Source organism: Pseudomonas sp. LBUM1643 (assembly GCF_059716215.1).
Genome location: NZ_CP166813.1, coordinates 3212650 through 3270320 on the forward strand (window position 1 = coordinate 3212650; position 57671 = coordinate 3270320).

Genomic DNA, 57671 nt, shown 5'->3' on the forward strand with positions numbered 1-57671 from the left:
TGGATCGATCATGAAAATGTTCACGGGCAGGTGCACAGGTTTCTTCGTCATCAGTGCGGCGATGGTCACCTTTGCGAGTGCGGCGATCTCTGCGCCGATGTTCAAGACCAGTTTCGATTGCGTCACGGCAACGGCGCCGGTTGAAAAGTTGATCTGCCGCGATGCTCAGCTGGCGCGGATGGACCTGGAATTGAACCGTCTGTATCGCCTGGCGCTGACGGACGAGCGTTCGGTTCCGCCTCCCGAAAAGGTCATTACCGATCAGCAATTCTGGACCCTGGCACGCAATCAGTGTGCGAGCGAGGCGAATCCCAAAGCCTGTGCCGTGGGTCGTTATGCCGAACGCGCCTACCAGTTGCGCCAGGGTTCGGCCATTGTCAGAACCCGCGACCCCGACAGACTCACCGAGGGCCCCTTCGCCTTCAAATGTGCCGGGTTGAATGCGTTGATCTCCGCCACTTTCTTCAATGCCGACCCCGGCGTCGTCTACCTCCGATGGTTGAACACCTCGATTACCCTGAGCCAGGAACCCAGTGGTTCAGGGGTGCGATACAGCGGCAAGGACGGCACGGGTTTTTACAGTTTCTGGCAAAGCGCCGATGACGTGCTGTTCCAGAAACCGGGATCCGGGCAAATGAGCTGTAAAGCGGAGCCGGTTGGGTAATCCATGATGGCCGCGAAGCAGCCGCCAAAAAAGCTTCACACGGTCGATGAAACAGCCCGCGCATCGCGAATGAACAACGCACGCACCTTGTCCCAGAAATTCCCCCCGAGTACGAAAAAGCTGCCAATCAGCATCAGGTCACCCAGCAATTGCAGCTGCCAGAGATTCGGTCTGAGCCCTGGCCAGATGGAATCCAGGTAAGGTTCGAGCAACGACGAGATCAACGGCACGCAAAACATCAGGATGCCGATCCAGTGCCGAACCGGACCGACCTCCTGATCTATTGACGGCGCCAACGAAGACACATAGCCGAACACGCTGCGTTTCAACTGCTGAAACCCGGACTTGCCCATGATCGCGATGACCAGAATCAACAGCACCTTGTTACTGATAAACAGGATTCCGGTCAGCGCGGCGACTTTCGAACCCGGCACATCCAGCGCTGCAGCGACCGGTACCAGCAGCCAAGAACCCAGCATCACGCAAATGATCACAATGCCCAACTTGAAGCGCCAACCTGCCGAAGGCGGTTCAACGGTAGTCTGGGTGATGGCCATGATCGTCTCATCCTGTGCAGGGGCTGTTGAGGTTTTAAAAGCGTAGCATCCTGTAGCCCGAACGGACGTCTATGCTCCCTTGGAGTACGGCCGCCGGAAACCAGTCCATGCATTCAATGAGTCCCCTGCTGATGCGACCAGGACATTTCCTGTTGGCCGGCGTTTTAGCCTTGGGTGGCTGCGTACGATTGGGGCCGGACTTCCAGCCGCCCGGTGAACCATGGGTCGAGCACTGGAGCTCTGCGGCGGTCGAGCAATCCAGTCAGCGTGGGCCGCACCCTGATCTCCGTCAGTGGTGGCAGGTGTTCAACGATCCGCGGCTAGATCAGTTGATTGCCGAATCCGACGCGCACAATTCAGACCTGAAAATCGCCGGTTTGCGTGTGGTGCAAGCCCGCGCCCAGCTGGGCATCGCCCAGAGCGGCCTCTATCCGCAATTGCAACAGGCCAGTGCCGACAGCCTGTACTTCAATCGCAATCAATCCGGTGGCGGCAACCCCCAGGACAGTCATTTCTGGCAGAACAGCGCCGGGTTCGATATCGGCTGGGAGCTGGATTTCTGGGGGCGCTTCAGTCGTGCCATCGAATCATCCGATGCCAGCTACTTCGCCGCGCAGGCCAACTATGAGGACGTGCTTGTGCTGCTGCGGGCGCAAGTGGCCGACACTTATTTCTCGATGCGAACCACCGAAGCCCGCCTGCGCGTCGCCCAGACCAACGCAAGCCAGCAAAAACGCAATGTTGAGATCACCGAAAAGCTCTTCAACAGTGGCCAGAATGCCGAACTTGACCTGCAACAAGCCAAGTCCCAGTACCTTGGCACGTTGAGCACCATTCCCGGTTTCGAAGACCAGCTCGCGCGTACGCGCAATGCTCTGGCGGTACTGATCGGACGTCCGCCCGGCGCACTGCCGCCACTGGCCGGGTACGAAGGTTTGATCCCGCTGGTCGACCGCGCCGTTCTGCAGGATGTGCCGGCCAGCCTGTTGCTGCGTCGGCCGGACGTGCGCGCCGCAGAACTCAATGTCGCCGCGCAGTCTGCCTTGATTGGCGTGGCCGAGACGGATTTGTACCCTTCGCTGACCTTGCTCGGCAGCATCGTCTGGTCGGCTGACACCCTCAGCGGAACGTCCCGAAGCCTGGACTTGGTGGGCGGCCCCAGCCTGCGCTGGAACCTGTTTGACCACGGCCAGATCATCAACAACGTTCGGCTGCAGGATGCACGATTGCAGGAGCTGATCGAGGCCTACCGAGACAAGGTCCGCCAGGCCGCGCGAGAGGCTGATGATGCTGCCGTCGGCCTGATCAAATCTCTGGAACGGGAACGCATCCTGAGCCAGGCGCAAACCGCTGCCGAACGCTCGCTGGTGCTGGCGAGCGCGCAATACCGCGAAGGCTATTCGGATTTTCAGCGAGTGCTGGATGCGCAGCGCGCGCTGCTCGAACAACAGGACAACTACCTGGTCAGTCGCAGCAATGCAGTGAGCAATGTGATTGCCCTCTACAAGGCCCTGGGCGGAGGCTGGTACAGCGCCCTCCCCAGGGTCGATCAAGTCACCCGCCAACAGATGGAAAACCGCACGGACTGGGGCGACTTGCTGGATGAACCCGAGACAGTGCAGCCGAAAATAGGTGAACGACCATGAGTGAAGCCCCTGCGCCCTCCCCCGAGGTCGCCAAACCACCTGCCGATCCTGCCAAAAAAGGCATCAAGTGGGTGCTGTTGCTGATCGTACTGAGCCTGGCGTGGTACCTGTTGGCTGATCGCTTTACGCCCTACACCCAACAGGCGCGCGTGGGTGCGTTCGTGATACCGGTGGCGTCTGAAGTGGCGGGCCGGGTGATCCGGGTCAACGTGCGCAACAACCAGGACGTCAAGGCGGGTGACGTGCTGTTCGAGGTAGACCCTCAGCCGTATCAGATCGCCGCCGACCGCGCCCGTGCGGACCTTGAATCGACCCGCCGACAAATCGGCGCCAGCACCGCCGGTATCGCCGCCGCACAAGCCAACCTGCGTTCGGCCCAGGCCAATGAGCTCAAGGCTCGCCAGGACAATCAGCGTCTTGAAGGCCTGTATCGCGATGACCCCGGCACCATCTCCGTGCGCTTGCTTGAAGTCTCGCGGGCCAACCGTGAACAGGCGGTCAGCCAGGTGGCCGCCGCCCGGGCCGAAGTTCAGCGAGCACGGGAACAGGAAGGTGGCAGTGAACAAGACAACGCCTTGCTCCGCAGCGCCGCCACCGCGCTGGCCAAGGCCGAGCTGGACCAGTCCAATACGCAAATTCGGGCACGCTCCGCCGGATTGGTCACCGACTTGCGCACCGACGTTGGGCAGTTCGCGGCTGCTGGCGCGCCCGTGATGACTCTGATCGCCATCCATGACGTATGGATCAGCGCAGACATGACCGAAAACAATCTCGGCCTGCTCAAACCCGATACCCCGGTCGCGATTGTGCTGGATGCGTTGCCGGGCGAGGTCTTCGAGGGGCGCGTGCGCAGTGTCGGCTCCGGCGTCAGTGTCGGGCAAGCGCCGCCGCCCGGCACCTTGCCCAGTGTGCAGAACAGCCGCGACTGGTTACGACCGGCACAGCGTTTTCCGGTGATTGTCGAATTTTCCGAGGACGCTCGAAAAGTACTGCGCGACAGCCGCGCCATCCGTGCCGGTGGGCAGGCGGAAATCATGGCCTTCCCCTCTCAGGGCAATCCGCTGAACCCGCTGGGCCGGCTGTTTCTCTGGTCCATGAGCTGGATGTCGTATGCCTATTGAACGCACCGTCCGGGATCAGCGCGCCTTGCGCCTGGCCACCGGCACGGCGCTGTGCCTGGCAATCAGCTTCGCGGCGGCATTGCCGATTCCGTTTATTTCGCCGGTGCTGGCGGTGCTCTTGTTGACGGCGCTCAACCGTGCGCTGACGTTGAAAGCCGGATTAGTGTTGGCGCTGGTAGCGATGCTCACGACCGGTGTCGGGCTGCTGTTGATCCCGGTCCTGCGTTACTACCCGATCAGCGGCATTCTGCTGGTCGGCACCTGCCTGTTCCTGGCATTCCGGTTTGGCTTGCAGGGTGGCAACGCCTTGATCATGACGTTTCTGGTGATCGGTTTGACGATGATTTCTGCGGCGGGTATCGCCGAGTTTGATCTGGCGGCGGCGGTCATCGGTGCACTGGTCAAGGGGCTGCTGCTTGCCATCGCGGTGGTCGCGGTGAGTCACGCGTTGTTTCCCGAACCGGCGAATCTCCCTTCGCCACCGGTTGCGCCCGTTCCTTCCACTGAACAATCCACAAGGGTGGCACTACGGGCAACCTTGATCGTCTTGCCGACGTTCCTGCTGGCACTGATCGATCCGGCCAGCTATCTGCCGATCATCTTGAAGTCGGTTGGCTTGGGACAACAAAGCTCCACCACGAACGCCCGGCATGCCGGGCGCGAGCTCGTCGGCTCCACCTTGCTCGGTGGATTGCTTGCGGTACTGTTCTGGTGCGCCCTGAGTCTGTTCGTGCATGTGTGGATGTTTTTCCTGTGGATGCTGCTCTTCGGCCTGGTGTTGGCGCGAAAGCTATACGCCCTGAGCCCGACGCGTTTCAGTCCCGGCTTCTGGGTCAACACGCTGATCACGCTGATTATCCTGCTCGGCCAGTCAGTGCAGGACAGTGCTGCGGGCAAAGACGTCTACACGGCGTTCGCTATCCGCATGAGCTTGTTCATCGTCGTGACGCTGTACGCCGTGCTGATGGTTCACCTACTGGATCAGCGGCAGGCACCCGCTCAAGGATTGACCTGATAGCCCCTGCCTTGCAGGCAGCCCACGTAGGCGGCCGAACTGTTGGCGGCGCTGGTTTTTTCCTGTGCCCGGCGCTCCTGACGCTGCCGTGAGCCGCCAACGACCGCGCCGGCTGCGGCGGTGCCTTTGGCCTGGTTCTGGCGATAATCCTGCTTGGTGTCATCGTCGACACGGTCATATACCTCGTCATGGCGTTGCCCGCGAACCTGGGCCCCTGCCGCACCCGCAGCAGCGCCCACGGCGGCACCTTTCAACCTTCCCCCGGACGCCGATGGTGTAGCGGCGGCACTCTGACTGGCGGCCACGTTCTGGCAGTCGGTGGTGTCCAGCTGGATTTGCTGTGAGGTCTGCCCTTTCAGAGGCACTACCGATTGGGCCCATGCCGGGGCAACGCACACCGATACTGCCAGGCATAAGCCAAGGGACGACAAACTGTTCATGTTGCACACCTCGTTGACTGAATGAGCCACAACCAGTTTAGGTCACCCCCCGAGCGACCGGGTGCAGAGCGATGAATGACGGCGCTCTCTTTTTCGCGTGATGGCCTAACCTCATAGGCTGAGACTCAACAACAGAGCCGAACACGCCTATGCATCATGCATTGAAGTGGATGATCTTCACCGCGCTTACATTGCTGGCATCCAGCGGTGCAACGCTTTGGGCCGCTGAGACGCCGGTTTCGATCGCCCGTACAGCGAGCACTTCGTCGTTTGAGGTTTCCCAAAGCGATCTGATAGGCCTGCAGCTCAGGCTTGATCGCATCAAACAACAGATATCGCTGGCCAATAATCTGGGCCAGATGGTCGGGCTGCAGGATACGGTTCAGCTGTACCTCAGTGATGTGGACACGCTCGAATCTTCGCTGCTGCCCGAACAGAAACAACTGCAAGCCCAACTGGATGTGCTGGGCCCGGTATCCCCTATCGAGGCGGGAGGAGACCAATCGGATATCGCAACGCAAAGGGCCGTTCTGTCCGGACAGAAGAGCAAAGTCGATGCCAACCTGAAAACACTAGCGGCGCTCAGAAACAGCGCTGCCGGGCTTATCTCTCAGATCGCCGGCATTCGACGCAGCCTTCTGGAAAGCGAAGTGACCGAGCGCAGCGGCAGCATTCTGTCACCTGGTTTCTGGTCGCCGTTGTTCAATCTGCCCCCTGAAGATCGCCAGCGACTGCAGGACTTTATCCGCGATGTCAGGATCTCCCTGGCGCTCGCCTGGCAACCGGGCGAACGCCTGTATGCCGCTGCGTTTATCATCCTGGCACTGGTCATCTGGGTGTGGGGCCGCCGAATTGCCGACCGCGGACTGACCTGGATCTGCATTCATCGAATGCCTGAAGGGCGTTTGCGTCGAAGCTCCCTCGCCCTGGCCTCGGTGGTGGCCACAGTGCTGACCACGGGTTTCGCGTTGCAACTGCTGTTCTATGCGCTGACCCGGCAACTGCCGCTGACGCCCATCGTGCAGAACTTCGCCGATGAGTTCGTGAAGCTGATTTACACCTGCGTACTGGTGACCGGTTTGAGCCGAGCGTTGCTGTGCACAGAGCACCCGTCGTGGCGCCTGCCGGTGATCGCCGATTCCGTGGCGCTGGCCCTGAAACCGTTTCCCCGATTGCTGGCATGCGTACTGTTGGTACTGGTCGGCATGTCACAAGTCATCTATGTCACCGGCATGAGCAACCCGAGCGTACTACTGGGACGTGGTGTGATTTCGCTGGCTGTCACGCTGGTGCTTGTAGCGTTGTTCCGCCACGCCAGCAAAGCCCGCCGCGCCATGGTGGTGGCCGGTGAGTCTCCCGAAGCGAGCACCACGCTGGCCGGCCTGATCTATACCTTCGCCAGTATCGCGATGTTCATCTCGCTGTTTGCGCTGCTGATCGGCTACGTTTCACTGGCAAGATTCATCACGTATGAACTGGTCTGGGGATTCATCATCCTGTCCGGGTTTTACCTGCTCACTCAATTGCTCAAGGACAGTTGCGAGTACCTGTTTTCAGCCAGGAGCCCCAGCGGCAAAGCCCTTAAACAGTTGCTCGGGATCGGCGACACGCGCCTGGAACAGATATCAATCGTCTTGTCTGGCGTCGGGCGTGCCTCACTGCTGTTGCTCGCCCTGATCTGCATGATGGTCGGTGGAGTCGGCACCACCCTCGGGCAGTTGTTTGACCAGGCCGTCGCCATCCTCGGCGGCGATGGGCTGCGCAAACTCAACATCATCCCTGGCCACCTGCTCAATGCCGTGTTGGCGCTGTTAGTGGGCGTCTACCTGATTCGATCCCTGCGCCGCTGGCTGGATAACGAATTCCTGCCGAAAACCAACATGGACCCTGGCATGTGTGCGTCCCTCAGCACGCTGTTCGCCAACATCGGCTACGCACTGGTGATTTTACTGACGTTGTCGTCACTGGGCATCCAGTGGACGAACCTGGCGTGGATCGTCAGCGCCTTGTCCGTGGGTATCGGCTTCGGTTTGCAGGAAATCGTCAAAAACTTCGTGTCGGGCCTGATTCTGCTGACTGAGCGTCCGGTGAAGGTCGGCGACTTGATCAGCATCAGTGGCGTGGAAGGCGATATCCGGCGCATCAACGTACGGGCCACCGAGATACAACTCAGCGATCGCTCCATCGTCATCGTCCCCAACTCGCAACTGATCTCGCAAAACCTGCGCAACGTCACCCTGGGTGGCAGCGCTCAAGGGGTGGCGTCGCTGGAGCTGACCTTCCCGCTGGACATCGACCCCGAGCAAGTCAGGAACCTGCTGTACGACACTTATTGCGAAAACGAAACCATCCTCGACAAACCTGCGCCGACCGTGCGCTTCAGCAAACTGAGCCCGGAAGGCATCACCCTGACCATCACCGGCTACGTCAGCAGCCCGCGCATTGTCGCCACGACCAAAAGTGATTTGCTGTTCGAGATTTTGAAACGCTTGGGAGCGGCAGGCATTGAACTGGCCAAGCCTGCTTCGACGGTGTGATCAATAAGCAAAAGCTAGAGCGTCAATCACATGTGGCGAGGGAGTTTACTCCCGCTGGGGTGCGAAGCAGCCCCCTGCATGCTTCAGTCACACCGAATCGTCTGCGAGTGCGACTGCTGCGCAGCCGAGCGGGAGTAAACTTCCCTCGCCACAGGGAGCTTTACTCTGGAATTCGCCTCTGCGCGCTGCGCTTCAAGGTTTCGCTCGGGAGCTCTTTGAACAACGCGCGATAACTGCTGGAGAACCGCCCCAGATGCCAGAACGACCAGTTCATGGCGACTTCGGCCACGGTGGTTTCCATCGGCGTGCGGCAGAGCAGTTCGCGGTGTGCGCTGTTGAGGCGGCGCAGGCGCAGCCAATGAGTCGGGGTCATGCCGGTATAGGCTTTGAACGCGTGCTGCACCTGACGCAGTGACACCCCGGCAATCTGCGAAAGCTCCAGCAGGTTCAGCGTTTCTTCAGGCGAATCCGCCGCCCATTCACCGATGCGCTTCATCACCGAACGCTCCTCGGTGCGACGCTGCAACCCCCCACGATCAAGGCACACGCAGGCATTGTCGAGCAGGTACAGGCAGTCTTCCAGCAACTGCTGGGTCAAGGCTTCCTTGCTCGGGGGATCGAGGGTCTGCGCGAGTTGGGTCAAGGTGCTGCTGAGCCAGCGACTGAACAGCGCGTTCTGCCCCGAATTCAGCGGAGCCAGGAACAAACCTTCCAGCCTGGCGACATCCAGCCCATGACGTTGAACGAACTCCGGACCGAACACCACGGCGATTTCCTGGTAGTTCTCCGGGGTGATCCAGATGTTGCGGCTCTCGCCATTGAGCACATACAGCGCGTTGTCACTGCGATCGAAACAGAACGCCAACGAGCCTTCGGGCGCGCTGAAATTCTGCTCGACCCGGGTGTTCATCTGCTCTTCGTAGATTTCCACGCCCTGCAGGTCCAGATAGCGCACCCGCCCGGCGAAATGCCCCGGTGACATCTGCTGGTACTGCTGCACCCAACCCGGCGTGGCGCGGATTTGCTCGGCGACATCTTCGGTGTTGAACGCTTGGACGTGTAACGGACTGAACGTTGTCATGGGTGACCTTGCGCACTCTTTTGGTGCGTTTTGGTGCTGCTGAAAGTGGATAGATGGATCTGCAAGGCTCGCCCAAGATAGTCGTCAACGCGTCTCAGGGGAAGTGTGTGGTGGATGAAACCACCCTCCCCGGCGTTAATAAAACCAATAACGAGGTCTTTATGAATGTCCCCTTCGATCAGCTGTTCACGTGGCTGAAAGATCACAAGATTACCGAAGTCGAATGCGTCGTCAGCGACCTGACCGGCATTGCACGCGGCAAAATTGCACCCACCAACAAGTTCCTGCATGAGCGAGGCATGCGCCTGCCGGAAAGTGTGCTGTTGCAAACGGTAACCGGGGACTTCGTCGACGACGACATCTACTACGACCTGCTCGACCCGGCTGACATCGACATGGTCTGCAAGCCCGATGCAGACGCGGTCTACGTGGTGCCATGGGCCATCGAACCGACCGCCATCGTGATCCACGACACCTTTGACAAGTTCGGCAACCCGATCGAACTGTCGCCACGCAACGTATTGAAGAAAGTCCTGCAGCTGTACACCGACAAAGGCTGGCGGCCAATTGTCGCGCCGGAAATGGAGTTCTACCTCACGCAGCGTTGCGAAGACCCGGACCTGCCGCTCAAAGCGCCCCTGGGCCGTTCGGGCCGCGCGGAAAGTGGCCGCCAGTCGTTTTCCATCGACGCTGCCAACGAATTCGATCCGCTGTTCGAAGACGTCTACGACTGGTGCGAATTACAAGGCCTGGACCTCGACACGCTGATCCACGAGGACGGCCCGGCGCAGATGGAGATCAACTTCCGGCACGGCAACGCGCTGGACCTGGCCGATCAGATCACCGTGTTCAAACGCACGATGCGCGAAGCTGCGCTCAAGCACAACGTGGCAGCGACGTTCATGGCCAAGCCGATTGGTGACGAGCCGGGCAGCGCCATGCACATCCACCAGAGTGTGGTGGACATCGCCACCGGTCAGCCGATTTTCGTCAACGCTGACGGGACGATGAGCGAGCTGTTCCTGCATCACATCGGTGGCCTGCAAAAGTACATTCCGAAAGTACTGCCGATGTTCGCGCCCAACGTGAACTCGTTCCGCCGCTTCCTGCCGGACACCTCGGCACCGGTGAACGTCGAATGGGGCGAAGAAAACCGCACCGTCGGCTTGCGTGTGCCGACCTCGAGCCCTGAATCGATGCGCGTGGAAAACCGCCTGCCCGGTGCTGACGCCAACCCTTACCTGGCGATCGCCGCCAGCCTGTTGTGCGGCTACCTCGGCATGGTCGAGCGCGTCGAACCCAGCGCAGCAGTTGAAGGTCGGGCCTATGAGCGGCGCAACCTGCGCCTGCCGATCACCATCGAGGATGCCCTGACGCAAATGGAAGAGTGCGAAGCCATCGAAAAGGTGCTGGGCAGCAAATTCGTTCGCGGCTATGTCGCGGTCAAGCGTGCAGAACACGAGAACTTCAAGCGCGTGATCAGCTCGTGGGAGCGTGAGTTCCTGTTGTTCAGCGTCTAGTCCTTCGTTGCCAGTACCACCGTCATCGCTAGCAGGCTAGCTCCCACATTTGGAATGCACTCCCCTGTGAATTTGGAATGCACTCCCCTGTGAGAGCCAGCAGGCTGGCCCCCTGCATTTGGAATGCATTCCCCTGTGGGAGCTAGCCTGCTAGCGATAGCGGCCGCCCAAGCACCAGAGAACCACCTGAAAAATCCAATAATCCAAGAGGTGTCGAAATGCGTCTGTTGAAATCCGTACTTCCGGTCGCCCTGAGCGTTCTGTTCAGCGCCGTAGCGCACGCCCAACCCCAGGTCAGCGTCTACAACTGGACCGATTACATTGGCGAAACCACCCTCGCCGACTTCCAGGCAAAAACCGGGATCAAAGTCATCTACGACGTGTTCGATTCCAATGAAACACTGGAAGGCAAGTTACTCGCTGGCCGCACCGGTTACGACGTGGTGGTGCCGTCCAACCACTTCCTGGCCCGCCAGGTAAAAGCTGGCGCGTTCCTGAAGCTGGATCGCGCACAGCTGCCGAACTTCAAAAATCTCGACCCCAAACTCCTGGCGCTGCTGGAGAAGAACGACCCGAACAACGAGCATTCGGTCCCATACCTGTGGGGCACCAACGGCATCGGCTACAACGTCGACAAGGTCAAGCAAGTGCTGGGCATCGATCACATCGATTCCTGGGCCGTGCTGTTCGAACCCGAGAACATTAAAAAGCTTTCCCAGTGCGGAGTGTCGATGATGGACTCGGCGGACGAAGTGTTCCCGGCCGTCCTCAATTACATGGGCATGGACCCGCGCAGCGAAAACCCCGAAGACTTCAAAAAAGCCGAAGCCAAATTGCTCAGCATCCGGCCGTACATCACCTACTTCCACTCCTCCAAATACGTATCGGACCTGGCCAACGGCGACATCTGCGTAGCGTTCGGTTACTCGGGTGACGTGTTTCAGGCCGCGAACCGTGCGAAGGAAGCGAAGAACGGCGTCAACATCGCGTACGCCATTCCCAAGGAAGGCAGCAACCTGTGGTTCGACCTGTTGGCGATTCCGGCCGACGCCAGCAACCCGAAAGAAGCCCATGCTTTCATCAACTACCTGCTCGACCCGCAAGTGATTGCCAAGGTCAGTGCGTCCGTCGGTTACGCCAACCCCAACCCGGCCGCCAAGCAGTACATGGACCCGGAACTGGTGAACAATCCAGAGGTGTACCCGCCTCAGGAAGTGCTCGATAAACTCTACATCTCGACCACCCCGCCCCAGTCGATCATGCGACTGATGACCCGCTCCTGGAGCAAAGTGAAGTCCAACAAATGAATCAGTACACCCAGGAACACGCGCATTCTTATTACGCCGCCACCGCCAAGGGCATGGCGCCCTACCCGACCCTGGCAACGGACCTGGTGGCTGATGTCTGCGTGATCGGCGGCGGCTTCACTGGGGTCAACACCGCCATCGAACTCGCGCAACGCGGGCTCTCGGTGATCCTTCTGGAGGCGCGACGGATCGGCTGGGGTGCCAGTGGGCGCAACGGCGGGCAACTGATTCGCGGCATCGGCCATGACGTCAGCGGGTTCGCCCGCTATGTCGGGCAGGAAGGCGTGCGCTATATGGAGCGTGCAGGCACCGAATCAGTGGAATTGGTCGGCAATCGCATCCGCGAACACGCGATCGATTGCGACCTGCGCTGGGGCTTTTGCGAACTGGCCAATACCCCGGCGCAATTTGCGGCGTTCAAGGTCGAGCAACAGGCACTGGCGCAATCGGGTTATGCCCATGAGACCCGCCTCGTCGGGCCTGGACAGATTCGCGAGCAAGTGGTGAATACCGGGGTGTATGCCGGTGGCCTGGTCGACATGGGTTCGGGGCATCTGCACCCGCTCAACCTGATCCTGGGTGAAGCGCGCGTGGCCGACTCTCTCGGGGTGCGGATCTTCGAGCAGAGCCCGGTGCTGGAGCTGATCCATGGCGACACGGTGCAGGTTCGCTGCGCCGGCGGCACAGTACGCGCCGGCCAGTTGGTGCTGGCGTGCAATGCGCATCTGGACAAACTGGAACCCAAACTCAGCGGTAAGGTGCTACCGGCCGGCAGCTACATCATCGCCACCGAACCGTTGGCGCCTGAAGTGGCTGCACAATTGATCCCGCACAACCTGGCGTTGTGCGATCAGAAGGTGGGCCTGGATTACTACCGGCTTTCGGCGGATCGGCGTTTGCTGTTCGGTGGCGCCTGTCATTACTCCGGACGGGACCCGGCAGACATCACCGCCTACATGCGCCCGCAAATGCTCAAGGTGTTCCCGCAACTGGCCGATGTTCGCATTGATTATCAATGGGGCGGCAAGATCGGCATTTCGGCCAATCGCTTCCCGCAGGTGGGGCGTTTGAGTCAACACCCGAACGTGTTCTATGCCCAGGGTTACTCCGGCCATGGCCTGAACGTAACCCACTGGTGCGCCAAACTGCTGGGTGAAGCAATTCATGCCGGGCATAGCCAAGGCTTTGATGTGTTCAGCGCCGTGCCGCACATGACCTTCCCCGGTGGCCCGCTGCTGCGCTCGCCATTGCTGGCGCTGGGGATGTTCTGGTATCGGTTGCGTGAAATGCTGGGCTGAACACACGCAGCGCCTGAATCACCCTCCCCTGTAGGAGCTGCCGCAGGCTGCGATCTTTTGATCTTTGTTTTTAAGATCAAAAGATCGCAGCCTGCGGCAGCTCCTACAGGGGAAATTCATTGCCGACACCCTTACATTCATCTCTTTCGCTCACCTTTCGATTTGCTCAATCGCCACTCACTTCTATATTGATGATGTGCTCTGCCTTTCCTGCCTCCTATTGAGCGCGACCCATGGCCACCACTGACCATTTGATCATCTGCGAGCACTGTGACTGTGTGTATGAAAAAGTGACGCTCGCCAAACACCAAAAAACCCTGTGCACACGCTGTGGCGGCGTGCTTCAGCGTTATAACGGCCTGACGATCGAACAGCGCCTGGCATTGAGCCTGACCGCGCTGGTGGTGTGGATTTTTACCAACTTCTACCCGGTGATGAGTATCAGCCTCAAGGGCCTGAAAAACAGCGCGACGCTGTGGGATTCAGTCCTGGCGCTCAGCCAGGGGCCGATCACCTTTATCGCGATGGTGGCGGCGATCGCCATGATCATCGCTCCGATTTTCCAGCTGTTGCTGTTGATCTGGGTCCTGAGTTTCGGCCTGGCCCACCAGCGAGCGCCCGGTTTCAAATTCTGCATGCGCTGGCTGGAAACCCTCAGGCCCTGGAGCATGCTCGAAGTCTGCCTGCTAGGCGCCATGGTCGCCGTGATCAAACTCGCGGGACTGCTCGACGTGTTGCCCGGCATCGGCCTGTTTGCGCTGGCCGTGCTGAGCTTGATGATGATCCGCATCGCCGGGCGCGATGTCCGTGATCTGTGGGATACCTTATGAACCGACCTCCAGTGGCGAGCGAACTCAACCTGTGCCTGTGTCACGCCTGCGGACTTGCCTGTGACATGACCCACGAACCGGATGAATGCGAACGCTGCGGCGCGCCGTTGCATCGGTATAAACCGAACTCACTGACACGTACCTGGGCCTACATGTTCACCGCTTTGGCGTTTTACGTACCGGCCAATCTGCTGCCGGTGATGAACACCAAGATGGTCGGCAACGGCGCCGACAGTACGATCATGACCGGCGTCATCGAGTTCTGGGAGGCCGGTGCCTGGGACATCGCCCTGATTATTTTCATCGCCAGCATCGCGGTGCCAGGCATCAAGTTTGTCGCCCTGACACTGCTGCTGGTGACGGTCCAGCGTGACAGCCAATGGGCACGCAAAGAGCGCTCGAAGTTGTACCGTTTTGTCGAAGTCATCGGTTACTGGTCGATGCTCGACGTGATCGTGGTCGCATTGGTGGCCGCGCTGGTGAAGTTTCAAGCATTGGCCGATATCGAGCCGCGCCCGGGCATTCTGTTTTTCGGGCTGGTGGTGATCTTTACCATGCTGTCGGCAATGAGCTTCGACCCGCGCCTGATTTGGACCGAAAAGAACATTAACGAGGAGGTCATGGATGAAGTCGCAAGTCACTGATGGGGCCCAGCCCCCTGGCCAGGCCCCGATAAAGACGCGTCGTTTCAGTGTATCGCTGGTATGGATCGTGCCCATCGTTGCCGTGTTGGTGGGCATTTCACTGGTGGTGCACAGCGTCATGCAGGAAGGTCCGACGATCACCATCAACTTCAAGACCGGTAATGGCCTGGTCGCCAACAAGACCGAAGTCAAATACCGCAACGTGGTCATCGGTCATGTATCGGACGTTGAGTTGAGCGATGACCAGAAGAGCGTCAACGCCACGATCAAACTGGCCAAGCAGGCAGAAAGTTTTACCCGTGAGGACTCGCAATACTGGGTCGTGCGGCCACGCATTGGTGCTGGCGGCGTGTCGGGCATCGATACCCTGCTGTCCGGTGATTACATCGGCGCCGACATCGGCCAGGCCAACGGCCGCGCGAAGAATTTCCAGGGCCTGGAGAATCCGCCGCCCATTACCTACGGTGAGCCGGGCAAGCGCTTCACGTTGCACACCGAAGACCTGGGTTCGCTGGACATCGGCTCGCCGGTTTACTACCGCAAGATTCCGGTCGGTCAGGTGGTGGCGTACGCGCTGGATGCCGATGGCAAAGGCGTCAATATCGAAGTGTTCATCCACGCGCCCAATGACGCGTATGTCACGGAAAACACCCGCTTCTGGAACGCCAGCGGTATCGACGTCAGTGTCGGTGCCAACGGCTTTGCGTTGAAAACCGAATCGCTGTCTTCGATGCTGGTTGGGGGAATCGCCTTCCGCGCGCCGCAATACAGCCCCGACGACAAACCTGCCGCTGAAGAATATGCCTATGAACTGTTCGAAGATCAGCAAACCGCCCTCGCTCCACCCAACGGCAAGGCGCAGTACCTGACACTCCGCTTCGACCAGGCCTTGCGCGGGCTCAAGGTCGGTGCGCCAGTCGAATTCCTTGGCATGGAATTTGGTCGGGTGGTCTCAATAAACCTGGATTACGACGCCAAACAACGCAGTTTCCCGGTCAATGTCGGCATTGTGATCTACCCGCAGCGACTTGGCACGGCGCACACTAAAATGCTCAAGGCCTTGAATCACGATCCCAACGACGAAGCCGGAGGCATTCGGTTGATGGGTACATTTGTCGAAAACGGCCTGCGCGCCCAGGCGCGTAGCGGCAACCTATTGACCGGTCAGTTGTACATCGCGCTGGACTTCTACCCCAAGGCCGACAAAGTCGTCTTCGATGCGAATGCCCGTCCCGTCAGCATTCCGACCGTGCCAGGCAGTCTTGAAGAGTTGCAGGGAAAATTGGAGGCCATGGTCGACAAGATCAACAAACTGCCCATCGAGCGCATCGCCAACAACCTCGACAGCAACCTCGTCGAGCTGCGCAAAGGCCTGACGCAATTCAATGCCAAGACGTTGCCCGGCGTGCAGAACACGCTCGCGGATGTCAGCAAGACCCTGCAATCAGCCAACTCGACCCTGGCTGAAGACTCACCGCAACGGGAAAAACTGTCCGAGACCCTGGACGATCTCGGCCGCACATCGCGCTCCTTGCGCGACCTTGCGGACTACCTCGGACGGCATCCGGAATCGCTGATCCGCGGCCGCCCGGAAAATGCCGCACCGATTGATCTGCAAGGGCCGCCGAGCAAATGACCACAGGAGCATCACCCATGGCTTTTCCGCTGAAGATGACGTTGGTCGCCGCATTGGCGTTGCTCGCCGCCTGTCGCAGCGACCCCATTCAATTCCATACCTTGACCCCGGCCCAGCCGAACGTGAACTCAAGAACCAACGCGGACATCAGGATTGAGAGCCTGAGTGTCCCGCCACAGGTCGATCGTCCGCAGATCGTTGTGCGCCAGGGCAACACCGGCATGGCGATTCTCGAGACTGACTGGTGGGGGGCAAGTCTGGCCGACGAGTTGCGCAGCGCGCTGGTCGATCAGATGGTCAACAGCAATCCGCAACGCAAGGTGTCGGTGCGCCTGGATATACAGCGATTTGACTCGATTCCGGGGCAATACGGGTTGATCGACGTCAAGTGGCGACTGCGCGAGCTCGGTCAAAGCGAAAACTCGATGGTGACGTGCCGTAGCGCCTTGCGAACACCGTCCGGACCGACGATTGATGACCTGGTGGCGGCCCAGCAAAACAACGTCAAACGCCTGGCCGCGCTGATCAGCCAGGCAGCCAATGGCACGCAACGAGGATGCCCTGCGTCGTAGAAGCAAAGCTTGCTCGCGGTGGCGTCGTGTCAAACGAAATCAATGCTGCCTGACACACCCCCATCGCGAGCAGGCTCACTCCCACCTTTGATCAGCGGGCAACACAAAATCCGTGACTAACCGAGATTCCCTGTGGGAGCTGGCTTGCCGGCGATGGCGTCGTGTCAGATGAAATCATGCTGCCTGACACACCCCCATCGCGAGCAGGCTCACTCCCACCTTTGATCAGCGGGCAACACAAAATCCGTGACTAACCGAGATCCCCTGTGGGAGCTGGCTTGCCGGCGATGGCGTCGTGTCAGATGAAATCATGCTGCCTGACACACCCCCATCGCGAGCAGGCTCACTCCCACCTTTGATCAGCGGTGAACGCAGATTCCCTGTGGGAGCAGCGGTGCGGTGGTCATGCCGGCCCTGAGTGCTATCGATCAACAGACCTGCCCGTCACAGATCAAAACGGTCCACCGCACGCCGACGTTCATTGTCATCGCGCACGTCATAGTTCGCAGTGGTTTGAATGTTGCTGTGATGCGCCAGCTTCTGCGCAATCGACAGGTCATGCTCTTCGATGACCCGGGTGATGAACGAACGCCGAAAGTCATGGGGCATGATCTTCACCCCGACCTGAGCGCCCCGCTGCCGGGCAATGTAATAGATCGCATGTTTGGTAATGCGCTCGCGGGTGATATGGCTGCCACGGCGAATGCGGTTGAACAGGAACGGGTCATCCGCCTCACCTTCCTTGAGGTGTGAACGACGCAGTTCAAGCCAGGCATCGAGTTTGGCGAACGCCCAGGCCGGCGCATACTTGATCAGTTGCTTGTTGCCTTTGCCGGTGACCCGCAGGCTGCGCTCGTTGAAATCAACCTGACCAAGATCGAGATTGACCGACTCCGACTTGCGCATCCCGGACCCATACAGAATGGCGATGATTGCCGCATCCCGAAGGCCTTGGGGACGTGGATCAGCCGCGCACACGGCCATCAATTCCTGAATCAGCGAACGCCTGAGGTTACGGCCCTGGGAAAGTCGCGTCCCGGCCATGCCCTTTACCGAGCGCATCTTCAGCAAGTGATCCTGGCTGATCAAACTCATGCGCCACGCTTCGTTCATCACGCCACGTACGGCGTTGACGTACAGCGAAGAGGTATTCGGTGCATAGCCGTCCTCGCGCAGGGCGGCGACCAGCGCAACGACGTTCTCCGGCTGCAACTGATGCCAGGGAATCTCCTCGATGTTCACATCCTCGAAGCCCAGGCGGTCGGCCGCGTCCTGCAGAACGTAGCGCATGGTCAATTGGCTGGAGGGGGCCAGTCGCGCCAGATACAGGGTTAGAGGATTGGGTTTTGAAAGGTTGGAATCGGTAGCGGGTAAGTCAATCAAACGAAACGGCCCTAAGAGAAATCAGTTCATTAAACAACTTGTTCATACTTTAGAGCAATTTGAACCACCTGCGCTCTCTGTAGGAACTGCCGCAGGCAGTGATTTTTTATGAAGATCAGGAGAACGCAGCCTGCGGCAGCTTATACAAAGAGCCCGAAGACTGTTCGCCCCGATAACAGCAAATAAAATGCACTGAAACAACATTAATATGAATTTGTCAGCGGTCATCGAGCGCGGCACACTGTGCACGTTCCTCCCCCAATAGTTGGAACACCTTCAAGGGCTTTCTGGGTAACCCAGCCGAGCCTTTTTTTTGCACTGATTTTGAACGGACCTTTTGCCTGATGCTTGCTCGCTGGATACCCGCCGCCATCAATACCCGCCCTACCGAATGGAGCCGAGCCGCGATTGGCATGGCATCAGGCACGTTGTTCAGCGTTTGGTTGTGCAGCCAGGTGTTCGGTATTGAAGTGGCGCAACACCTGATCGGCCCGCTGGGTGCGTCGGCGGTGCTGTTGTTCGCCGTGTCCTCCGGCGCCCTCGCGCAGCCATGGTCAATTCTGGGCGGCTACCTGAGTGCAGCCGTGGTTGCCCTGCTCGTGGCCCACTTTATGGGCCGGACGCTGACCAGTGCTTGCCTGGCGGCCGGTCTGGCACTGATTCTGATGTGCTGGCTGCGTTGCTTGCACCCACCGGCCGGTGCCCTGGCGTTGACGCTAGTGCTGGCCGATCCGGCGACCATTGCCCTGGACTGGAAAGCACTGGCGCCGGTGATGCTCGGCGCCTTTATCCTGCTGTTGTGGGCATTGGCCTATAACAACCTGACGCGGATTCGATACCCCAAACGGGCCAGCGAACCCGTCGCCCGGGTACCGGCCGATCACCTGCCGGTAGACAGTCAAGCCATCACTGCCGAGGACCTGAAACTGGCCCTGGCCGACATGGAAGCCTTCTACGACGTCACCCCCGAAGATCTTGAGCAACTGATCCATGCCAGTGAACTGCACGCAAGGCGTCGCAGTATTGGCGAGGTGTTGAGTCGCAGCCCGTGAGTACACCCGCCTATACCCTGTTGAAACACCTGTGGGAGTGAGCCTGCTCGCGATAGGTCCCGGTCAGTCGACATCAACAGTGACTGACACGCCGCATTCGCGAGCAGGCTCGCTCCCACAGTGTTTGGGGTGAGTATTTAACCCCTGCAAAAACGCAAACAGAGCCTGCACATATCCCGGTTGTACATCACAAATTTGCACTGGTACGATCCGGGATCGCTCGCGTGCGAGCTTCTTGATAAAGAACAATAAAAGCAGGGAGTTAGTGATGACTGCTCAGGTTTCTTCTCCAGCGACTCAGTCGATGGATGCCACGCAAAACGCGGTGCTGGCCGAGGTCCGCAACCACATCGGTCACCTGACCCTCAATCGCCCCTCCGGCCTTAACGCCCTGACCCTGGACATGGTCCGCAACCTTCAGCGCCAGCTCGACGCCTGGGCGATCGATGCGAACGTGCACGCCGTGGTGCTGCGCGGTGCTGGCGAGAAGGCTTTCTGTGCCGGTGGCGACATCCGCTCGCTGTACGACAGCTTCAAAAGCGGCGACACGCTGCATGAGGATTTCTTCGTCGAGGAATATGCCCTCGATCTCGCGATCCACCACTACCGCAAACCGATCCTGGCCTTGATGGACGGGTTTGTCCTGGGTGGCGGCATGGGTCTGGTACAAGGCGCCGATTTACGCGTCGTCACCGAGAAAAGCCGCCTGGCGATGCCGGAAGTGGGCATCGGGTATTTCCCGGATGTGGGCGGCAGCTATTTCCTGCCGCGCATTCCCGGTGAGCTGGGGATCTATCTAGGGGTCAGTGGCGTACAGATTCGCGCCGCCGACGCGCTCTACTGCGGGTTGGCGGACTGGTACCTGGACAGCGCCAAACTGGAATTGCTCGACGAAAAACTTGATCAACTGGATTGGCAAGACTCGCCGCTCAAGGACCTGCAAGGCGTACTCGCACAATTCGCGGTACAACAGCTGTCCGATGCACCTCTGGCGACGTTGCGCCCGGCCATCGACCACTTCTTCGCCCTGCCCGATGTGCCGAGTATGGTGGAGCAACTGCGTGAAGTAACGGTCGCGGACAGTCATGAATGGGCGCTCGTCACTGCGGATCTGCTGGAAAGCCGCTCGCCATTGGCAATGGGCGTCACGCTGGAGATGCTGCGACGCGGTCGGCACCTGAGCCTGGAAGACTGCTTTGCCCTCGAGTTGCACCTGGACCGCCAGTGGTTCGAGCGCGGTGACCTGATCGAGGGCGTACGTGCGTTGCTGATCGACAAAGACAAAACGCCACGCTGGAATCCTCCGACCTTGCAGGCGCTGGATGCCGAGCATGTCGCGAGTTTCTTCACAGGCTTCGACCAGAGCGGGAGCTGAGTCATGCACGATATCGAATTGAGCGAAGAACAAGTGATGATCCGCGACATGGCCCGGGATTTTGCCCGTGGCGAAATCGCGCCCCATGCACAAGCCTGGGAAAAGGCCGGCTGGATCGACGACGGTCTGGTGGCGAAGATGGGTGAATTGGGCCTGTTGGGCATGGTGGTGCCCGAAGAATGGGGCGGCACTTACGTGGACTACGTCGCCTATGCCCTGGCAGTGGAAGAAATCTCCGCTGGCGACGGAGCCACAGGCGCACTGATGAGCATCCACAACTCCGTAGGTTGCGGGCCAGTCCTGAACTACGGCACCGAAGAACAGAAGAAAACCTGGTTACCGGACCTCGCCAGCGGCCAGGCCATCGGTTGTTTCTGCCTGACGGAACCCCAGGCCGGTTCCGAAGCCCACAACCTGCGCACTCGCGCCGAACTGCGTGATGGCCAGTGGGTCATCAATGGCGCCAAGCAATTTGTCAGTAACGGCAAGCGCGCCAAGCTGGCGATCGTGTTTGCGGTCACCGACCCGGACCTGGGCAAGCGCGGAATTTCGGCGTTCCTGGTACCTACCGACACCGCAGGCTTCATCGTCGATCGCACCGAGCACAAGATGGGCATTCGTGCGTCCGATACCTGTGCGGTGACCTTGAGCAATTGCACGATTCCCGAAGCCAACCTGCTGGGTGAACGCGGTAAAGGGCTGGCGATTGCCCTGTCCAATCTCGAAGGCGGACGAATTGGCATCGCGGCGCAGGCCCTGGGCATTGCACGGGCGGCGTTTGAAGCGGCATTGGCTTACTCGCGCGATCGCGTGCAGTTTGACAAGCCGATCATCGAACACCAGAGCATTGCCAACCTGCTGGCCGACATGCACACCCGCCTGAACGCAGCGCGCTTGCTGATCCTGCATGCCGCACGCCTGCGCAGTGCCGGCAAGCCGTGTCTGTCGGAGGCTTCACAAGCGAAGCTGTTTGCGTCGGAAATGGCCGAAAAGGTCTGCTCGTCAGCGATGCAGATTCATGGCGGGTATGGGTATCTGGAGGATTACCCGGTGGAGCGTTACTACCGGGATGCGCGGATCACGCAGATTTATGAAGGGTCGAGCGAGATACAGCGGATGGTGATTGCTCGCGAACTCAAGCATTACCTGGTTTGAACCGTTAAAAGCATCGCGAGCAAGCTTTGCTCCCACAGTAGATCTCTAGTGCTGATGAGAAACCCTGTGGGAGCATAGCTTGCTCGCGATGACGTCGCTGAAAACGCTACATCACTTCCCTTGGAACTGCGCGTCACGCTTGGCAATAAATGCCGCCATCCCTTCTTTTTGATCCTGCGTCGCAAACGCCGCATGGAACACCCGGCGCTCAAAGCGCACACCTTCGGACAAGCTCACTTCAAACGCACGGTTGACGCTTTCCTTGACCATCATCGCAATCGGCAACGACTTCTGGGCGATCTTCTCGGCAACCTTCAACGCCTCTTTCAACAGCTCATCAGCTGGCACAATCCGCGCCACGATCCCGCAGCGTTCCGCTTCAACCGCATCAATCAATCGCCCGCTCAGGCACATTTCCATGGCCTTGGCCTTACCCACGGCTCGGGTCAGGCGCTGAGTGCCGCCCATGCCTGGCAGCACGCCAAGGTTGATTTCCGGCTGGCCGAATCGAGCGTTGTCGCCGGCCAGGATGAAATCGCACATCAGCGCCAGTTCACAACCGCCGCCCAAGGCAAAACCGTTAACCGCAGCGATGATCGGCTTGCGGCGATTGGCCACGCGATCACTGTCGCTGAACAGGTCATCGAGGTAGATCTGCGGGTACGTCAGCTCGGCCATTTCCTTGATGTCGGCGCCGGCGGCGAAGGCTTTCTTCGAACCGGTCAGCACGATGCAGCCGATGTTCGAATCAGCTTCCAGGCCATCGAGGGCGTGGTTGAGCTCGCTGACAATCTGCGCGTTCAACGCGTTTAGCGCTTGTGGGCGGTTAAGAGTGATCAGGCCCACTCGACCGTGGATTTCCAGCAAAATCGTTTCGTAACTCATGTATGACTCCTAAGCATTGTTTACGCCAAGCCCCCGTAGGAGCTGTCGAGTGAAACGAGGCTGCGATCTTTTGATCTGGCTTCTTAAAAAACAGGATCAAAAGATCGCAGCCTCGTTTCACTCGACAGCTCCTACACAGCTATTACAGGGGTTCCTTGTTAAAGACTGCGAGAAATGACCATGCGCTGAATATCGCTGGTTCCTTCGTAGATCTGGCAAACCCGCACGTCGCGGTAGATCCGCTCCACCGGAAAGTCGTTCAGGTAGCCGTAGCCGCCCAGGGTTTGCAACGCTGCGGAACAGACCTTTTCGGCCATTTCCGAAGCAAACAGCTTGGCCATTGAGGCTTCGACCAACGCAGGCTTGCCACTGTCGCGCAACGCGGCGGCGTAATGCACCATCTGCCGGGCCACGGCAATCTGCGTCGCCATGTCCGCGAGACGGAACGCCACCGCCTGATGTTCGATGATCGGCTTGCCAAAGCTTTCACGCTCACGTGCATAGTCGCGGGCCGCTTCAAACGCAGCGCGGGCCATGCCCACCGATTGCGAAGCGATGCCTACACGACCACCCTCAAGGTTGGCGAGGGCAATTCGATAGCCCTCACCCTCCTCTCCCAATCGATTGGCCACGGGTACTTTCACGTCTTCGAACAGAATCTGGCAGGTATCGGAAGCATGCTGGCCGAGTTTGTCTTCCACGCGGGCGACTTTATAGCCCGGCGAGTCGGTCGGCACGATCAGCGCCGTAATGCCGCGCTTGCCGGCACTCGGATCGGTGACGGCGAACACGATCACCACGCCGGCGTTCTGCCCGGACGTGATGAACTGTTTGCAGCCGTTGAGCACGTAGTGGTCACCTTCCAGGCGTGCGCGGGTTTTCAGGCCGCTGGCGTCGGAACCGGCCTGAGGCTCGGTCAGGGCGAAGGCACCGAGCATTGCGCCGCTGGCCAGAGGCTTGAGGAAGCGCTCTTTCTGGTCATCGGTGCCGTAATTGAGGATGGGCACGCAACCCACCGAGTTGTGTACGCTCATGATGGTTGAGCACGCGCCGTCACCGGCAGCGATTTCTTCCAGCGCCATGGCGTAAGCCAGGTAACCGGTATCACAACCGCCCCATTGCTCGGGAACCAGCATGCCGAAAAAGCCCAGCTCGGCCATTTCGCCGATGGCCTCCGTCGGGAAGCGATGCAAGCGATCCCACTCCGCGGCGAACGGCTTCAGCCGCTCCTGGGCAAACTGCCGGGCCGCGTCGCTGATTTGTGTTTGTTCGTCATTGGGAATCATGCGAAGTCCTCAAAATTACAATCGCCCCTGTAGGAGCTGGCGCAGCCTGCGATCTTTTGATCTTGGGCAATATCAACACCGCAACATCGAAAGATCGCAGCCTGCGGCAGCTCCTACAGAAACCGCGCAGGGTGATCAAGAAACCTTAGTACAGGCACTCAACTGCAATAGCCGTTGCCTCACCGCCGCCGATGCAGATGGCTGCAACACCGCGTTTCAGGCCTTTCTGGCGCAGGGCCGAGAGCAAGGTCACGAGGATCCGCGCGCCAGACGCACCGATCGGGTGCCCCAAGGCACACGCGCCACCGTGCACATTGACCTTCTCGTGAGGGATCTCCAGTTGGGTCATGGTCACCAGGCTCACCACCGCGAACGCCTCGTTGACCTCAACCAGGTCGACTTCATCCAGCGACCAGCCGGTTTTCTTCATCAGCTTTTTGATCGCACCCACCGGCGCCACCGGGAACAGGCCCGGAGCGTCGGCGAACGCGGCGTGACCATGAATCACTGCCAGAGGCTTCAAGCCTTGTTTCTCGGCCTCGGAACGGCGCATCAGCACCAGCGCCGCGGCACCGTCGGAAATCGAGCTGGAGTTCGCCGCCGTCACGGTCCCGCCTTCACGGAATGCCGGCTTCAGCGAAGCGACCTTGTCCAGTTTGGCTTTCGGTGGCTGCTCGTCATTGCTGATCAGCACCTGTTCTTTGCCGATTGTCACCGTCAGCGGCACGATTTCGTCTTTGAAGGTGCCATCCTTGATGGCCTGCTGTGCGCGGGTCGTCGAGGTAATGGCGAATGCGTCCTGGACTTCACGGGTGAAACCATTGGATTCGGCGCAATCCTCGGCGAAGGTGCCCATCAAGCGGCCTTTGTCATAGGCGTCTTCGAGGCCGTCAAGGAACATATGATCGAGCACACGACCGTGGCCCATGCGGTAGCCGGCACGTGCGCGGTCCAGCAGGTACGGCGCGTTGGACATGCTTTCCATGCCGCCGGCGACCACCACGTCGACGCTGCCGGCGACGAGCATGTCATGGGCCAGCATTGTCGCTTCCATGCCCGAACCGCACATTTTGTTCAGCGTGGTGCAGCGGGTCGATTTATCCAGCCCGGCGCCGAGCGCGGCCTGGCGCGCAGGTGCCTGACCAAGGCCTGCGGACAGCACGCAGCCGAACAGCACTTCTTCGACGGATTCAGGCTTGATACCCGCGCGCTCTACGGCGGCGCGAATGGCAGCAGCGCCCAGTTGCGGCGCAGTCAGGCTTTTCAGTTCGCCCTGGAAAGCACCCATCGGGGTGCGGACAGCGCTGACAATAACAATCGGATCGTTGGCAAGTGTCATGACAAATTCTCCTTACTTGGCGGCCATGCGCAAGGCACCGTCGAGACGGATCACCTCGCCATTGAGCATGCTGTTTTCAATGATATGCCTGACGAGCGCAGCATACTCCTCCGGTTTGCCCAAACGCGGCGGAAAGGGAACGCCAGCCGCCAGGGAAGCCCGGACTTCCTGGGTCATACCGGCCATCATCGGCGTTTCGAAGATGCCAGGGGCGATGGTCATCACACGAATGCCGAAGCGCGCCAGCTCACGGGCCGCAGGCAACGTCAGGCTGACGATGGCGCCTTTGGACGCGGCATACGCCGCCTGACCGATCTGGCCGTCGTAAGCAGCAGCAGAGGCGGTATTGATGATCAACCCGCGCTCGCCGTCTTCATTGGCCTCGGTTTCGGCAATGGCAGCTGCCGCCAGACGCAGCATGTTGAAGCTGCCGATCAGGTTCACATTGATGACCTGGCTGAAACTGGCCAACGCGTGAGGGCCGGTTTTGCCGAGGATTTTCTCGCCTCGCACGATGCCGGCGCAGTTAACCAGACCATTCAGGCCACCAAAGGCCTTGACGGTTGCCTGCACGGCAGTTTCGGCGGCGGCTTCGTTGCTGATGTCCGCGACGACGCTTTGCGCGCCCAGTCGTTGAGCCTGGGCCGCAACAGCTTCGGCGTTCATGTCCACCAGCATCACTTTGGCGCCGGCTGCAACCAGCATCTCAGCGGTGGCGGCACCCAGTCCGGACGCACCGCCGGTGACGAGAAAAACCTTGTTTTCGATCTGCATCATTGTTTCCTTGATTCAAGCTTGAACGTTCTTCGCGGCGGCCTCTTGAGCCTTGGCGATTTCCTGGTTGCGCAAGATAAAGCGCTGCAATTTGCCGCTTGGGGTTTTCGGCAATTCGCTGACAAATTCGATCTCTCGGGGGTAGGAATGCGCCGCCAATCGCTTGCGCACGTGCTGGCGCAGTTCTTCGGCGAGGGCAGGTTCGGCGCGGTACTGCGAGCTCAACACAACGAACGCTTTGACCAGTTCGGTCCGCTCAGGGTCGGGCTTGCCAACCACTGCCGCCTCGACCACCGCCGGGTGCTCGATCAGCGCGCTTTCAACGTCGAACGGCCCAACCCGGTAGCCAGAGGTGGTGATCACGTCGTCGCTGCGGCCGACAAAACTGATGCTGCCGTCCGGGTTCCACTCCACGGTATCGCCGCTCAGGTAATAGTTGCCGACGAAGGCTTTGGTAGGCGCGCCTTCGTAGCCGGCGAACCAGCACATCGGCGACTGGGTGCGGTCGATGGCCAGGATGCCTGGCTGACCCACGCCCAGTTCCTGGTACTCGTCGTCCAGCACCACGATACGATGGCCCGGAGAGGTGAAACCCGCCGCGCCCATGTGGATCGGATGCTCCAGGCCATGGTGATTGCACAACACCATGCCCAGTTCGGTCTGGCCGTAATGGTCGTGGATGACCACGCCGAGGTTGTCGGCAAACCAGCGGATCACTTCCGGATTCAGCGGTTCGCCGGCACTGCTGACGATGCGCAGCTTGCCCTTGATCGAACGGGCGAACTCGTCGCCGCCCGCGATCAGCAACCGATAGGCCGTTGGAGAACCGGTGAGGTTGGTGATGCCGTATTTGTTGATGACCCGACAGGTACTTTCGAGGGTGAACGGGCCATCGTAAAAGGTGATCGGGTGCCCCATCGACATCGGTCCGGTGACACCAAAATAAATGCCGTACGCCCAACCCGGGTCGGCAACGTTCCAGAACGCATCCTCGGGACGCAGGTCCACCGCGTCGCGGGTGTAACTCTGAAAGGCAACGATGGCCTTGAGCGGCACGGACAGCGCTTTCGAGGGACCCGTGGTGCCCGAGGTAAACATCAGCAGGAACGGCTCTTCGCCGGTCAGCATGACTGGTTCGCAGTCGTTGGAATGGTTGGCCAGTTCGGCCCAGAAACTGAAATCGCCCCGCACGATGCCCTGGCCTTTCGGGCCGCCGACGGTAACAGTCGTCGGGCAGTCGATGACTTCAGTGAGTTTGGCGCGATTCACGGCGTCGGTAACGACGACTTTGGCGCCAGAGCAACCGAGCCGATGCTCGATGGCTTTAGGGCCGAAGGCGGTGAAGAGAGGTTGATAGACCGCACCGATGCGCCATGTGGCGAACACAGTGATCAGCAATTCAATGTTGCGCGGCAACAGACCGGCGACCTTGTCGCCCTTGCGCACCCCTTGGGCCAGCAGAAAATTGGCAAACCGCGCGGCTTTGTCCTGCAGGTCGCTGAAGGTATAGGTGGCGCTGGTCCCGTCGCGTCCCTCCCAGAACAATGCAATGCGCCCCGGCAATGCGTGCCGGTCGCAGCATTCGACACAGGCGTTAAGGGCCGTCAGGTCGCCTGCGAGTGCAGCGTCAACGGTGTCCTGATAATTGAACTGTGAAGTGGCAGACAAGTAATTGCGCATTGCCAGAATCCCTCTGTATTTTTATTAGGTTGGGGGGAACCGTAATCAACAGGGAAATCTTCGCTCCGCACGGTGCGCGGGACAATGGTCAAAGTTATCAAGTTGCGTGACTGGTTTGGCCAAGGTTCAAGCGCTGGGGTCTCGGGACTGACCCTCCTATAACTTCAGGAGCAGTCAGCCTCGTTAAGAATCAGACTGCGGTAATGCCCGGGATTGGACCCCGACCACTTGCGAAATGCCTTGTAGAACGAGCTGGCATCGGCAAACCCCAGCCGCGCGGCAATCTCGGCGAAGCTGATGCTCGGTTCAGCCAGCCAGACGATGGCCAATTCCTTTCGCACACTGTCCTTGAGCCCTTGATAGGTCTGCCCTTCCTCCGCCAGTCGCCGCCGCAACGTCGACGCCGACATGCACAGCTGCTGCGCCAGCAGGTCTGTTTCCGGCCAGTGTTCTGCCGGCAGTTGCCGTAAATCATGCTTGATCCGGCTCGCCAGGCTTTGCGGATCACGGTACTTCACCAGGATATTGGCCGGCGCATGGGCGAGGAAACGCTTGAGTTCTTCAGGACTGCGCTTGATCGGCAAATCCAGGCATTCGGCGGAGAAAATCATGCGGGTGCGTGCTCGGTTGAACCGCAGATTCTCGGAGAACATCACCTGATAGTCATCGCAAAAGTCCGGTTCAGGGCAACGCAACTCGATGGCCAGAATCGGAATGCGTCGCCCGGCCAGCCAGCAGGCAACCCCGTGAACGATCATCCAATAGGTGAAATAAGTGAAGGCCCGGCGCGGGTCCTGCTCGTCCTCGACCAAGACGATTTCCGCCAGACTTTGCTGACGCACCAGCTGCGCCGGCAAATGCTCCAGCATTAACGACAGGAAACCCAGCCCGGAGGTCAGCCCTGCCGCCAGACTCGGCTGAACCATGGCGCAGCGACACAAGAACTCCAGGCTGCCGGATTTGAGCTTTCGCGGGTCCATGCCGAAAAACTCGTCATCACCGCGCCGGGCCAGCAAACGCCACAACCGCGCATAAGACGTGGCCGGGACCCGAGCGCTGGTGGTCTTCAGCAAAGCCGGATCGATACCGACCTTATTCAACACCTCATCGGTCGCGGCGCCTGAGGCGCAACTTTGCAACAGCGCTTCGCGCACCAGTTGAATCGAAATGGTGTCTTTTTCCGACATGGAGTGAGGCGAGCCGTATGGTTGGTTTGAGTGACCGCATCTTAGCGCAGCTGCCTGATTGACGGTTATCTGTAGCGGCTGCGTAGGCGCTGTGTAGGAGCTGTGTAGGAGCTGTGTAGGAGCTGTCGAGTGAAACGAGGCTGCGATCTTTTGATCTTGTTTTTTAAAGGCAAGATCAAAAGATCGCAGCCTCGTTTCACTCGACAGCTCCTACAGACCTACAGACCTACAGACCTACAGGCCTACAGACCTACAGACCTACACAGCCCCTACAAAGGCAGGGCGTGATTTCAACATCGTTCAGGTTGCGTTCAGGTTAATGTCAACTCCTGTCATATGCGAATGAGTGTCATTATGCTACAACTTAGCACCCTATCTAATTCGATCCGGTGCTGAATGCTCGTTCCATTTTTGATCATGCTGCGCGAAGGCATTGAAGCTGCACTGATCGTTGGCATCATCGCTAGCTACCTCAAACAGACCGGACGTGGTCAATGGATGCCCGCCGTCTGGATCGGCGTCTTCCTGGCCGCAGCGCTGGCCCTGCTGGTCGGTGGCGGTCTGGAACTGGTCAGCGCCGAATTCCCGCAAAAACAACAGGAACTGTTTGAAGGCATCGTCGGGCTGGTCGCGGTCGGCATCCTCAGCTCCATGGTGTTCTGGATGCGCAAAGTCGCCCGGTCAATCAAGCATTCGCTGCATGCTTCTCTCGATCAGGCGCTGACCGGCTCCAAACATCAGGTCACCGCGCTGATCGCCATGGTGTTTTTCGCCGTGGCCCGCGAAGGCCTCGAAACCGTGTTCTTCCTGCTCGCCGTCTTCCAGCAAAGCGAAGGCCCGGCAGCACCGATCGGTGCCCTGCTCGGCCTGATCCTGGCGATCATCGTCGGCTTCCTGATCTACACCGGCAGCATGCGCCTGAACCTCGGCGCGTTCTTTCGTTGGACCGGGCTGTTCATCCTGGTAGTGGCGGCCGGCATCCTCGCCAACTCGATGCAGGCACTGCATGAAGCGGGCGTGTGGAACTACCTGCAAACCGTGCTGTTCGACTTCAGCGCCACTCTGCCGATGGACGGCCCCTTGGGCTCGGTACTGGCCGGGATGTTCGGCTATCAGGACGCCCCCACCGTCAGCACCCTCGGCGCTTATCTGATGTATTTGGTGGTGGCGCTGGTGATGTTTTTCCTGCCGGCACCGCCCCCTGCAAAGCAACCTCATTCAGTTTCCAGCCAGTAAGGCCACACATGCCAAACCAAGCCCCTCCCTCGGTTTCTCCTCCCCGCGCGCTGCGATGGGCGGTTGCCGGTTCCGTCGTGGTGATGATCGCCGCCGGTGGTCTGTTCTATTACGCCTCGAAGATGGCGGCGGCCAAGCGCCAGACCAACCATAACGAAGTGCTGGTGACCATTCACCCGCACAGCTGCGAGCCGAACGCTCTGACGGTTCCGGCCGGCCGCGCCAGTTTTCGCATCGTCAATCGCTCGGATCGAGCCGTGGAATGGGAAATCCTCGACGGTGTGCTGGTGGTCGAAGAACGGGAAAACATCGCACCGGGCCTGAGTCAGGTGATCAACGCCAACCTGATGCCCGGTGATTACGCGATCACCTGCGGTTTGTTGAGCAACCCTCGCGGCACGTTGCACGTCACCCCCACCGCGGCTTCCGACGCCGCATCGAAGGCAAAGCCGTCGCTGGTCGCCTTCGTCGGGCCATTGTCGGAGTTTCGGGTTTACCTGAGCAGTCAGGGCACGGCGCTGATTAGAGCCGTCACCGCGCTGGGGCAGGCTATCGAGACCGGCGATCTGGCTCAGGCGCAAGCCTTGTATGCACCGGCCCGCGCCGCGTATCAACGTCTTGCACCGGCCTCCCAGCGTCTGGCAGAACTGGATAACGCGATCAATGCCCGCGCCGATTACTTCGAAAAACGCGAACTAGATCCAGGGTTCACGGGTTTCCACCGGATCGAATACGCGCTGTTCCAGCAACGCAATCTCGACGGCCTGGCGCCTGTCGCCCAGCGTTTGCTCGCCGACGTGACCACGCTCAAACAACAACTGCTTGCGCAATCACTGCCGCCGGAACAACTGGTGAGCATCGTCATCCGCAACCTCAACAGCCTCGCCGAGGTGCGTGCCAGCAGCGGTGAAGAAGAACGCTACAGCCACACCGACCTGAACGGTTTCGCCGCCAATCTGGACGTAACTCACAAGGTCGTCGACCTGCTGCGACCTCTGCTCACCAAATCCGCCGCCGACTTGTTGCCGAAGATTGCCAGCGCCCTTGCTGCACTCGACGCAGACCTGAACGGTTTGAAGACAAAGGATGGCTACGCGAGCTATGACAGCGTGAGCGCCCAGCAGCGCAAACAGATCGCCGACAAGGCCAAGGCCCTGGCCGATGCACTCGACGGAATCGATCCCGCCCTCGGCCTTTCCGGCCTGTCAGCAGAAGACTCAAACCGATGAACGATTCAGAGCAATTCAACCTTCAGCGCCGCCGAGTATTGATGGGCATGGGCGCCGCCGGTGTGGCACTGGCCGGCTCGACGTTGAGCTGCCCGGCCATGGCCGCCAGCCCCGCCCAAGTCACTGAAGCCCCCAGCAGCGAAAAGACCGAGGACCGCCACGCGTTCCACGGCAAGCACCAGAGCGGCATCGTTACCCCGCGTCCGGCCAGCGGGATGCTGGTGTCGTTCGACGTCCTGGCCAGCGATCGAGAAGACCTTGAGCGGTTGTTTCGCACACTCAATGAGCGGATCGCGTTCCTGATGACGGGGGGGCCGGTCGAGCAAATCGACCCGAAACTTCCGCCCGTGGATTCCGGGATTCTTGGCCCGGTGGTGACGCCGGATAACCTGACCATCACGGTGTCGGTCGGTGAATCGCTGTTCGACGAACGCTTCGGCCTGGCAGACTCCAAGCCCAAGCGGCTGATCCGCATGGTTGGCTTTCCCAACGATGCGCTGGAGGCGGAGTGCTGCCACGGCGACTTGAGTCTGCAGTTCTGTTCGAACACCACCGACACCAACATCCATGCCTTGCGCGACATCGTGAAAAACCTGCCGGACTTGCTGTTGGTACGCTGGAAACAGGAAGGTAGCGTGCCGCCCCAAGCCCCGACGAAACCGGGTGTGCCGGCGCAGAGTGCGCGCAATTTCCTGGGATTTCGCGACGGTTCGGCCAACCCCGATTCCAACGACGCCAAGGCCATGGACACCCTCGTCTGGGTGCAGCCTGGCAGCGACGAGCCCGCCTGGGCGGCGAACGGCAGCTATCAAGCCGTGCGCATCATCCGCAACTTCGTCGAGCGCTGGGATCGCACCCCGCTGCAGGAACAGGAAAGCATCCTCGGCCGGGTCAAAAGCACTGGCGCCCCCATGGGCGGCGAACATGAAACCCAAGTGCCGGACTACAGCAAAGATCCGGAAGGCAAACTGACCAGGCTCGACGCGCACATTCGCCTGGCCAACCCGCGCACCAACGCCACGGCGGCCAACCTGATCCTGCGCCGACCGTTCAACTACTCGAACGGCGTGAACAAGAACGGCCAGCTCGACATGGGGCTGCTGTTCATCTGCTACCAGGCCGATCTCGAAAAAGGCTTCATTACCGTCCAGACCCGCCTCAACGGCGAGCCGCTGGAGGAATACCTGAAGCCGGTCGGCGGTGGGTACTTCTTTACCCTGCCCGGCGTCACAGGTGACCAGGACTACATCGGTCGCACCTTGCTAAAAGCCACACAACCTACCGCTACGGCCTAACAACCCACAACACGGAACCGTCCCATGAAAAAGTCGCCCCTCGCTTTACTGCTGACACTTGGCTTGCTCAACACCCCGCTTTCAGCATTCGCGGCGACGGCGCCGATGGACCTGGTGGGACCGGTGTCGGATTACAAGATCTACGTCACCGAGCAACTGGACGAACTGGCCAGCCACACTCAGCAGTTCACTGACGCGGTGAAAAAAGGTGATCTGGCCACGGCGAAGAAACTCTATGCACCGACACGGGTTTTCTACGAGTCGATCGAACCGATTGCCGAGCTGTTCAGTGACCTGGACGCGTCCATCGACTCCCGTGTCGACGACCACGAAAAAGGCGTGAAAGCCGAAGACTTCACCGGTTTCCACCGCATCGAATATTCGTTGTTCTCGGAAAACAGCACTCAGGGCCTGGGTGAGCTGGCCGCCGGTCTGAACAAGGACGTCAAGGACCTGCAAACCCGCGTCGCCGGCCTGACCTTCCCGCCTGAGAAAGTGGTGGGTGGTGCTGCCGCGCTGCTGGAAGAAGTCGCCGCCACGAAGATCTCCGGCGAGGAAGACCGCTACAGCCACACCGACCTGTATGACTTCCAGGGGAACGTCGACGGCGCGAAAAAAATCGTTGACCTGTTCCGTCCGCAGATCGCCAAGCAAGACGCCGCATTCATCGCCAAGGTCGACAAAAACTTTGCGACCGTGGACAAGATCCTCGCCAAGTACAAAACCAGCGACGGTGGCTTTGAAACCTACGACAAAGTGAAAGAAAACGATCGCAAGGCGCTGGTCGGGCCGGTGAATACACTGGCTGAAGACTTGTCGACGCTGCGTGGGAAACTGGGTTTGAATTAAGCGATTGCATGGACTGGGCGGGCACTATCGCAAGATAACTCGCGGTAGTGCCAGCCCTTGCCCGCAAGGGTTAAACCTGCGTTGTTGCCTCGGTAGCACCCGATAATCTGAACTCAAGGAGCGGTTGCCCATAGGGATTGCCGCCACGGTCGAGCGCGTACCAGTTTCCGTTGCTCTGAATGGCCGTGAAATTGGCGTTACGATAGATACCGTTCACTGGGGCGCTTACCTTCAAATCTCCCGCCATGTACACTTCAATGAGGCCATGAGTCCTTCCCTTTGAGGCCTGCAAATTCGTGGGCGCATCAAATACTGTTGACCATAGTTTGATGGCCTCCAGACCTGCGTCACTGGTCCCGGGAAACACCTTGCGCAGCTCAATAATGGCCAGTTCCCTCCTTGTTTGAAGCGGTTGGGTGCACGCTTTCAACGCCTTGCCGAGTTCGTCGGTCTGACGGCCATAAAGGTTGGCAGCTCTTTTATAGTCCTCGGGTGAATAAGCGAAATCAGAACGCGTTCGAACAATGCCGTTCATCACGCCCCATTGAACAACCATGTCAACAGCGACGGTTTGAAATAACAGTCGCTGCTCGGGTGTCGCAGGCTCAAGCAGGCCAACTTCCAGAAGTTGCTCAACGGTCATGAAACGTGTGCAGCCTTGACTCATTGCTTCAGCAATAGCCACACCCAAGCGTAACGTCATCCAGTTGGCTGATCCCATGGTGATGCTCTTTGCGACATCGGGTATCAGAAACTCCGGTGCTACACCGGCCAGAAAAACATGCGCCACTAAAGGAGCAGACTGTGGGCTGATGCCTTTGCTCTGAATCAAATGCTCTTCAATGTCGGCTCGCACCGCGCCCAGTTCACGCCCCATGTTTCTTGCCTGATAGACGTCATAACCGGCAATCGTTCCGGGCCGGCCGGGACTATCAGGGTCGATACTCAGTTTGAGCGCCGTCAATAGCAGTTGTTGATAATGCTGGACGGTCGCCGTTTGTCCGTCAGAGGCGCCGTACCAATTGATCTTCTCTATTAGTTGCTGGCCCCATGCGTCGGACACCTCTGTATCAAACATCGTATCTAACAACGTATCGGCATTGGCTCGCGTGTCTTCAAGTGATTTGCCAGACAGCAACAGGTTGCCCAGTGCATCAACAACAGAGCCTGCGCCCTGAACAAGACGTCTGGATAATTCGATAATGCTTTCTCTGTCGGCGGGTGCCAGCGACACCGTCGAAACGTTCTCTGTCAACACATCAGCAGCACAGTTGCCCAATGGCGGCGACGGCGGTAAAACCGTTGTCAGCCATTTAACGATGTTGCGCACCTCGCCGACGTTGCCCGGTGCATCAAAACCCATAAAGCGGATGATCTGTTGCAGATCGAAAGTAGTACTGCTGTAAATAGCGTTTCCCGTTGTCTTTGCCGTTTCAATTAACTCATTGAGTTTTTCTGCCAGCAAGGGTTGCTGATTTACGGCGTCGGTTAAATCAACCCAGGTGTCTTCGATAAAGACCTGTAGTTTATTTTCTGTCAAACGGGTAGGCCAAGCGCTGCAGTCGATGTTTTTAATCCTGCACAGCTCTGTCATAGCCGGTAATGCGAAAAAATCATTCAGCGACTGACGAATTGCAGCGCAATTTTGCGCCAGCTCAGTGCTGACCGCAAAATCAACTATTGTTTCGGACAAAGAGACGATAGCGCTGTCAGGCTTGTCCACTACGGTTTGATTCAGGTTATCCAGTAAATGGGTTCTTTGCGCGAACGCTTCGAGAGTCAGCGTCATTGCGTCCAGTTCGGCCTCCAACACTGTCCTTTGAACGGTTGTGGTCTCGGGCCAGCCTGTTGATGCCAGTGTGCTGGCGAGAATTTTCGCCTCATCCGCTGATGTTGGCGGGGTGATGCCGTAAAACTGGAGCATCACCTCCAGAGGTATATCGCTCGACTCACTGCTTAAGTAGGGTAAACCCATGTCCTCAGGGTCGAGGATCGCCATGGCAGCGTGCAGGCGGGCTGAGACCTGCCACCACCCCGAGGTATCCCATAAGCTAAATGTTTCAGTGGTGGTCACACCATCACGGGTGATAGCACCGGATATTGAATCCTTTTCAATTCGCAGCGTGGTTAACGATAGGCCTTTGGCATTGAAAAAGCCGAGAACGGCCGGATCGTTCAACGTTTGCCGAAAGAACTCAACCGGTGAATAAATCAACGCCCCTGGAGGTACGGACAAACGGCTGTATTGGCCGGTACCGAGCTGGGCAACCACGTTGTTCTGCAGGTGTCGATCAGCACTATCGGCGCTGCTCACCGACTCCAGCGTCCATTCGGCTGCGCGCGCCTGACGCTGTGAGCGATCAAGGATCGCCGGCACCGGGCGGTTGTGAAACCGGGCTGACACCTCTAAATCATGTGCGATCGTCTTATCAACACGTTCGAAGTAAGTCTTATCCGGGATGCCGGGAACCGGCTCCTCCAGTAGCCGTGCCACATCCGCTACAAGGAGTGGATCCTGATGGGGGTCACCAAAGATCGACGCGGCAATTCGCGCCTTGACCGCAGATACTAATTGCGGCGATTTATCCAGCAGTGAGCGTACGTCATGAATAATGGCGTCGTTCAGCTGGAGGTCTGCTTCATGAGCAAAGTGCATGTCCGCGGGCAGATCGGGCAAATCCTCGGAAAACCACTGACCGTAGAACTCACTGATCAGCGCGTGTATCGCAGCCAGCGTTACTGTCGCCGCGGTACGAGGGTGCGCTTGAATAATCCCGGCAGCGCCGTTGAACGCCATCAATCCCATTGAGGCCAGAGCGTGTGTGGAAGCCTGGAGCCAGGTTCCGAAATGAATGCGCAGCGCGTCCAGGGCAGCGTTCCACGGAGTGTCTTCATCCGTAGGTGAGTGTTGCGCCAAATCCTCGACCGTGCTGGCATATGGATTATCGAGGGCACCATACGAGGACGGCGGGTCATAACGCAGCGGCGTTCGCACATCTAGCTTGTTGATGTTTGCTTGCATCTTCGCGAGCAGTGAGCGGGGATCAGGAAGTTCGACTGCTTCAGCAGGACGCCATCCGGTCAACACGTGCGTGGACCGCGCCAACAGGTCATCAATCTGAGCAGCTAACGCTTCAAGTTCTTCAAACATGCGCTCACGAGAGGACGCGGGTTTCTCCTGGGCCGGAACCCGTGGAGACGCGGGGTCTGCAGGTGTGCTGAAGCTCTTTTCCACCTGGACCGGCATCGGAACGCAAATCAACGGGCGGAATTTTTCTGCAACCCCCAATAGCCCAAAGGTATCGAGGCCGTTGAGCCCAAAGAGCAGCTTGCCAGCGATCCCTTCAGGTACGCGCGGCCCATTGGTATCGACATGGTCGTAGAACGATCCCTTACGTTCGATTTCCTGAAGTGTCGACATCAAGGGTAGTTGACTTGCGTCAACCTCCTGCACAGCTGGGTCAGCAGTTTTTAACGATGATTTAGGTGAGGCACTGAATACGAAACTGATAACGGATTTAACACCATTGGCGAAACAAATAGCCGAACTCGCTCCGTTGTAAAGCGCCTGACTGAGGTCGTTGGCGGACAGGGAACCCAGGTTGTTCAAACCCGAATTTACGCTGTTGACCAGGCTCTGCATGTTCAATCCTGGTGACGTCGCAGAGTGCGAGTCTGTCTTGACTTCAATGCTCTGCCAGAGCTGATGGAGTTGACACTTGTGTTTTTCCGGTAAGCGTTCGTGCCTCTCCGTTTCATCCAGACGTTGAAGAAACTCGCCGAGAAAAAATCGGGCTTCCTGGGGAGACGGCCTGACATGCAGACCATCCTCCAGCTTCATCAGCGTGCTGTTGAGTCGACTGTCTCGCCATGGCCTGATTGACTTCCGGCTCTCCAGTACAACGCGCTTGAACGCCTGCCACTGAACGTCCGTTAACAGTTCACCGTGAGCAATTTTTTCATCCCTTTGCACCCGCGAAACCACGAGTTGCGACTGTATGAAACCCATCACGGTGTTGCTGTCAGTTCCCCGGGGGAAGTTGAGGGTTTCACCGAAAGCATCCGCCCAGCAGGCAGGGGGCAAATGACAGATAACCTCCACGATCTCGCGTAATCGCTCGGTCGTAAGGTCTCCCTTTGGCCTGACGGAGCGCATTAAAGCCTCTGCGAACAGTCCCTGAAGCCTACGGCCCGTATCGGTATGCAAAAAGCCACTATCCAGCACATCGAACATCGCCTCATCCGTCAACGGCAAGGTTTCCAAACGCTCCTGTACGGCCGCCCAGCATTGCTCGAGAGATTTCTGATCTTTGAGCACATCCCCATGCAAGGTAAATCTTGCGCAGTACATGGGCGCCGCGACAGTATTCTCCGTCGCGGCAGGCGAACGTCGGCAGGGCCGAGCATCACAATTGGGAAGTATTGGAAGTTGCGGACTGCTGCGTGTACCCAGTACCCGCGTGGCCCAAGAGTACTGGGTAGAGGCTTGTGCTTTGAATTGCGCAGCACAAGCCGGTTGGGTGACATTTGTAGACGACGCGAACATTGGAAGTTCCTTTTCCTGAAAATCGCGTCAACCTAAGAGACCTGCCGGGAAGGAAACTATCAAAAAACGCCTCTCCTCGACTTCCCGCTGTTTTTATAAAATCCGATACAGCAAGCGCTCAATCCGTACACGGCTGACACGCTTGAGGAACTTGGCCACCGCTGCCGGGTATTCAAGCAGCGTTTCCAGATCCTGATAGCGCTGGATACGCGTGGTGTGCTGGAAGATCTGCGCCAGCTCGTTGCGGCGCGGCTCTAAGAGCTCACCCTTCGGGTCATCGATCAGCAAAGCGTTTTCCAGATCCAGTCGGAACGCCCGCGGGTTCAGGTTATTGCCCGTCAGCAGGGTGTAACGCTGGTCGATCCACATGCCTTTCAGGTGGTAGGTGTTGTCGCCTTCCTTCCACAGATGCAGGTTCAACTGTCCGCTATCGATCGTGCGCTGATGGCGCTTGGCGAACCTGCGCAGGCTGATTTCGTACAGGTACGGCAGCGCCGCAATCACTCTGAACGGCTCGCTGGGCGGAATGTAGAAATCGTTGGCGGTCTTGTCCCCGACGACGATGTCGATTTTCACGCCCCGCCCCAGTGCCCGGTTGATTTCGCGCGTCACGGCCAGCGGCAGGTTGAAGTAAGGCGTGCAGATCGTCAGTTGATGCTGTGCGCTGGCGATCAGTTCGCAGATCACCCGGCTGAGCGGGTTGTTCTTGCCGACGCCAAGCAACGGGCTGACCGACAATCCGCCCTTCTCGAGCGTGCCCGCCGTGGTGTCGTAGGACGCGTGCTTGAGGCGGCTGCGCAGGTCGCCGATATCGTTGCGCAGGCTGCGGGTGGTCGGCAGGTTGGGCAAGTCGAGTCGATTGACGGCTTTGGACGCGATCAGGCCATGCTGGACCAGGTGCTGCATGGAATCGGCCAAGGGGCGGTTGTGCAGCAGGTGGTAACGGTCGTATCGATACTTGTCGAACTTGTGCAGATAGACGTTGTTGAGGCTCGCGCCGCTGTAGATCACGCAATCATCGATCACGAAGCCTTTCAGGTGCAGCACGCCAAACAGCTCGCGGCTCTGCACCGGAACGCCGTACACCGGCACTTCACTGGCGTGAGTCCGGGTCATGTCCTGGTACCAGGCCGAATTGCCCGGCTGCTTGCCGGCACCGATCAAGCCGCGCTGGGCGCGCAGCCAGTCAACCACTACCACCACGTCCAGTTCAGGACGTGCCAGTTTGGCCGCGTGCAAGGCATCGAGGATTTCCTGACCGGCTTCATCCTGTTGCAGGTACAGCGCAACGATGTAAATGCGCTGGGTTGCACCGGCGATTTTTTCCAGGAGGCAGCGACGGAATTCGGCTGCACCGCAAAGCATGGTGACGGCATCGGCGGTCAGCGGAAAACTGCGCAGTTTAGGCAGCAGGGAGCGTTTGAAAAGCGACGGCATAGGGCTCGCAAAAGGTCGAATCCGAAGAACCCGAGAGCTTACACCATGGATTGGTTCGGGTCTTGTCAGCGTCTGTAAAGGCCCTTTCTCGAGCAGGCTCGTTCCCACGTTTGAGATGCGTTTCCACTTGGGGGCGAGCCTGCTCGCGATGACTGTTTGCGCTGCACGACACATACCTGCTTGATAAAGGAGAACGATCGTTCTACTGTATCCACATGAACGAAATCACTAGCAATGCTACCCGCGACATCATTCTGGATGTCACCGAGAAATTGATCTACAAAAGTGGCATCGCTGCCACGGGCATGGATCTACTGGTGAAAACCGCAGGGGTCTCCAGAAAAAGTATCTACCGCTACTTCGCCAACAAGGAGGAGCTGACCGTCGCGGCTTTACGACGGCGTGACCTGCGCTGGATGCACTGGTACACCAGCGAGGTCGGCAAGGCTTCTACCCCGGCCGATCGCCTGCTCAACCTGTTTACGGTGCTCAAGGCATGGTTTACCAGCGAAGGCTTTCGCGGTTGTGCCTTCATCAACACCAGTGGCGAAACGGGCGACCCGCAGGATCCGGTGCGCCTGCTGGCCAAGGAGCACAAACAGAAGCTGCTCGATTACGTGTGCGAGCTCTGCACCGAATTTGGCGCGGACCACCCGCAGACGCTGGCCAGGCAACTGCTGATCCTGATCGACGGTGCCATCACCGTCGCGCTGATCATGGGCGATCACAGTGCTGCCGATAACGCGCAGTGCGTGGCGCGCAAGTTATTGAACCTGTAACCCTTAATTCAAATGCAACAACCGCCCCTGTACGTTAATTCGAGAGGAGACGTTATATGTCAAACCCTGAAGTTCGTCCGCCATTGCCACCCTTCACCCGGGAATCGGCCATCGAGAAAGTACGCCTGGCCGAGGATGGCTGGAACTCTCGTGACCCCGCGCGCGTCTCGCTCGCCTATACCCTGGACACCCAATGGCGAAACCGCGCGGAGTTCGCTCATAACCGTGAAGAAGCCAAGGCATTCCTCACGCGCAAATGGGCCAAGGAACTGGACTACCGTCTTATCAAGGAACTCTGGGCGTTTACCGGTAACCGGATCGCCGTGCGCTATGCCTATGAATGGCACGATGATTCGGGTAACTGGTTTCGCTCCTACGGCAACGAAAACTGGGAGTTTGACGAGAACGGCCTGATGGCCAACCGGTTTGCCTGCATTACGCCACCACAAAAGGCGCCATTGCCAACTTCACCGGTGGCCTGGCGCAGATGCTCGGCCCGAAAAACATCCGGGTGAACTGCGTGGCGCCCGGGCCGATCTGGACTCCGCTGATCGTCTCCACGATGCCTGATGAGGAAGTGCAGAATTTTGGCTCGCAAACACCCCTTGGACGGCCGGGGCAGCCGGTGGAAGTCGCGCCGATCTATGTACTGCTTGCGTCGGACGAGGCCAGTTACATCACCGGGCAACGCTATGGAGTGACGGGAGGCAAGCCAATGTTGTAAGGACCGTGAGGGGTAATGTCGAAAGCCATGCAAAAAAATGAACCCCTCACAAAAAACCGATCTCCAAAACGATAGGCCCCAATGGCGGGCCTTCCGTTATCTGGAGGTCGTCATGTCCGCACCTATCATCAAACTCTTTACCCAACCCAACTTCGCGTGGACGGATATTCGCAGGGAAGAGGAAGCCCACCCGCGTCATTATCTGGCTCACTTACTGTTGCTCGCCCTGATTCCCGCCGTGTGCCTGTTTATCGGGACGACCTACGTCGGTTGGAGCCTGGCTGAAAATGAAACGGTCAAGCTCAGCACCAGCAGCGCTTTGCAGCTCTGTGTGTTGTTGTACGTAACCATTCTCGCGGGCGTCGCCGTGATGGGGCTGTTCATCCGCTGGATGTCGCGCACCTTTGACTCCCGGCCGACCCTTAATCAGTGCATCGGTTTCGCCGCGTATACCGCGACCCCGTTCTTCCTCGCCGGATTCGCCGGGCTGTACCCAAGTCGCTGGCTGGCGATCCTGGTACTGGGCGCGGCGTCGGTCTATTCAACCTTTTTACTGTTTGTCGGTTTGCCCACGTTCATGCACGAACGCAAAGAACAAGGCGTGTTGAATGCTGCCTGCGTCTGGGGGGTTGGCTTACTGGTACTGGTCACGATTCTGGTGGAAATGATTCTGGTCTGGTTCAACGTCCTGACCCCTGAATACCTGCGCGCGACCGTCGGTTGATTATCAAGCCCTACCCCGTTGCCACCCATTCGGCGAGTACCAAGACATGAGTTTCATCGTATGGGTGGCAGTGCTGGGAGCGGTACTGCTGACACTGGCCCTGACATCGTCGTACCTGCGATGGATGCCCGTGACCACTTCAGCCGTGTGCCTGGTGCTGGGCATCGCCATCGGACCCGCAGGGTTCGGTCTATTGAAACTCGATCTGGATGACGCCTCTGTCTGGATGGAGCATCTGACCGAAGTCGCTGTGCTTTTTTCGCTGTTTGTCTGCGGTTTGAAACTGCGCGCCCCGCTTAGAGACAAGAAATGGCGGATTGCGCTTGGTCTGGCGGGGCCCGTCATGGTGCTGACTATCGCGGGGGTCAGTTTGCTGTTGCACTTCGGATTCGAGCTGCCGTGGGGCGTATCGGTGTTGATTGGCTCGATCCTGGCGCCTACCGACCCCGTGCTAGCGGCGCTGGTATCGGTCAACGATGCCCGCGATGATGACAGCGTCCGGTTCGGGCTCTCCGGTGAAGCGGGTCTCAATGACGGGATTGCTTTTCCTTTCGTGATCCTGGGGCTGGTCTTGTTGTTGCACGATGACAACCCGGGCTGGTTGGGCGATTGGGCGCTTTATAGACTGCTTTGGGCTGTCCCTGCGGGTTTGTTGATTGGCTATTGGATGGGGCGCGGGATTGGTCTGGTGACCCTTTCACTGCGGATAAAAAACGAAGACAGCACCTTGTCGCCCAATGATTACCTGGCCCTCGCGTTGATCGCCCTGGCGTATGTCGGGGCCGAGTCGGTTCATGCTTACGGTTTCTTGTCCGTGTTTGCAGCCGGGCTCGGTCTGCGCCAGGCAGAGGTCAAATCCACGGGCGACTCCCCGGTACCCGCCGAGCATCTTGTGCAGCCGGTTGTCGGCCATCAGAACGTCGACCCGCAGCATGCCGTTCACGGCGATACCGACAACCTTGAAGATTCCCAGATGGCAGCCGGCATCATGATGGGCGACATGCTTGCTTTTGGCGGTCTGGTCGAACGGGCGATGGAAGTCTTTCTGGTGACGCTGCTGGGTGTGGTACTTATCGCCCATTGGGATTGGCGGGCATTGCCAATCGGTGCAGCGTTGTTCTTGCTGATCCGGCCACTGAGTGTGGTTGCCATCCCTTGGGGTGGATTGCTTGAAGGGCGGCAACGGCTGTTGATCGGCTGGTTCGGCATTCGCGGCATCGGCAGTCTGTACTACCTGTTTTATGCGTTGAACCACGGGTTGGACCAATCAGTGGCAACGCTCTGTGCCAACCTGACCCTGTCTGTAGTGGCACTGAGCATTCTGGTTCACGGCGTCAGTACCCAACCGATCCTGGCGCGTTATGAACGGCGCAAGCAACGAAAAAACTGATTTTTCACTCGCGCATTGAAGGGGTTGATTATCGAAATTTGGCGATCATAAATTTGAAATCCTTTTGCATTGCCGATGCCTATTAATCAACCTCCTCCGACTTTAAGGTGCCGGTCATGATTCACTATTCCACTCGCGATGAACTCAAAGCCTGTCGCGAATTCGCCCTGCAACGTAATCGTCAGATGTTCGAAGAAGCTGAAGCATTGAATCAGTGTGCCTTTGCGTTGCTCGAGGGCAGCGAGCTGGATGGGGAGCAGTTTGACCGCTATCAGGCGATGCGCAGGAAGGCGGATGTCAAATTCGCCGAGGCTATCGAGCATCTGCGGGTGCTCAATGAAGATTTTCCTTCGATGCCGATGTCTTCGAATAATGTTCGTCAGGTTCAACAGGACCACGAATCCAGGGTTTGAACCTTGACCCGGCCCTGTAGAGGCCGAAGTTGCTTCTACAGGGCGCGTATCGTTACTGCATAACGGGTACCGCTTCAGTTTCAAACGTTTCAGCCAATGGCACATCGCTGGAGCCCGGCGTCAGAATGACCTTGCGGCACTCCTCCTGTTTCTTATCGAAAATCTTGTAACCCTCGGCCGCCTGCTCCAGGGACATCCTGTGGGTGACGATGGCTTCCGGTTGCAAACGACCCGTTTCGATGTACCCAAGCAGCTCCGGCAAATACCGCTGGACATGCGTCTGGCCCATTTTGAACGTGAGGCCTTTGTCAAAGGCGTCCCCAAACAGGAAGCCGTGGATGAAACCGGTATAGACGCCGGGCACACTGACCACCCCTCCCCGGCGTACCGCCGCAATGCATTGACGTAACGCCTTGCCGCTACCGCCTTCTATTTTCAACGTCGCGAGTACCGTTTCAGTGGTGCTGCCCTTGGCTTCAAATCCAACCGCATCGATGACAGCGTCAACGCCACGGCTACCCTCGGTCTGGCGAATGATCGTGTCAGCCGGGTCATCGTCGTCATCGAAATTGATCGGGATGACCCCGTAGGCACTTTGCGCGTACGCCAATCGATAGTTGTGGTGATCAACCATGAATATCTGTTCGGCGCCGAGCATTTTCGCGCACGCGGCACTCAATAAACCCACCGGTCCGGCGCCAAAGATGGCAACACTGGAGCCCTGACCGATATTGGCGTTGATCACCGCCTGCCAAGCGGTCGGCAAGATGTCCGAGAGAAAAAGCACTTTCTCGTCGGCCAGCAATCCCGTCACTTTGAAAGGCCCGGTGTTGGCTTTGGGGACGCGGACAAGCTCGGCCTGTCCGCCTGGAATACCGCCATACAGGCGGCTGAAACCGAACAAGGCTGCCGGTGGCGGGATGACTTTTTTGTTCAGGCTGCCGCCCGGCCCTTCATTGGTAGTTTCGCAGCAGGCGAATAACTCTTGCTGACAAAAGAAACAATCACCACAGGCGATCACAAAAGGAATCACTACACGATCACCGCGCTGCACGGCAGTCACGGCGGACCCGGTTTCTTCAACGATGCCCATGAACTCATGACCAAAGATATCGCCGTGCTCAACCGTCGGGATCTTGCCTCGATACAAGTGTAAGTCAGACCCGCAAATAGCCGTCGCCGTGACCCGCAAGATGATGTCGTCAGCGGCTTCGATCGTTGGATCGGGGACGGTTTCAACCCTGACATCATGGGCACCGTGATAAGTCATTGCTCGCATGGCTGCATCCTCGCTGGTCACTACTAAAGACATGGGTGTCTGTATTAAGGGAGCGACGGGAAGCCGTGAGTTCAGTCAGGTAGCGGTTGATTCTGATCGGCGGTTAGCGTGCAAATCTTCAGCAATCCGTGCGGATTACGGCGGCACTGCGAACTGCATGAAGAGTTTGATCTACTCATGCAGGCTGCATGACTCCTCGGTGTTGGCAACGTAGCTAACTAATTGTTTTTATACGGGATTATCCGCTCGTCAAAACCGGCACGACAAATGCTCAATGACTATGAGCGACCTTCGGCATCGAGACCGTCAGCGCCTAACCCGTGACTATTTGAGAGAACCGACCATGAACGCCATCGACCTGTTGAAAGCCGACCATGAACGCGTGAAAGGCATCTTGACCCAACTGAGTGAGTCCACCGAACGTGGAATTAAAAAGCGCACCGAGCTGATTGCCAAGCTGGAAATGGAAATCACCATCCATACCCGACTGGAAGAAGAGGTGCTGTATCCCGCCTATAAAAAGGCCGGCGGTAAAGAGCAGGAAATCATGTACTACGAAGCCAAGGAAGAACACCGCACCGTCGACTCGCTGGTGCTGCCGGATCTCAAGGTCACTGACCCATCCACACCGGAATTTGCCGGTCGGGTGAAAGTGGTGAAGGAGTTGCTGGAGCATCACATCGAAGAGGAAGAAACCGAGATGTTTCCTCAGGCGAAAAAGTTGCTGGGTAAAGCTGAGCTGGAAGAGTTGGGCGCACTGATGGAAGCGCTGAAGGCTCAGTACAAGAAGGAAATGAGTGCAGGAAATATGGCGGCTTGATTCACCTGTAGGTATTAGGCCAGCGACTGCTTCGCAGTCGGACGCAGCCTTCGGCAGCTGCTACAAGGTAAGTGTGAAATCGCGCCCCCTGTAGCAGCTGGCGCAGCCTGCGTTGGGGGCGAAGCCCCCATGGATTTAACACCGACACCGTATCGAAAAACCATCCCGATAAAATCCGGGTTATTCACCCGCCCGGATTCGTCACCTGAATGAAAACGGCATAGGTCCCCAGTAGCACCCAGAACGTGGCAAAGATCCAGGGCGTCCGCACTGAAAACAGCAACGATTTTCGGTACCCCTTGTGTGACGATTCCATCTCACTGAACAACGGCGATTCATCGTATGCCAACCCCATCAACGGTTCACTGCGCAGCAACTCACTTTGCTTGAAATGCCAGTGATCAATGATGTCGTACGCCGCACGAATGCCCGGCCAGGCGTTCAGTGAACTCAGCAAGCCCAGCAGCGCCAGGAAGGCGGGAACGACCAGAGTGAACAGCTTTCCCCATTCGGGGTTCAGGTTGGCCATGCACGACGCAAAGGCGATCACCAGGAATGATTGCGCCGCCAGGTAGGCATCGGTGCGGTTGGCCAGGATGCTGGTTTCGTACTGTATTTCCCGGCGATAGAAATCAAGGCGCTCCTTCGGGGAACCAAACATCTTGGCGTTGTGTTCGGTCATGGCTTCTTCAGCCGTGGCTTCAGTCAGTATTCTCGGCACGGGCATCACATCAGGAGGGAAAACAGTTAGAAGAAACGCCTCATGACAAGTTCAGCCCAATATCACTTCAGTGTCGCCGCGATAATTTCCACCAGATTCAGTTGATTGAAGGGTTTGGACAAGCGCGGAAGGCTTGAAGCGACCCCCTCCAGGCGTTCGGCATAGCCCGTGGCAAGGATGATCGGCAGGCCGGGTTTCTTCATCTGGATAAAGTGCGCCAACTGGGTACCGCTCATATGGGGCATGGCCATGTCGGTGATGACCAAATCGAAATCCGGCTCACTGCTGATTATCTCCAGCGCCTTCGCACCCGACGCGGCACCGGTAACCTGATGGCCGAGGTCTTCAAGCAGTAAACACGTACTGGTCAGGACCAGGCTGTCATCATCCACCACAAGGACCCGCAGACGTGCCACCGGTGCCGGCGGCTCTGCATCAATTGCAGGTTGAGTGGCGACGCCACTCGAGGCGACGGGTAGCCACAGTTGCGCGTTCGTGCCTTTATCTTTCTCGCTCTTGAGAATGAATCGACCCCCTAGCTGCTCGATAAAACCATGGATCATCGACAGTCCCAAGCCAGTCCCTTTACCCAAGCCTTTGGTGGTGAAGAATGGGTCCATCGCTGAAGCGAGCGTCGTTTCATCCATGCCTTCACCGGTATCACTGACACTCAGACAGACGTAGCGTCCAGCCGCCGGTGCCAGGCTGGATTGCGCAACGACGTCTTTCATATCGGCGCTGATGACAATTCGGCCCCCGGCAGGCATTGCATCCCGAGCATTAGTGATGAGATTCAGCAGTGCCAATTCAAGCTGATTGACATCGACCAGCGCAGGTTCAAGCTCAGCCGGAAAACGCGTATCCAGCTTCACCGAAGGCCCCAGAGCACTGCGCATCAGCCCCATAATCCCCTGCACCAACGCTGGAATCTGCACAGGCTCGGTCTTCAGTTCCTGGCGCCTGGCAAATGCCAGCATGCGTTGGGTCAGCGTTACACCGCGCAGGGCACCTTGAGTGGCGTTGTCCACCAGGCGAGTGATTTTAGGTTCGTTACCCGAGCGTTTGCGGATGATCTCCAGGTTGCCGAGGATCACTGTCAGCAGGTTATTGAAGTCGTGGGCGATGCCGCCACTGAGTTGACCGATGGCCTGCATTTTCTGCGCCTGGAACAAGGCTTCGCGTGTTTGCTCGAGCGCCTGCTGTGCAAGGGTCGCTTCCGTGATGTCGCGAGTAATTTTGGCAAAGCCCAGCAACGTTCCGGTATCTCCCCAAATGGGGTCGACCACCACGTGCGCCATAAACTGCGTACCGTCTTTGCGCACTCGCCAGGCTTTGTTTTCGAACCGCCCCTCGCGCACTGCTGTTTCCAGCGCCCGTTGTGGTTCGCCAGCGGCACGGTCTTCAGGGGTGTAGAACATGGAAAAATGCTGACCAACGACTTCTTCGGGCAAATAGCCCTTGATGCGTTGTGCGCCCGGGTTCCAATTGGTCAGGCGACCATTAGCGTCGAGCATGTAGATCGCGTAGTCGGTGACGCTCTGGACCAGCAGACGGAACTGTTGCTCGCTTTGCTTGAGGACTTCCTCGGCCATTTTTCGATCAGTGAGGTCACGGGTGATCTTGGCGAATCCAAGCAGAACACCCGAAGGGTCGATAATCGGATCGATCACCACGTGGCACCAGAAATGCGAGCCGTCCTTGCGGACACGCCACCCCTCCCCCTCAAAACGCCCTTCGCGGAGGGCCGTGGCCAGCGCCTTCTCAGGCAAACCGGCACGGCGATCGTCGTCGGTGTAAAAACGCGAGAAATGTTCACCGAGAATCTCGGCTTCTTCATACCCCTTGAAACGCTTGGCACCGGCGTTCCAGCTGGTAATGATGCCCTCGGGGTCAAGCATGTAGATCGCATAGTCGATCACGGCATCGATCAACAGGCGAAAACGCTTTTCCGCGATAGAGCCAGCTTTTCTCCGATCCTCGCTCATTCAACCCTCACGTCAATTCTGTTTTCAGGAGTATGAGACAAACCGGGAATTTGGGAAGACACAAAAACACAATCGGACGTAATGGCTCATCGATACACGTATTTGATGATGTAGGCGTACAGGTCGTTGTAAACATGGTCAGGAATTAGCGTGTCATAGGTGGCGGTTTTCAAGAGTGACCAATCCCCGGTCTGATCGACCACCATCGCGGTAGCAATTGCCTGACCTTGCTGTCGCCGAAACGGTCATCAATCAGCATGACGACCCCTTGATCCTGCTGGGTACGAATCACACGCCCCGCGGCCTGGACGACTTTCTGCACGCCGGGATACAGGTAGGTGTAGTCATAACCGGCACCAAAAATGGCTGACATGCGGTGTTTCAGTTGTTCATTCACCGGGTTCAGTTGCGCCAGCCCAAGCGTGGCAATGAACGCGCCGATCAGCCGCGCACCGGGCAGGTCGATCCCTTCGCCAAACGCCCCGCCCAACACCGCAAATCCGACGCCCTGACTGTGAGCGGTGAACTGATCGAGAAAATCCTGACGCTGCCCTTCCCTCATGCCTCGGGACTGCGACCACACATTGATGTGAGGATGTGTTTCAGCCAGCAATTGAGCGACTTGCTGCAAGTAATCAAAGCTGCTGAAAAACGCCAGGTAGTTGCCGGGATTTTCATTGAACTGCCGGGCTATCAACTCAACGATCGGTGCCAGAGAGGCTTGGCGGTGCACGAAACGCGTGGAAATCTGGTTGACGATATGAACCTGCAGTTGATCTGCGTGAAACGGCGATTCCACATCGATCCACACGGTATTCGTCGGCATACCCAACAAGTCAGCGTAATAGTGACGAGGGCTTAAGGTTGCGGAGAACAACACGGTACTGCGCGCGGCCGTCAACCGCGGTCGGATGAATCCGGCAGGCACCACATTGCGAAGGCACAGCCGCGACAGGTTGCGCTTGCGATCCAGATCGCGCTTGGTGATGTCGAACAAAAACTGTTCATCGAACAACTCCGCGACACGGCAAAACTGCAGCATGTCGAAATAGAAGTTCTGCAGGGCGCTGTCCAGGCCCTGCGGATGATCGTTCAGGTAATCGCCGATGCTCGCGCTGCAGGAGAACAGGGCCTGGAGCATCTTTTCCGGAGCCCTGTCATACGCCTGGTAAGCACCGAGCTGCTGATCATGCAGGGCGTTCCACTCGCGGTTGACGCGTTGCAAGGACTTCTTCAACGGCTCAGGCGCGGTTTTTCGCACGCTGTTCAAGGTCGATTGATCAAGCGTGGCGCTGTACATCTGACGTCCGCGCTCCACCAGGTTGTGAGCTTCATCCACCAGTACGGCAACCCGCCAGTTGTTGGCTTGGGCCAGTCCGAACAACAGCGCACTGAAATCGAAGTAATAGTTGTAGTCGGCAACCACAACGTCGGCCCAGCGCGCCATTTCCTGGCTCAGGTAATAAGGGCAGACATCGTGGTTCAGCGCGACTTCACGCAGTGCGCTCTGGTTCAACAACGTCCGTTCGCTGGCCGCCTGGCGAGCGGCTGGCAGACGATCATAAAAACCTTTCGCCAGCGGGCAGGAATCTCCGTGACAGGCTTTGTCCGGGTGTTCACACGCTTTGTCGCGTGCGATCATTTCCAGTACGCGCAGTGGCGGAGCGTCGACGCTACCCAGAATCACCTGCGCCGCGTCCAGGGCCAGTTTGCGACCCGGGGTTTTCGCCGTCAGAAAGAAGATCTTGTCCAGTTGCTGCGGTGCCAACGCCTTGAGCATGGGGAACAGCGTGCCTACTGTCTTGCCGATACCGGTCGGTGCCTGGGCCATCAGGCAACGACCGGTGCTGACGGCCTTGAACACTGATTCGGCAAGATGCCGTTGGCCCGGACGGAAATCGATGTGGGGAAACGCGACGTTCTGCGCACCTTGATTGCGCGCTTCGCGATGAGCCATTTCCTGCTCGGCCCACAGTAGAAACAGCTGGCATTGGTGCTCGAAAAACTGTCGCAGTGTTGCGGCGTCGAAATGCTCGACCAGGCAGGTTTCCTTCTCGCCGACGATGTCGAAATACACCAGCGCCAGATTGATCTGCGCCAGGTCGAGTTTCTGGCACATCAACCAGCCATAAACCTTCGCCTGGGCCCAGTGTAGTTGCCGGTGGTTGGCGGGTTGCCGGGTCAGGTCGCCGCGATAGGTTTTGACTTCCTCCAGGCAGTTTTGCGCAGGATCATAGCCATCCGCCCTGCCCTTGACGCTCAACGCTTGATACTGACCCTCAAGCGCCACTTCACTCTGATAGCCCTCACTACGGCGTGAGGCCACCGTGCGATGGCCGACAATGCCTTCGAGCGCGGTGGGCGACGGGGTGAATCGCAGGTCAAGGTCGCCCACTTTGGCGGTGAACTCACATAGCGCCCGTACAGCGACACGGTAGCTCAAGCGCTCTGCTCCGCCCATTGCACGTAACAGACGGCAATCGGCATCTGATGCTCGTGACAGAACTCCAGCCAGCGCAGTTGATTGTCCTGCAGGCGATCCCCCGGACCTTTGACTTCGATCATGCGGTAGGTTTTGTCCTGCGGCCAGAACTGGATCAGGTCAGGCATGCCGGCACGATTGGCCTTGATATCCATTAACAAGCGATTGAACCAGTGCTTGAGGTGCTCCGCCGGCAGGCAATCGAGTGCCTGATCGAGAAGCTCTTCGCTTAACGCGCCCCAAAACACGAAAGGTGATTGCACCCCCCATTTGGCGGTGTAACGGTCGCGGATGGTCTGGATATATCGCCCGTTGTCGAGCTCCGCCAGGCAGGCCTGAAACAGATCGACGCGGCGCGCGTGGAAATCCTCCGCATGCAGATCGACGGGGCCGCGCTGGAATGGGTGGAAAAACGATCCAGGTAAAGGTGCAAAGATCGCGGGCCAGCACAGCAACCCGAACAGCGAATTGATCAGGCTATTCTCGACGTAATGCACCGGAGCGCACGCTTGCGCCAGGTGCGCCAGAACATGGCTCTCCACCGACAGTGACGGGTCGATCCTGGGTAGTTGAAGATCCAGACGCAGCATTTGCCGGGCGGGGGCACGCTTCATCGCGGGACCGCCCAGTTTGCGGCGCAACCTGGGGAGCACGCGCAGCAAATGCTGGCGTTCGGCGGCACTCTCAGGGGCGTGTTCAGCGTGGGTGGCGAGCTCCAAGGCAAGCCGATATTCAGCACAGCGCTCGAGTACACGAATCAACCGAACGCGTGCGCCGGGGTAGGCACAGTCGCGATAGAGCGAAATGGCGGTAGAAAATTGCGCCACACGCTCGCAGTGTTGGCCGATCTGAAACATCAATTTGCCGCGACGTCTTTGCAGCCAGGGATTGGGCAGCGTCAGGCTGTTGATCTGCTCAACGATGTCGGCGATGTCTTCGCCCGATTCAAACCGAACCTGGCAGTCGTGGAGGAAGAAACAGGCGTCCACGTCGTCGCGGCTGCGTAATCCTCGAGAGTCGGCGTAAATGTCGACTTTTTCATAAGTGAAGATGCCCAGGTCCGCCAATACGAACTCGGACCAGTCTTGATAAAGGTTGCCGAAAAACATCAGGCGCAAGCGATCGCACAGGCCCATGATCGTCAGGCTGAACAATCGCTCATCGAGTTCAGCGCACCAGCGGTTGAAGCTTTTTACTTCGGGAAATTGTTCGCTCAGCGCCGGTAGCCAGTCGCTCTTTTTCCCTTTCGGCCTATCGATAGCGGCACCGAAACACTGGAGCACTTCGGTTTTGAGCAACACGTTGAACAACGATTCGATGGACAGCGGACACTGCTCATCAATCCAGCCCAGCGCCACCAAGGGAACGACGGCGCGACCGATGTCCCCTATTTCAATGTAATGCAGTTTGCTCGCCCGAAAGTGACTCCCTTTGCGCATCACCAAACGGACCAGCAGTGCCCTGGACTCACGGGGCAATTGGTTAAATTCGTGGATAAAGCGTTGCTCCTCTACACTCAACACATCGGCGTAACGATGCTCAAGCCAATCAAGCACTTGCTTGAAGTTGTTGAGGTAATAGAACGGGTCGTCGAGCGGATTTGCAGTCACGGAAATAAGGGCCAAGGCAAGGAAGTACTGGTTATGCGTACAGATACCAGTTCCGTCCTGTCCGACGCAAATAGAAAAAGATAAGCGGCGGCAGCGATTTTTCGGGCGCCCGCCGAACTTTTCGTCGTTCCATCGCACCAACCGCGTTACAGGCACAGTCTTTCGGCTGTTTTTTTCGATTATGAGAGGTGGTTATGAACATCAAGACCCTGGGTTTGCCATTAGCAGTAGCTGCCTTCCTGGCCCTCGCCGGTTGCTCGACAGCAACAGTCGTCACCCTGCAGAACGGCACCCAGTATTTGACCAAGGACATGCCGAAAACCAAGACCAAGGATGGCTTCTACGAATTCGAAGACATTTCTGGCTCGAAAGTGAAGGTTCGGGCCGATGAAGTGGCCACGGTTCGCGAGGAAGATTAACAAGTCTCTGCGCTGGCTCCGGGGTCGCGCTCGGCCGAAGCGGTCGCTTTTTGGACGCTTTGATATCTCCCTGAAAATCGGGTCCGCTTCGCGCCCCGACGCAGGCTTCGCCAGCTGCTACATGTAGCGTTGTGTACGTCTGCTCTATGTAGCAGCTGCCGAAGGCTGCGTTGGCTCCGGGGTCGCGCTCGACCGAAGCGGTTGTGATTGCTATAGCCAGCACGCATCCCACAACGAGTAATCATGAACGCGTGACACAAGCTTTGCTCTGATCGGATTCGCAACGACGTACCTGGCCATGGCTTTCACGTCGTCCTCTCGCCGAACTGCACGCTCATGGTAGCCCTTCTGCCACAGGCGTCCTTTTCGACCTAACGCGTGATTGACGGCGGCGGCGCTGCGCGACTTTACCTGGCACATCAATCCGGCCAACGTTTGGTCCCGAAGTTGCACCAGACAGTGCATGTGGTCCGGCATGACAACCCACGTTAAAAAGTCCGCCTATCCAACTTCTTGTGCGTGGCGCAGTTGCGAGACAACCAATCGTCCCACCCGCCAATCGGAGAAAACCGGCTGCCGTTTATCAACAACAGCGGTGATGAGATAGATGCGGTCGGGTTCTGAAAAGCGGCCCGTGCGTAATTGACCTGCGTTCAAGCAATAAGGCATTCCTTGCCCCTCAACTGTGAAAGAGGTTCGGAACTTACCGCGTCCCTGCGCACAAGTTAGCCACGATCAACTACAAAATATGACCTCTCAACTCCCCGTCCGAATCTTGTTCCACACCCGCGTACGAATCCGGTCGATGTTCAACGGCATCGCTTCCAACGCAAACAGCTTGCCCATCATTTCCGGGTTTGGATAAACCTTGGTGTCGTTCTTGATCGCAGGGTCGATCAGGCTGTCGGCTTGCTCGTTGCCGTTTGCGTAGTGCACATAATTACTGATGCTGGCCATGACGTCCGGGCGCAGCAGGTAGTTCATGAAGGCGTAGCCGGCCTTTTCATCCGGTGCATCGCCGGGCATGGCGACCATGTCGAACCAGATCGCGGCGCCTTCCTTGGGAATGTTGTAACCAATCTCGATTCCGTTGTTGGCCTCCTTGGCGCGATTTTCAGCCTGGAGAATGTCACCGGAGAACCCCACCGCCACGCAGATATCACCGTTGGCCAGGTCGCTGGTGTACTTGGATGAATGGAAGTAACTCACATACGGCCGGACTTTCAACAACAGCGCTTCGGCTTTTTTATAGTCCTCAGGATTCTTGCTGTGGTGCGGCAGGCCCAGGTAGTTAAGGGCGGCAGGCAACAGCTCTGGACCATTATCAAGAATCGCTACGCCACACTTCTGCAACTTTTCCATGTTCTCGGGCTTGAAGATCAAGTCCCAGGAATCCACAGGGGCGTTGTCGCCGAGTACCGCCTTAACCTTGGCGACGTTGTAGCCGATCCCTGTACTCCCCCACAGATACGGGAAGCCGTGTTCATTACCCGGATCATTGGTTTGCAGGGCTTTGAGCAATACCGGATTGAGGTTTTTCCAGTTCGGCAGCTGACTCTTGTCGAGCTTTTTCAGCGCCCCGCCCTGAATTTGCCGCGCCATGAAATGGTTGGAGGGGAACACCACGTCGTAACCGGATTTGCCGGTCATCAACTTGCCATCCAGCGTCTCGTTGCTGTCATACACGTCGTATGTGAACGCGATGCCGGTTTCTTTCTGGAAGTTCTTCGTGGTATCGGGGGCAATGTAGTCCGACCAGTTGTAGATCTTCACCGTCTCCGCCGCCTGGCTGAGGGTCGCGACGAGTGCAAGGGGCGCCAGGGCCAGTGTCTTTCGCTTCATGAGTCGATTCCTGTAGGGGCTTGTTGTTATTGGCAGGCAATCAAAGGATCAAAAAATCAAAACGTAGGTTTTGCGCACGGTTTCCTGGATATCCCAGATGCCGAGACTGTTGGCGGGCAACATCAGTGCGTCACCCGCTTCTATGTGCAGGGTTTCACCGTCGTCCGGGGTGAAGGTGCAGCGACCCTGGATGAAATGGCAGAATTCCTGGGCGACGATCTGGCGCCGCCAGCGACCAGGGGTGCATTCCCACACGCCGGTTTCGACGCCGTCGTCGCGCTCGACACTGGTGGTCGAGGCCACCGCAACGGGGGTTCCGAGCGGTACGGCAACTGGATTGGATTCCTCAAGTATCAGTGTTGCGGTGTTCTTGAATTGCGTGATGCTCATGGGATTACCTGTCGTTGAAAAAACGCCGTTTAGTGCATGAAACCTTCCATGAACCCCGCCACGCCGCTCGCCAGTTTGCGGCGCCATGGCGCAGTGGCCGGATTGGCCAGGGTCTGGTCTTCGTGGACGAAGCTGCGAATGATTGCGTTGTAGCCCAGCCAGCGGCACGGTTCGGGTTCCCAGGCCCTGAGTGCGTCAAGACCGCCCTGGGGGAGGACCCACGGTTGATGAACCAGCTCGGTGTCGCGCTCAAGGATCAAGTCGGCGAGCGTGCGACCACCGAGGTTGCTGGCACCCACGCCCTCCCCGCCATAACCGCCGGACAAGGCAATGCCGCTGGCCTGATCGCAAAGCATGTGCGGTTTGAAGCGCCGCGACATGCCCAGGTTGCCGCCCCAGCCATGGGTGATCTGGACGTTCTTGAGTTGCGGGAAGAGTTCGCCGAACAGATAGCGCCGCAGTTCCACTTCGCTGGTGGTCAGGTCGAAGTTGTGGCGCAGTTGACCGGCGAACTGGTAGCCACCCCGTGCACCAAACACCAGGCGGTTGTCGGCGGTGCGCTGGCCATAAGTGACCTGGCGGCTGCTTTCGCTGAAGGCCTGGCCACGGCTCAGGCCGATTTCGTCCCAGGTCGCAGCAGAAAGCGGTTCGGTGGCGACAATCAGGCTTTGTACCGGCAATTGATAACGGCCTAACGGCGGCAAGGTTACCGAGTACCCCTCAACGGCCGGCACGATCCACCGACTGCGGACCTGGGCTTTCGCCGTGCGCAGTGAGCCCGATTGCCACTGGGTAACCGGGCTGTTCTCATAAATGCTGACGCCCATGCGCTCAACCGTCCGGGCCAGGCCTCGGACCAATTTGGCCGGGTGAATGGTCGCGACATGCGGTGCGTAGATTCCACCGTAGGGTTTGGCGACACGGATCTGTTGGGCCAGTTGCTCAGGGCTGAGCCAGCGGTAATCCTTTTCAGTCAGTCCCTGGCGATAAAGGCTGTCCAGATAACGCCTCAGGCTGGCTTCCTGCTCCGGATAACGCGCCGCGCAATAAAGCGCACCACCCTTGCGATAATCGCAATCGATGCCCTCACGTTCGATGACGATCTCAACCTCATCGGGAATACTGTGCAGCAAATCGAACGATGCCCGTCGCTGTTCCGGCGATGAGGCGGCGAGTAAACGGTCTTCGCCCAGGAGATTCCCCATCAGCCAACCGCCATTGCGGCCGGACGCGCCGAAACCGGCGGTTTGCGCTTCGACGATGGCGATGTTCAAACCCGGCGCCAGGCGCTTGAGGTAATACGCGGTCCACAACCCGGTGTACCCGGCGCCAATGATCGCCACGTCGACGTCCAGATCCTGTTCCAGCGCGGGGCGCGGCAACAGGGGATCGTCCAGTTGATCCATCCACAAACTGATAGTGCGCCACGCCGGCATACAAGACTCCGCCACTCAAACTTCGATGGCGTTGATCCTAGTGCGTGGTCTCAGTGGCTGTCTTGCGCGCGTGCACGCAAAGAAATTTGTTTGACGTAGGCCTTCGGCGATTGCCCGGTGTGTTGGCGGAAACAGCTGTAAAACGCCGATAACGAGTTAAACCCGGCAGCAAAGGCTAGCTCATCCACACGCAGCGGGGGCGTCGCGGTATCCAGCGCCGCCAGCAAGTGTTGCAAACGCGCCTGGTTGACGTACCGGTAGAAGCTTTGGCCAAGCACTTGATTCAATAGATAGGAGATCTGGTTACGGCTATACCCGCATTCCTGCGCTACCCGTTGCAGGTCGAGCTCAGGGTCCAGGTAAGGTTGTTGACGCTGGAAGTATTGTTGCAGGTCTTCGGCCATGAAGCTCAGCTGCCGTGGTGACAACCCCAGCCGGCTGACCGCCGCGCGCTTGCTGGCGACCGCTTGACTGGAAACCTGCTCACGCACCAGCGAGGCGTATTCGTTGACTCGCCAGATCAATCCGTCCCGAACCGTAATCGCTTCACTAGCCCTGAACGACACCAGCCCCTCACCGCCGCGCAGTGTGATGCGGTACTGAATGAACGCCGTGTTGCCGTCCAGGCGGATACGGTCCGAATGCTCCAGGGCCTCGTCCGGGTCACGAGGCATGCTATCGCGCACGTAATCACGCAATTCATCCAGGCCCATCACACGGTTCTGGAAAAAATCACTGTACTGAACGTCCGGGTGATACAGCGCCATGACGCCGTCCAGGTCCCGGTGTTTCCAGCGCAAGTGGTAACGCATCACCGTCTCGCCGGTGGCCAGGGTTTGCAGTGGGCCGTCATCGTCGGCGTGCATAGGGGGTCTCAACGGGAAAAAGCCGAGCTTGCCCAAGTTCGGACCGGGCTTCAATGACAAATGCAGGTTTGAATCAGTAGTGGCATTTCGCCCAGAACGCTATGGCGCGTGACCTGTGTCAAAAAAAGCGAAAGCAATCGCCAAACGGTTTGAAAAAACCACAAGATTTTCACATCGCAATGCTACTTTTAATGTCATCACCGGTTGAGCCAATG

Annotated in this window: 46 protein-coding genes and 3 pseudogenes; 27 read left to right on the forward strand and 22 right to left on the reverse strand. The window is 58.4% G+C overall.

The genetic code is table 11. The features are described from left to right. Positions 1-61 precede the first annotated feature (61 nt). Entirely contained in the window at positions 62-664 is a 603-nt protein-coding gene (locus tag ACA063_RS14470; protein WP_497666530.1) for an MliC family protein, read from the forward strand. A gap of 35 nt (positions 665-699) precedes the next feature. On the opposite strand, the gene ACA063_RS14475 is transcribed toward ACA063_RS14470, so the two are convergent. Beyond that, entirely contained in the window at positions 700-1221 is a 522-nt protein-coding gene (locus tag ACA063_RS14475) for a transporter suffix domain-containing protein (RefSeq protein WP_497666434.1), read from the reverse strand. A gap of 107 nt (positions 1222-1328) precedes the next feature. Between ACA063_RS14475 and ACA063_RS14480 the strand changes: the two genes are divergently transcribed. Genes ACA063_RS14480 through ACA063_RS14490 form a run of 3 tightly spaced genes read left to right on the forward strand, consistent with a single transcriptional unit; the run spans position 1329 to position 5003 of the window. Continuing rightward, a complete protein-coding gene (locus ACA063_RS14480) occupies positions 1329-2867 on the forward strand; it encodes an efflux transporter outer membrane subunit (protein WP_497666435.1) in 1539 nt (512 codons plus the stop codon). Further along, positions 2864-3988 carry an HlyD family secretion protein gene (locus ACA063_RS14485; protein WP_497666436.1) on the forward strand — a complete coding sequence of 375 codons (1125 nt, stop codon included), beginning with the start codon at positions 2864-2866 and terminating at the stop codon, positions 3986-3988. The genes ACA063_RS14480 and ACA063_RS14485 overlap by 4 nt, the downstream gene beginning before the upstream one ends. Beyond that, positions 3978-5003, forward strand: a complete 1026-nt coding sequence (locus tag ACA063_RS14490; RefSeq protein WP_497666437.1) for a DUF2955 domain-containing protein — start codon at positions 3978-3980, stop codon at positions 5001-5003. Before ACA063_RS14485 ends, ACA063_RS14490 begins: the two co-directional genes overlap by 11 nt. On the opposite strand, the gene ACA063_RS14495 is transcribed toward ACA063_RS14490, so the two are convergent. Continuing rightward, on the reverse strand, positions 4988-5443 hold the full coding sequence (locus ACA063_RS14495) for a hypothetical protein (RefSeq protein WP_497666438.1): 456 nt from the start codon (positions 5441-5443) through the stop codon (positions 4988-4990). The two genes, ACA063_RS14490 and ACA063_RS14495, sit on opposite strands and share 16 nt — an antisense overlap. Positions 5444-5592: 149 nt before the next feature. On the opposite strand from ACA063_RS14495, the gene ACA063_RS14500 reads away from it, so the two are divergent. Beyond that, entirely contained in the window at positions 5593-7980 is a 2388-nt protein-coding gene (locus ACA063_RS14500) for a DUF3772 domain-containing protein (protein WP_497666439.1), read from the forward strand. Between the two features lie 160 nt (positions 7981-8140). Here ACA063_RS14500 and ACA063_RS14505 read toward each other — a convergent pair whose 3' ends face one another. Next, positions 8141-9061 carry a helix-turn-helix domain-containing protein gene (locus tag ACA063_RS14505; protein WP_497666440.1) on the reverse strand — a complete coding sequence of 307 codons (921 nt, stop codon included), beginning with the start codon at positions 9059-9061 and terminating at the stop codon, positions 8141-8143. 161 nt (positions 9062-9222) lie between these two features. On the opposite strand from ACA063_RS14505, the gene ACA063_RS14510 reads away from it, so the two are divergent. From ACA063_RS14510 to ACA063_RS14540, 7 genes are all read left to right on the forward strand, one after another. Continuing rightward, positions 9223-10581, forward strand: a complete 1359-nt coding sequence (locus tag ACA063_RS14510) for a glutamine synthetase family protein (protein WP_497666441.1) — start codon at positions 9223-9225, stop codon at positions 10579-10581. Positions 10582-10799: 218 nt separating this feature from the next. Continuing rightward, positions 10800-11888 (forward strand): polyamine ABC transporter substrate-binding protein, encoded by a 1089-nt coding sequence (locus ACA063_RS14515; RefSeq protein ID WP_497666442.1) that lies wholly within the window; start codon positions 10800-10802, stop codon positions 11886-11888. Then, positions 11885-13186: an NAD(P)/FAD-dependent oxidoreductase gene (locus ACA063_RS14520; RefSeq protein WP_497666443.1), complete on the forward strand. Its 1302-nt coding sequence runs from the start codon at positions 11885-11887 to the stop codon at positions 13184-13186. The genes ACA063_RS14515 and ACA063_RS14520 overlap by 4 nt, the downstream gene beginning before the upstream one ends. Positions 13187-13419: 233 nt before the next feature. After that, the gene (locus ACA063_RS14525) at positions 13420-14016 is read left to right on the forward strand and encodes a paraquat-inducible protein A (RefSeq protein ID WP_162440451.1); all 597 of its coding nucleotides are present in this window, start codon (positions 13420-13422) and stop codon (positions 14014-14016) included. Beyond that, positions 14013-14660 (forward strand): paraquat-inducible protein A, encoded by a 648-nt coding sequence (locus ACA063_RS14530; protein WP_497666444.1) that lies wholly within the window; start codon positions 14013-14015, stop codon positions 14658-14660. Before ACA063_RS14525 ends, ACA063_RS14530 begins: the two co-directional genes overlap by 4 nt. Continuing rightward, positions 14641-16296 carry a PqiB family protein gene (locus tag ACA063_RS14535; protein ID WP_497666445.1) on the forward strand — a complete coding sequence of 552 codons (1656 nt, stop codon included), beginning with the start codon at positions 14641-14643 and terminating at the stop codon, positions 16294-16296. Before ACA063_RS14530 ends, ACA063_RS14535 begins: the two co-directional genes overlap by 20 nt. 17 nt (positions 16297-16313) lie before the next feature. Next, positions 16314-16868 carry a PqiC family protein gene (locus tag ACA063_RS14540; protein WP_497666446.1) on the forward strand — a complete coding sequence of 185 codons (555 nt, stop codon included), beginning with the start codon at positions 16314-16316 and terminating at the stop codon, positions 16866-16868. Between the two features lie 444 nt (positions 16869-17312). Here the strand turns inward: ACA063_RS14540 and ACA063_RS14545 are convergent, their stop codons facing one another. Next, complete coding sequence (locus ACA063_RS14545) at positions 17313-18251, reverse strand: site-specific integrase (RefSeq protein ID WP_497666447.1); 939 nt, start codon at positions 18249-18251, stop codon at positions 17313-17315. Positions 18252-18595: 344 nt separating this feature from the next. Here ACA063_RS14545 and ACA063_RS14550 point away from each other — a divergent pair, with 344 nt between their 5' ends. The 3 genes from ACA063_RS14550 (at position 18596) to ACA063_RS14560 (ending at position 21833) form a co-directional block, all read left to right on the forward strand. Then, positions 18596-19303 carry an HPP family protein gene (locus tag ACA063_RS14550; protein ID WP_497666448.1) on the forward strand — a complete coding sequence of 236 codons (708 nt, stop codon included), beginning with the start codon at positions 18596-18598 and terminating at the stop codon, positions 19301-19303. A 268-nt stretch (positions 19304-19571) separates the two neighbouring features. Beyond that, positions 19572-20678, forward strand: coding sequence for an enoyl-CoA hydratase/isomerase family protein (locus ACA063_RS14555; RefSeq protein ID WP_497666449.1), 1107 nt, complete (start codon positions 19572-19574; stop codon positions 20676-20678). Positions 20679-20681: 3 nt separating this feature from the next. Next, on the forward strand, positions 20682-21833 hold the full coding sequence (locus ACA063_RS14560; RefSeq protein WP_490148105.1) for an acyl-CoA dehydrogenase family protein: 1152 nt from the start codon (positions 20682-20684) through the stop codon (positions 21831-21833). Positions 21834-21944: 111 nt separating this feature from the next. On the opposite strand, the gene ACA063_RS14565 is transcribed toward ACA063_RS14560, so the two are convergent. From ACA063_RS14565 to ACA063_RS14590, 6 genes are all read right to left on the reverse strand, one after another. After that, on the reverse strand, positions 21945-22718 hold the full coding sequence (locus ACA063_RS14565; protein ID WP_497662183.1) for an enoyl-CoA hydratase: 774 nt from the start codon (positions 22716-22718) through the stop codon (positions 21945-21947). 158 nt (positions 22719-22876) lie between these two features. Beyond that, positions 22877-24004, reverse strand: a complete 1128-nt coding sequence (locus ACA063_RS14570) for an acyl-CoA dehydrogenase (protein ID WP_497662184.1) — start codon at positions 24002-24004, stop codon at positions 22877-22879. A 145-nt stretch (positions 24005-24149) separates the two neighbouring features. Beyond that, positions 24150-25343 carry an acetyl-CoA C-acyltransferase gene (locus ACA063_RS14575; protein ID WP_497662185.1) on the reverse strand — a complete coding sequence of 398 codons (1194 nt, stop codon included), beginning with the start codon at positions 25341-25343 and terminating at the stop codon, positions 24150-24152. Positions 25344-25355: 12 nt separating this feature from the next. After that, positions 25356-26117 (reverse strand): SDR family NAD(P)-dependent oxidoreductase, encoded by a 762-nt coding sequence (locus ACA063_RS14580; protein ID WP_497662186.1) that lies wholly within the window; start codon positions 26115-26117, stop codon positions 25356-25358. Between the two features lie 15 nt (positions 26118-26132). After that, positions 26133-27797 carry an AMP-binding protein gene (locus tag ACA063_RS14585; RefSeq protein ID WP_497662187.1) on the reverse strand — a complete coding sequence of 555 codons (1665 nt, stop codon included), beginning with the start codon at positions 27795-27797 and terminating at the stop codon, positions 26133-26135. Between the two features lie 164 nt (positions 27798-27961). Next, a complete protein-coding gene (locus tag ACA063_RS14590; protein ID WP_497662188.1) occupies positions 27962-28984 on the reverse strand; it encodes an AraC family transcriptional regulator in 1023 nt (340 codons plus the stop codon). 396 nt (positions 28985-29380) lie between these two features. On the opposite strand from ACA063_RS14590, the gene efeU reads away from it, so the two are divergent. From efeU to efeO (ACA063_RS14610), 4 genes are read left to right on the forward strand one after another with little or no spacing between them, the layout of a single operon-like run. Continuing rightward, positions 29381-30220, forward strand: coding sequence for an iron uptake transporter permease EfeU (efeU, locus tag ACA063_RS14595; protein WP_497662189.1), 840 nt, complete (start codon positions 29381-29383; stop codon positions 30218-30220). Between the two features lie 8 nt (positions 30221-30228). Beyond that, complete coding sequence (gene efeO / locus ACA063_RS14600; protein ID WP_497662190.1) at positions 30229-31449, forward strand: iron uptake system protein EfeO; 1221 nt, start codon at positions 30229-30231, stop codon at positions 31447-31449. Further along, positions 31446-32744, forward strand: coding sequence for an iron uptake transporter deferrochelatase/peroxidase subunit (gene efeB / locus ACA063_RS14605; RefSeq protein ID WP_497662191.1), 1299 nt, complete (start codon positions 31446-31448; stop codon positions 32742-32744). Before efeO (ACA063_RS14600) ends, efeB begins: the two co-directional genes overlap by 4 nt. A gap of 24 nt (positions 32745-32768) precedes the next feature. Continuing rightward, positions 32769-33593 carry an iron uptake system protein EfeO gene (efeO, locus tag ACA063_RS14610; RefSeq protein WP_497662192.1) on the forward strand — a complete coding sequence of 275 codons (825 nt, stop codon included), beginning with the start codon at positions 32769-32771 and terminating at the stop codon, positions 33591-33593. 70 nt (positions 33594-33663) lie between these two features. Here the strand turns inward: efeO (ACA063_RS14610) and ACA063_RS14615 are convergent, their stop codons facing one another. Both ACA063_RS14615 and pssA read right to left on the reverse strand, forming a co-directional pair. After that, positions 33664-38139 (reverse strand): hypothetical protein, encoded by a 4476-nt coding sequence (locus ACA063_RS14615; RefSeq protein WP_497662193.1) that lies wholly within the window; start codon positions 38137-38139, stop codon positions 33664-33666. 93 nt (positions 38140-38232) lie between these two features. Then, entirely contained in the window at positions 38233-39576 is a 1344-nt protein-coding gene (gene pssA, locus ACA063_RS14620) for a CDP-diacylglycerol--serine O-phosphatidyltransferase (protein WP_497662194.1), read from the reverse strand. 215 nt (positions 39577-39791) lie between these two features. Here pssA and ACA063_RS14625 point away from each other — a divergent pair, with 215 nt between their 5' ends. From ACA063_RS14625 to ACA063_RS14650, 6 genes and pseudogenes are all read left to right on the forward strand, one after another. Continuing rightward, on the forward strand, positions 39792-40355 hold the full coding sequence (locus ACA063_RS14625; RefSeq protein WP_497662195.1) for a TetR/AcrR family transcriptional regulator: 564 nt from the start codon (positions 39792-39794) through the stop codon (positions 40353-40355). A gap of 56 nt (positions 40356-40411) precedes the next feature. Then, a pseudogene (locus tag ACA063_RS14630) lies at positions 40412-40792 on the forward strand (nuclear transport factor 2 family protein); the annotation flags it as partial. After that, positions 40774-41079: pseudogene (locus ACA063_RS14635) on the forward strand (SDR family oxidoreductase); the annotation flags it as partial. The pseudogenes ACA063_RS14630 and ACA063_RS14635, both read left to right, overlap by 19 nt. Positions 41080-41191: 112 nt before the next feature. Beyond that, on the forward strand, positions 41192-41803 hold the full coding sequence (locus tag ACA063_RS14640; protein ID WP_497662196.1) for a Yip1 family protein: 612 nt from the start codon (positions 41192-41194) through the stop codon (positions 41801-41803). Positions 41804-41849: 46 nt separating this feature from the next. Then, on the forward strand, positions 41850-43193 hold the full coding sequence (locus tag ACA063_RS14645; protein WP_497662197.1) for a cation:proton antiporter: 1344 nt from the start codon (positions 41850-41852) through the stop codon (positions 43191-43193). 116 nt (positions 43194-43309) lie between these two features. Continuing rightward, complete coding sequence (locus ACA063_RS14650) at positions 43310-43606, forward strand: hypothetical protein (RefSeq protein ID WP_497662198.1); 297 nt, start codon at positions 43310-43312, stop codon at positions 43604-43606. Positions 43607-43658: 52 nt separating this feature from the next. Here the strand turns inward: ACA063_RS14650 and ACA063_RS14655 are convergent, their stop codons facing one another. Beyond that, the gene (locus ACA063_RS14655) at positions 43659-44885 is read right to left on the reverse strand and encodes a zinc-dependent alcohol dehydrogenase (RefSeq protein ID WP_497662199.1); all 1227 of its coding nucleotides are present in this window, start codon (positions 44883-44885) and stop codon (positions 43659-43661) included. 343 nt (positions 44886-45228) lie between these two features. Here ACA063_RS14655 and ACA063_RS14660 point away from each other — a divergent pair, with 343 nt between their 5' ends. Beyond that, on the forward strand, positions 45229-45705 hold the full coding sequence (locus ACA063_RS14660; RefSeq protein ID WP_497662200.1) for a PA2171 family ribosome-binding persister protein: 477 nt from the start codon (positions 45229-45231) through the stop codon (positions 45703-45705). Positions 45706-45889: 184 nt separating this feature from the next. On the opposite strand, the gene ACA063_RS14665 is transcribed toward ACA063_RS14660, so the two are convergent. From ACA063_RS14665 to ACA063_RS14680, 4 genes are all read right to left on the reverse strand, one after another. Further along, positions 45890-46426 carry a hypothetical protein gene (locus ACA063_RS14665; RefSeq protein ID WP_497662201.1) on the reverse strand — a complete coding sequence of 179 codons (537 nt, stop codon included), beginning with the start codon at positions 46424-46426 and terminating at the stop codon, positions 45890-45892. Between the two features lie 62 nt (positions 46427-46488). Further along, entirely contained in the window at positions 46489-48411 is a 1923-nt protein-coding gene (locus tag ACA063_RS14670) for a hybrid sensor histidine kinase/response regulator (RefSeq protein ID WP_497662202.1), read from the reverse strand. Between the two features lie 169 nt (positions 48412-48580). Then, positions 48581-50854 (reverse strand): ATP-dependent DNA helicase, encoded by a 2274-nt coding sequence (locus tag ACA063_RS14675; RefSeq protein ID WP_497662203.1) that lies wholly within the window; start codon positions 50852-50854, stop codon positions 48581-48583. Next, positions 50851-52503 carry a VRR-NUC domain-containing protein gene (locus ACA063_RS14680; protein WP_497662204.1) on the reverse strand — a complete coding sequence of 551 codons (1653 nt, stop codon included), beginning with the start codon at positions 52501-52503 and terminating at the stop codon, positions 50851-50853. The genes ACA063_RS14675 and ACA063_RS14680 overlap by 4 nt, the downstream gene beginning before the upstream one ends. 194 nt (positions 52504-52697) lie before the next feature. Here ACA063_RS14680 and ACA063_RS14685 point away from each other — a divergent pair, with 194 nt between their 5' ends. Further along, positions 52698-52922 (forward strand): YgdI/YgdR family lipoprotein, encoded by a 225-nt coding sequence (locus ACA063_RS14685; protein ID WP_162440043.1) that lies wholly within the window; start codon positions 52698-52700, stop codon positions 52920-52922. Positions 52923-53132: 210 nt separating this feature from the next. Here the strand turns inward: ACA063_RS14685 and ACA063_RS14690 are convergent. From ACA063_RS14690 to ACA063_RS14710, 5 genes and pseudogenes are all read right to left on the reverse strand, one after another. After that, positions 53133-53591, reverse strand: a pseudogene (locus ACA063_RS14690) (REP-associated tyrosine transposase). Between the two features lie 87 nt (positions 53592-53678). Further along, positions 53679-54764, reverse strand: a complete 1086-nt coding sequence (locus tag ACA063_RS14695; RefSeq protein WP_497662205.1) for a polyamine ABC transporter substrate-binding protein — start codon at positions 54762-54764, stop codon at positions 53679-53681. 48 nt (positions 54765-54812) lie between these two features. Continuing rightward, positions 54813-55154 carry a cupin domain-containing protein gene (locus tag ACA063_RS14700; protein ID WP_497662206.1) on the reverse strand — a complete coding sequence of 114 codons (342 nt, stop codon included), beginning with the start codon at positions 55152-55154 and terminating at the stop codon, positions 54813-54815. 29 nt (positions 55155-55183) lie between these two features. Further along, a complete protein-coding gene (locus ACA063_RS14705; RefSeq protein ID WP_497662207.1) occupies positions 55184-56590 on the reverse strand; it encodes an NAD(P)/FAD-dependent oxidoreductase in 1407 nt (468 codons plus the stop codon). 50 nt (positions 56591-56640) lie between these two features. Then, on the reverse strand, positions 56641-57456 hold the full coding sequence (locus ACA063_RS14710; protein ID WP_497662208.1) for a helix-turn-helix transcriptional regulator: 816 nt from the start codon (positions 57454-57456) through the stop codon (positions 56641-56643). Between the last annotated feature and the right edge of the window lie 215 nt (positions 57457-57671).

What these genes read in the sequence shown, in the direction of transcription:
- ACA063_RS14480 (WP_497666435.1), top strand. Translation starts at nt 1,329, where the DNA reads ATGCATTCAATGAGTCCCCTGCTGATGCGACCAGGACATTTCCTGTTG.
- ACA063_RS14570 (WP_497662184.1), bottom strand. Translation starts at nt 24,004, where the DNA reads ATGATTCCCAATGACGAACAAACACAAATCAGCGACGCGGCCCGGCAG.
- ACA063_RS14560 (WP_490148105.1), top strand. Translation starts at nt 20,682, where the DNA reads ATGCACGATATCGAATTGAGCGAAGAACAAGTGATGATCCGCGACATG.
- ACA063_RS14520 (WP_497666443.1), top strand. Translation starts at nt 11,885, where the DNA reads ATGAATCAGTACACCCAGGAACACGCGCATTCTTATTACGCCGCCACC.
- ACA063_RS14640 (WP_497662196.1), top strand. Translation starts at nt 41,192, where the DNA reads ATGTCCGCACCTATCATCAAACTCTTTACCCAACCCAACTTCGCGTGG.
- ACA063_RS14685 (WP_162440043.1), top strand. Translation starts at nt 52,698, where the DNA reads ATGAACATCAAGACCCTGGGTTTGCCATTAGCAGTAGCTGCCTTCCTG.
- ACA063_RS14490 (WP_497666437.1), top strand. Translation starts at nt 3,978, where the DNA reads ATGCCTATTGAACGCACCGTCCGGGATCAGCGCGCCTTGCGCCTGGCC.
- ACA063_RS14650 (WP_497662198.1), top strand. Translation starts at nt 43,310, where the DNA reads ATGATTCACTATTCCACTCGCGATGAACTCAAAGCCTGTCGCGAATTC.
- ACA063_RS14525 (WP_162440451.1), top strand. Translation starts at nt 13,420, where the DNA reads ATGGCCACCACTGACCATTTGATCATCTGCGAGCACTGTGACTGTGTG.
- ACA063_RS14485 (WP_497666436.1), top strand. Translation starts at nt 2,864, where the DNA reads ATGAGTGAAGCCCCTGCGCCCTCCCCCGAGGTCGCCAAACCACCTGCC.
- ACA063_RS14510 (WP_497666441.1), top strand. Translation starts at nt 9,223, where the DNA reads ATGAATGTCCCCTTCGATCAGCTGTTCACGTGGCTGAAAGATCACAAG.
- ACA063_RS14590 (WP_497662188.1), bottom strand. Translation starts at nt 28,984, where the DNA reads ATGTCGGAAAAAGACACCATTTCGATTCAACTGGTGCGCGAAGCGCTG.
- ACA063_RS14530 (WP_497666444.1), top strand. Translation starts at nt 14,013, where the DNA reads ATGAACCGACCTCCAGTGGCGAGCGAACTCAACCTGTGCCTGTGTCAC.
- ACA063_RS14585 (WP_497662187.1), bottom strand. Translation starts at nt 27,797, where the DNA reads ATGCGCAATTACTTGTCTGCCACTTCACAGTTCAATTATCAGGACACC.
- ACA063_RS14710 (WP_497662208.1), bottom strand. Translation starts at nt 57,456, where the DNA reads ATGCACGCCGACGATGACGGCCCACTGCAAACCCTGGCCACCGGCGAG.
- ACA063_RS14475 (WP_497666434.1), bottom strand. Translation starts at nt 1,221, where the DNA reads ATGGCCATCACCCAGACTACCGTTGAACCGCCTTCGGCAGGTTGGCGC.
- ACA063_RS14550 (WP_497666448.1), top strand. Translation starts at nt 18,596, where the DNA reads ATGCTTGCTCGCTGGATACCCGCCGCCATCAATACCCGCCCTACCGAA.
- efeO (WP_497662190.1), top strand. Translation starts at nt 30,229, where the DNA reads ATGCCAAACCAAGCCCCTCCCTCGGTTTCTCCTCCCCGCGCGCTGCGA.
- ACA063_RS14470 (WP_497666530.1), top strand. Translation starts at nt 62, where the DNA reads ATGGTCACCTTTGCGAGTGCGGCGATCTCTGCGCCGATGTTCAAGACC.
- efeO (WP_497662192.1), top strand. Translation starts at nt 32,769, where the DNA reads ATGAAAAAGTCGCCCCTCGCTTTACTGCTGACACTTGGCTTGCTCAAC.
- ACA063_RS14705 (WP_497662207.1), bottom strand. Translation starts at nt 56,590, where the DNA reads ATGCCGGCGTGGCGCACTATCAGTTTGTGGATGGATCAACTGGACGAT.
- ACA063_RS14580 (WP_497662186.1), bottom strand. Translation starts at nt 26,117, where the DNA reads ATGCAGATCGAAAACAAGGTTTTTCTCGTCACCGGCGGTGCGTCCGGA.
- ACA063_RS14670 (WP_497662202.1), bottom strand. Translation starts at nt 48,411, where the DNA reads ATGAGCGAGGATCGGAGAAAAGCTGGCTCTATCGCGGAAAAGCGTTTT.
- ACA063_RS14695 (WP_497662205.1), bottom strand. Translation starts at nt 54,764, where the DNA reads ATGAAGCGAAAGACACTGGCCCTGGCGCCCCTTGCACTCGTCGCGACC.
- ACA063_RS14645 (WP_497662197.1), top strand. Translation starts at nt 41,850, where the DNA reads ATGAGTTTCATCGTATGGGTGGCAGTGCTGGGAGCGGTACTGCTGACA.
- efeU (WP_497662189.1), top strand. Translation starts at nt 29,381, where the DNA reads ATGCTCGTTCCATTTTTGATCATGCTGCGCGAAGGCATTGAAGCTGCA.
- ACA063_RS14625 (WP_497662195.1), top strand. Translation starts at nt 39,792, where the DNA reads ATGAACGAAATCACTAGCAATGCTACCCGCGACATCATTCTGGATGTC.
- pssA (WP_497662194.1), bottom strand. Translation starts at nt 39,576, where the DNA reads ATGCCGTCGCTTTTCAAACGCTCCCTGCTGCCTAAACTGCGCAGTTTT.
- ACA063_RS14515 (WP_497666442.1), top strand. Translation starts at nt 10,800, where the DNA reads ATGCGTCTGTTGAAATCCGTACTTCCGGTCGCCCTGAGCGTTCTGTTC.
- ACA063_RS14540 (WP_497666446.1), top strand. Translation starts at nt 16,314, where the DNA reads ATGGCTTTTCCGCTGAAGATGACGTTGGTCGCCGCATTGGCGTTGCTC.
- ACA063_RS14660 (WP_497662200.1), top strand. Translation starts at nt 45,229, where the DNA reads ATGAACGCCATCGACCTGTTGAAAGCCGACCATGAACGCGTGAAAGGC.
- ACA063_RS14555 (WP_497666449.1), top strand. Translation starts at nt 19,572, where the DNA reads ATGACTGCTCAGGTTTCTTCTCCAGCGACTCAGTCGATGGATGCCACG.
- efeB (WP_497662191.1), top strand. Translation starts at nt 31,446, where the DNA reads ATGAACGATTCAGAGCAATTCAACCTTCAGCGCCGCCGAGTATTGATG.
- ACA063_RS14565 (WP_497662183.1), bottom strand. Translation starts at nt 22,718, where the DNA reads ATGAGTTACGAAACGATTTTGCTGGAAATCCACGGTCGAGTGGGCCTG.
- ACA063_RS14700 (WP_497662206.1), bottom strand. Translation starts at nt 55,154, where the DNA reads ATGAGCATCACGCAATTCAAGAACACCGCAACACTGATACTTGAGGAA.
- ACA063_RS14615 (WP_497662193.1), bottom strand. Translation starts at nt 38,139, where the DNA reads ATGTTCGCGTCGTCTACAAATGTCACCCAACCGGCTTGTGCTGCGCAA.
- ACA063_RS14535 (WP_497666445.1), top strand. Translation starts at nt 14,641, where the DNA reads ATGAAGTCGCAAGTCACTGATGGGGCCCAGCCCCCTGGCCAGGCCCCG.
- ACA063_RS14495 (WP_497666438.1), bottom strand. Translation starts at nt 5,443, where the DNA reads ATGAACAGTTTGTCGTCCCTTGGCTTATGCCTGGCAGTATCGGTGTGC.
- ACA063_RS14655 (WP_497662199.1), bottom strand. Translation starts at nt 44,885, where the DNA reads ATGCGAGCAATGACTTATCACGGTGCCCATGATGTCAGGGTTGAAACC.
- ACA063_RS14500 (WP_497666439.1), top strand. Translation starts at nt 5,593, where the DNA reads ATGCATCATGCATTGAAGTGGATGATCTTCACCGCGCTTACATTGCTG.
- ACA063_RS14575 (WP_497662185.1), bottom strand. Translation starts at nt 25,343, where the DNA reads ATGACACTTGCCAACGATCCGATTGTTATTGTCAGCGCTGTCCGCACC.
- ACA063_RS14505 (WP_497666440.1), bottom strand. Translation starts at nt 9,061, where the DNA reads ATGACAACGTTCAGTCCGTTACACGTCCAAGCGTTCAACACCGAAGAT.